A 54,439-nucleotide genomic window follows, 5' to 3' on the forward strand; every position below is an offset into this window, starting at 1 on the left:
CCGGCCATGGCGTGAGCCGGCGCGTCCTTCTTCACCTCCGCCAAAACACGGCCGTCAAAAACAACCCAATCCGCAAAACAAAACCCGCCGAAAAATCGACGGGTTTGTCAGCGGTCTGAACGCCGGGGCAAGCCCCGGCGTTCTCATTTGGTGACTATAAGAAACTACTCGGCAGCGACGCTCTTGCCGCCTTCCCACTTGTAGAGCGAGAAGGCCTGCGAGGTGAGGTCGCCGGCTTCGCCGTAGGTCAGCTTGCCGAGCACCGTGTCGATCGGCTCGCCGGACTTGATAGCGGTCGCAACCGCGGTCGCATCCTCGGCGGAGCCGGCCTTCTCGATGCCGGCCTTCAGGACCTGTACCGCCGCATAGGCGTTAAGGGTGAAGGCCTCAGCCGGAATGCTCTTCGCCTTCAGCGCCTCGACGGCCGGAGCCGACGCCGGGTTGCGGGTCGCGTCGCTGGCGTTGGTATAGGTCGTGCCCGTCGCAGCTTCGCCGCCGATTGCCCAGAACTCGGTGTTTGACAGGCCGTCGCCGCCGAAGATCTGCGCCGTCACGCCCTGGTCGCGCATCTGACGTGCCAGCAGACCGCCTTCCGGATGATAACCGCCGAAGTAGACGACATCGACCTTCTCCGCCTTCAGACGGGTGACGATGGCGCTGAAGTCCTTGTCGCCCGGATTAAGGCCTTCGTAGACGACTTCGGTGATGCCGCCGGCGTTGATCCCCTTCTTGAAGCCGTCGGCGAGGCCCTTGCCATAGGGAGCCTTGTCGTGCAGGACGGCGACGCGCTTGTCCTTGAGGTTCTTGACCACATGGGCTGCAGCGACCTCGGCCTGCTGGTCGTCACGGCCGCAGGTGCGCAGCACGTTCCAGAGGCCGCGGGTGGTCAGATCAGGCGTGGTTGCCGTCGGCGTCACCATAAGGATGCCGTTTTCGGCGAGCACGTCGGAAGCCGCCATCGAGGTGCCGGACAATACCGGGCCGACGACGAAGCGGATGCCTTCACCGGCCGCCTGGTTTGCGACCGACACGGCCTGCTTCGGGTCGCCGGCATCGTCGAGCATCTTCAGCACGATCTTCTCGCCGTTGATGCCTCCAGCCTTGTTGATCTCTTCCGCGGCCGTTTCCGCGCCGTTCTTTACCTGCTCGCCATAGGCCGCGACCGGGCCGGTGAGCGGCGTGATGACACCAACGGTGATATCGGCAAAGGCGAGCGGCCCGAAGGCGACGCTGGCTGCCAGGGTCAGGCCCGTCAACAGTGAAAGACGCATAGTGTTTCCTCCTAGAAATACCCCTGTGGGGCTTGCTTGATATGGCCCTCGTGCGCGGTGCGAAAACCGGGGAGATCTTCGGAGGGACAGCCATGGCACATCAATGTGACATCGTGTCCCTCGGCGCCTAATCGGACGCCCGCCGTGGTGGCCGAGAGCTTTTTCCCGCCCCGGTAAACGGCCGGGGCGAAAGGGGTCTGCAGGCGGCTTGAGCCCGGCTTTCCCGGATCAGGCCGTCATCGATTCCGACCACTCGGAAAGAGCGGCGATCACGCCCGGCAGCGCCGACATGCGCGAAATCACCGTTTCGGCACCCGCGTCGGTCAGCTGGTCGGCATGCGAGGGATGGGTGTGCGAGCCGCCGGTAAAGCCGACGACGCGCATGCCGGCCGCGCGCGCGCCATGGATGCCGTGCACGGAATCCTCGATGACCAGGACGCGAGAAGGGGCGACGCCCATCTGCTTGGCGCCGTGCAGGAAGATATCCGGCTTCGGCTTGACGCGGTCCGCTCCAAGGTCGCGGGCCGAATAGATATGGCGGCCGAAGTGGTCCTTGATACCGACCTTGCCGAGCATCATGGCAAGCCGCGCCGAGGTCGAGTTGGAGCAGATGCAGTGCGGCAGCGTCAGCTGCGCCAGCATCGGCTTGACGCCTTCGATGATTTTGAGGTCGCGTGCAAGGCGCTCGTCGAGGATCGTGTCGACCTTGCTGATGAGCGAGGCCGAAAGCGGGATGCTCGCTTCCTTTTCGATCTGCAGCAGCGTGTTCTGCCAGGTCATGCCTGCAAAGCGTTCGGCCATCTCCTCGACGCTGATCGGGTAGCCGGCTTCGGTCAGCAGAGCCGCCTCGACTTCCGAGGCGATGATCTCCGAATCGACGAGAACGCCGTCGCAATCGAAAATGATGAGGTCGATATCGTTCATTTGGGTCAGTTCCCTGGGAGAAGGAGGCGCCGCAGGCAGGGGGAGGGTCTCTTTCGCGGCGCGTGCTTTTGTACGCCGAAGGTTTATACGATGGCGGCCGAAATCTCAACCTTTGGAAATCGTCGAAAGGCCGTCGCCGCTTGCTCGACAGGCCCTGCCAGCACCTCTATCTGTAGCGGATGGACAAGCAACGGGACGATACCATCGCAAGCCGCATCAGCCGGGCACTGGCCGAGAGGATCATCTCGGGTGTGCTGACGCCGGGCGAGCGCTTGCGTCAGGATCACATTGCCGAGGAGTTCGGCGCCAGCCATGTGCCAGTGCGCGAGGCGTTCAGGCTCTTGGAGGCCCAGGGGCTCGCCGTTAGCGAACCGCGTCGCGGCGTCCGCGTTGCAGCGTTCGACCTCAAGGAAGTGCGCGAGGTTGCCGAGATGCGCGCGGTTCTCGAGGTGCTGGCGCTCCGTCATGCGATCCCGCATCTGACCGCTGCCATCCTCGATCGCGCCGAAGCGGCAACGGTCGCCGCGGACACGTCGCGTGACGTTCGCTCCTGGGAGGCTGCCAATCGCGCTTTCCACCGGCTGATCCTTGAGCCCTGCGCCATGCCGCGGCTGCTGGCCTCGATCGACGACCTGCATGCGGCCAGCGCCCGTTTTCTGTTTTCAGCCTGGCGGACCAGCTGGGAAGCGCGCACTGACCACGACCATCGTGCGATCCTGACTGCCCTGCGGGAAGGGCGAGGCGACGAGGCGGCAAAAATCCTCGAGCGCCATGTTGGCTGGATCGGCAAGACGCCAGTCAAGACCGCTGCCGGCGAGACGCGAGAGGCGTTTTCCATCGTCGGATAGGCGTTTGAACGCGGCTGCCGGCCTCTGCGGCCGCATTGCGCATAGCGGTTTTAGGGATGTCCTCGTGCGTGCAGGCCCGGACCCGTGTTCACTGCGGGAAGAGGTCTGAAAAGGCCTTCTCGCCGCTATCGGTGAAGCGGATGGCGCGGCTGTTGTTCTCGCGTTTTGCCCAGCCCTTGTCGAGGAAAAGCGTCAGCAGCGCCTCGCCGAGCGAGCCGGCGAGATGCGAGCGGCGCTCGCTCCAGTCGAGGCAGGTTCGGCAGATCGGCCGGCGGGATTTCTTGAGCGATGCGTAGTCTATGCCGAGTGCCTCGATGCGGATCTGGCCCGCATCGGTCAAGGCGAGATCGTCGCCCGCAACCTCGATCTGTTTTGCCGCGATCAGGCTGTCGAGCATGCGCACGCCATAGTCGCCAGCCAGGTGGTTGTAGCAGACGCGGGCCTTGCGCAGCGCCGGATCCTTGGGCCCGGGGCGATGCCGGTTCATGCCGCGGCTGGCGGCAAGCCCCATGAGGTTTTCCAGCATCAGGCCGACCTCGTCTTCGGCCAGCTGGTAATAGCGGTGACGGCCCTGTTTGCGCTGGGTCAGCAGGCCCCCGGCCTCGAGCTTGGAAAGATGCGAGCTCGCCGTTTGCAGCGTGATTCCGGCATGGGTGGCAAGCTCCGTCGGTGTCAGCGCCCGTCCGGCCATCAGTGCGGTCAGCATGTTGGCGCGGGCCGGATCGCCGATCAGCGAACCGATGAGTGCGATGTCTGGACCTTCTTTCATACTTCGATGGTAGTCGAAGCATTAAGAGCCGGCAAGCGGGCATAGTGGGTTCATCGAAAGACACAAACGAGGAACCGAAGATGATCACCTGCTTCATCCGCTATGAAATCGACCCCTTCAAGAAGGAGGAGTTCGCCGCCTATTCCCGTAACTGGGGCGAGGCGATCCCACGCTGCGGCGCCGATCTCATCGGTTACTTCGGGCCGCACGAAGGTTCGGCGACGACGGCCTACGGCGTCTACAATATCGACAGCCTTGCCGCCTACGAGGCGTATCGCGCCAGGCTTGCCGCCGACCCTTTGGGCCGCGAGAACTGTGCGTTCGCGCGCAAGGAACGTTTTATCCTGAAGGAGGATCGCATCTTCCTGAAAAACGTTTCGTCACCGGCTGGACAGGGTTGAACTCATGATCGCCGTTATTTTCGAAGTGCTGCCGGCTGAAGGCCGCCGCGACACCTATTTGGGTATTGCCGCCGACCTGCGCCCGCTGCTCGACGGCATCGACGGGTTCATTTCGATCGAGCGTTTTCAAAGCCTCGCCGATCCGAACAAGGTCCTGTCACTGTCGTTCTGGCGCGATGAGGCTGCCGTTAAGGAGTGGCGCAACGGCGCCGAGCACCGCGCCGCCCAGGATGCCGGTCGCCACGGCGTCTTTGCCGACTACCGGCTGCGCATCGCGTCGGTCGTTCGCGACTATGGCTTGAACGAGCGGCATCAGGCGCCGGTCGACAGCCGCGCTTTTCACGAGGCTTGACGGCCATCGGCAGGCGAACCGATTGGCGCTGCATCGTTAATACGAAATTTTCCTGATGGCCTTCAGGCTTTGGTAACCATCTTCGGTAACCATAAGCTCCATAGTCCGCCCCGAGTAAGCGTATTTGCGAGTTGTCCATGTCTTCAGTTGTTTCGCTTGCCGAAGTCTCCCGTTCCGCCCGTCCGCTGGGCTGGCTCGATTCCATCATCAAGGGTGACTGCGTCGCAGCGCTCAATGCGCTTCCCGACAATTCGGTCGATGTCGTTTTCGCCGATCCGCCCTACAACCTGCAGCTTGGCGGCATGCTGACCCGCCCCGACCAGTCGGTTGTCGACGCCGTCGATGACGAGTGGGACCAGTTCGCTTCCTTCGAAGCCTATGATGCCTTTACCCGCGCCTGGCTGCTGGCCTGCCGCCGCGTGCTGAAGCCGACCGGAACGCTCTGGGTCATCGGCTCCTACCACAACATCTTCCGCGTCGGCGCGATCCTGCAGGACCTGCATTTCTGGATCCTCAACGACATCATCTGGCGCAAGACCAACCCGATGCCGAACTTCAAGGGCCGTCGGTTCCAGAACGCCCATGAAACGCTGATCTGGGCGACGCCGAACGCCAACGCCAAGGGTTACACCTTCAACTACGATGCGATGAAGGCGGCCAATGACGACGTGCAGATGCGCTCCGATTGGCTGTTCCCGATCTGCTCGGGTCACGAGCGCCTGAAGGGCGACGACGGCAAGAAGGTGCACCCGACGCAGAAGCCGGAAGCGCTGCTTGCCCGAATCATGATGGCATCGACGAAGCCAGGCGACGTCATCCTCGACCCCTTCTTCGGCTCCGGCACCACCGGCGCCGTTGCCAAGCGGCTCGGCCGTCACTTCGTCGGCATCGAGCGCGAACAGGATTATATCGACGCGGCATCGGCACGCATTGACGCCGTCGAGCCGCTCGGCAAGGCCATGCTGTCGGTCATGACCGGCAAGAAGGCCGAACCGCGTGTGGCATTCAATGCACTGATCGAAAGCGGATTGATCAAGCCCGGCACCGTCTTGACCGACGCCAGGCGACGTCACAGCGCGATCGTGCGCGCCGACGGCACGCTTGCCTGCGGTGGCGAGGCCGGCTCCATTCATCGCCTGGGCGCCAAGGTCCAGGGTCTCGATGCCTGCAACGGATGGACATTCTGGCACTTCGAAGAAGGGAACACCCTGAAGCCCATCGACGAACTCAGAACCGTCATTCGAAATGACCTGGCAAAACTGAACTGATCAACCAGTTCCGCCAGGTCCTTCGAAAAGCGCTCTGCCCGGTTTTTGTGCCTTCAGTCCCGGAAGGAGAGCTTTAAACGCCCGGAACCCGCAAGGCTTCCGGGCGTTTGTATTTCCGGAATTGTCAATCGTCGTCAAAAACCTCGATCGCGACGATCCGTCCTTCCGCGTCGAAATGAAGAAATTCGACACCCGATCGTTTGAGCCGCTGGCCGGTCTTTGCATTCGTTGCCACCAGGTGCCACTTGGCTCGCGCCGAAGACGGCGAAAGCGTTTCGATCAAGCTGTCTTCGGCCACCTGGTCCGGATAAATCAGAAAATAGTCGCGAAAGGCGGAGACGATTGCGGCCCGTCCGGCAAGTACGCCGACGCCATTTGAGATATAGCGTGCATCCTCGGAGAACGCGTCGGTTATCGCCGGGAAGTCGAGCGCGTTGATCGCGGCATGGTAGCGCGCGGTCAGCGCTGAGGGATCGCCGGGCATTGCGGCACCCGATCAACGCTGGATGCCATAGGCGGCGAGATCGGCCTTCAGTTTTTCCGGGTCGGTGAAATGCACCGCGTGCCAGCCGGCCAGGCGTGCGCCCTCGACATTGGGCATGCTGTCATCGATGAACAGTGTTGCCGGTGGATCGAGGTCGAATGTGCGGGCGTGGGTCTCGTAGATCGCGACATCCGGCTTGATCAGGCCGACATCGCCCGACACGGTGACGCCGCGCGGCAGGGTCAGGAACGGATAGAGCTGCTGCGCTTCGCGGAACGTATCGGAAGCGAAGTTGGTCAGCATCGTCACGTCGCGGCCCTCGGCGATCAGGTTTTCCATCAAAGAAACCGTTTCGACATAGGCGTGCGGCACCATCTCATGCCAATGTTTGCGGAAGGCGCGGATATGCTCCTCCCGTTCAGGATGATCCTTGATCAGCAGTGCCTCGGCTTCTTCCCAGGAGCGGCCACGGTCCTGCTCGATATTCCAGTCGTGGGTGCAGACATTGGCGAAGAACCATTGCCGCTCCGCTTCGTCGGGAATGATGCGGCTGAAGGGCAGGTTCGGGTCGTAGTGGATCAGCACCCTGCCGATGTCGAAGACGATGTGGCGGATTTCGATGCTGCTCATGAACTGTTCCTCGTTCGATACTCTCAGCGCTCGCCTTTGAAGGCATCCGGTATCGCCCGGGCGATCGCTTTTTTCATAACCGTCGGCAACGCCTGCGCTTTCAGCGAAGAGACCGGTTCCCACCAGCCGTCGTTTCCAGTCTCGGCGCGCGCGACATTGGCCCGGTACACCGACAGGCGCAACTCGAAATGCGTAAACACATGGGTAATGGTGCCGCAGTCTTCCCAGGCGGCTGCAAAGGGCTGCGACTCCACCGAAGTCTCGCCGTCGTGCCGTGCCGTCCACGCGGTGCCGGGCACTTCGGTCATGCCGCCGAGAAGGCCGGTTTCGCAGCGCTTGCGCAGATAGACGGTGTCGCAGGCATCGATCGCCACGAAGGCGGCGCCGAGCCTCAGCGGCTTGTCCTTCTTCTTCGCCTTGCGCGGAAAGGTCTCGGGATCGGCGACGGAAAGCGCCAGACAGTGCGGCCGGAACGGACAGAGCGAGCAGGCGGGGCGCTTCGGCGTGCAGATCGTCGCGCCGAGATCCATCATCGCTTGGGCGAAATCGCCGGGCCTGTCGGCGGGCGTCAAGGCCGCGACGAGCCCGCGCATTTCCGGCTTGGCCGCCGGCAGCGGCGTTTCGATGGCATAGAGCCGTGAGATCACCCGCTCGACATTGCCGTCAAGCACAGCACTTTGGCGGTTGAAGGCGATGGCGGCGACGGCCGCTGCGGTATAGTCGCCGATGCCGGGCAGGGCCTTCAGCCCTTCCTCCGTGTCGGGGAAGCGGCCGCCATGATCGCGCGCCACCGCCTCGGCGCATTTCTTCAGATTGCGCGCCCTTGCGTAGTAGCCGAGCCCGGCCCAGGCCTTCATCACGTCCTCGTTGTCGGCGACGGCGAGATCTTCGACCGCTGGCCACAACGTCAGGAACTTCTCGAAATAGGCCTTCACCGCCTGCACGGTCGTCTGCTGCAGCATGACCTCCGACATCCAGATATGGTACGGATTGGCGACCACACCCTGACGCGCCATCGACGGTGAAACCCGCCACGGAAGTTCGCGGTGGTGCCGGTCGTACCATTCAAGAAGAAGCGGGGCGGCCTTCGCCGCCGTGATCGTATTTGCCATGATTTGCCGGAGGTTCCTTTTCCGGCTTATACTTGGCGAAGGCGAGCCGGCGCATCAAGGCTCAATCGACATTGCATACAGAAAGTCGCGTTCGTGAGTGAACAGAAGTCCCGCAGGGGTGTGATCCAGATCGCCGAGGTCGCCAACGGCCTGATTGATCCGGTGCTCGCCAAGCGCGCCGGCATCAACACCATGCTGCTCGGCTCCTGGGACGAGATCGCCGGCGCTGATTTCGCCGACTGCACCCGGCCGGAAAAGATCGCCTGGCCGCGCCGTGCCTCCGAAATTGCCGGCGAGGGCGGTCATCAACCCGGCGTCCTCACCGTTGCCTGCGAAGGCGCGCGTGCACTGTTTCTCACTCACGCCCAGGGCGAGCTGATCCAGCGCATCAACGGCTTCTTCGGCTTTTACGCGATCGGCCAACTGCGGATCGTGCAAAAGCCGGTATCGCCGCCGCCCAGACGCAATCGCACGCCACGCCCGCTTTCCGGCGAACCGGCCCGCCGGCTCGAAACCATGGTCGAGGGTATCGAGAGCGAAGAACTGAAGGCGGCGCTGCGGCGGCTCGGGACCGCGGTCATGTCGCCACGCCGGCGCTGAAGCGCGTCGCGATCTTTCAGGTCCGCTTGCCGCACTTTACGCTCCTGTTTTTGTGCATGTCGTTATCGCAAAGCCGCTGCACACCTTTGCGCGACATGCATCAGGCAGCACCATCAGCCGGTCACAATTCTTTGAATTCTGTTGAAACGCTTCCCCTTGCCGCCCTGCGCGCGGCAAGATATCGAATCCGCACTGCAATTCCCTCCGAACACGGGTAAAATTCATGTCCGCTTCCGCACTGAACCTTTCGAAACGCCTGCTCAGCGGTGTTGCCATCGCGACCGTCGCTCTTGTGCTTGCCGCCTGCAGCGACGAGAAGAAGGAGCAGGCTTCGGCGAGCCCGACCGAAACCACGGAAACGGCCGCCAAAGCCGATGCTAAGCCTGCCGACGCCAAGCCGGCGGACGCGACGACGACCGCTTCGACGACGGCTGCTCCGACAACGACCACGGAAGCCAAGCCCGCCGGCACCGAAGTTGCCCAGTCGACTGCCGCTCCGGCAAAGGTCGAGCTGCCGAGCTCGGAAGGCTCCGTCGACATGGCCAAGCTGCTCGAACCCGGCGCGCTGCCGGAAATGGCGATCGGCGATGCCAACGCCCCGGTAACGATCGTCGAATACATGTCGATGACCTGCCCGCATTGCGCCGCCTTCCACAACAACACTTTCGAAGCAATCAAGGCGAAGTACATCGACAGCGGCAAGGTTCGTTTCGTCCTGCGCGAATTCCCGTTCGATCCGCGCGCCGCTGCCGCCTTCATGCTGGCGCGTTGCGCCCCCGAGGGCCAGTATTTCCCGATGATCTCGATGCTGTTCAAGCAGCAGCAGCAGTGGGCTGCCGCGCCGAATGGTCGCGATGCATTGCTGCAGATGTCCAAACTTGCCGGTTTTACACAGGAGACCTTCGAGTCCTGCTTGACGAACCAAAAACTTCTGGATGATGTGAACGCAGTTATGCAGAGGGGCGCAAAGGACTTTGGCGTGCAATCGACGCCGACCTTCTTCGTCAATGGAGAGCACTATTCTGGGGATATGTCGGTTGACGTTATGTCGGCCCTCATCGACAGCAAGCTCTGATCCTTCGCTTTTCCTGAAAACGGGCGACGGCAGCAGCCGTGCGCCCGTTTTTTATGCTCGGAGGTTGGGTGAAGAGGGGCGTTCTGCGCCAGCGTCCGCCGCATGAAGTTCAACAAGCTTCGTCTGCTCGGCTTCAAATCCTTCGTCGAACCCAGCGAATTCATCATCGAGCGCGGTCTGACCGGCATCGTCGGCCCGAACGGCTGCGGCAAGTCGAACCTTGTCGAGGCACTACGCTGGGTGATGGGGGAAAACTCCTACAAGAACATGCGCGCGTCCGGCATGGATGACGTGATCTTTTCAGGCTCCGGCAATCGCCCGGCGCGCAACACCGCCGAAGTCGGCCTCTACCTCGACAACAGCGATCGCACGGCGCCTGCCGCCTTCAACGACAGCGACGAAATCCAGGTGACGCGCCGCATCGAGCGCGAGCAGGGCTCGGTCTACAGGATCAACGGCAAGGAAGCGCGCGCCAAGGATGTGCAGCTGCTGTTTGCCGACGCATCCACTGGCGCCCGCTCGCCGTCGATGGTCGGCCAGGGCCGCATCGGTGAACTGATTGCGGCAAAGCCGCAGGCCCGACGCCAGCTACTTGAAGAGGCGGCCGGCATTTCCGGCCTGCATTCGCGCCGGCACGAGGCGGAGCTGCGGCTGAAGGCGGCCGAGACCAACCTTGAGCGTCTGGACGACGTCACCTCTCAGCTCGAAAGCCAGATCGAGAGCCTGAAACGGCAAGCGCGCCAGGCCAATCGCTTCAAGATGCTGTCTGCCGATATCCGCAAGCATGAGGCGATCCTGTTCCACATCCGCTGGGTTCAGGCCAAGGAAGCCGAAGCCGAGGCGACCAGCCAGCTCAACCAGGTGACGGCACTCGTCGCCGAAAAGGCACAGGCCCAGATGCAGGCCGCCAAGGATCAGGCGATTTCCAGCCTGAAACTGCCGGAGCTGCGCGAGAACGAGGCGAAACTGGCCGCCGCATTGCAGCGCCTGCAGATCGCCCGGTCGCAGCTTGAGGAAGATGCCGGCCGCATCCTGCGCCGCCGCGACGAGCTGCAGCGCCGCCTGGCGCAGCTGGCCGAGGACATCGCCCGCGAGGAACGCCTCGTTGCCGACAACGCCGGCATTCTCGCCCGTCTCGACGAAGAAGACGAGGAACTGCGCGAGCTGCTCGCCGAGGCTGACGATCGGGCAAGTGAAGCCCAGGAACGGCTCGAAGAGGCGAACGAAAAGCTTGTCGTGAGCGAGACCGATCTGGGCCGACTGACCGCCGAGCGCGCCGAGGCGCAGGCCGGTCGCAACCAGCTGGAGCGCGCGCTGCGCGATCTCTCGGAGCGACAGGCACGACTTGCCCGCCAGCTCTCCGATCAGGCCCGCGATCTTGACGAACTCGATAGGCAGATGTCGACGCTGCCGGATCCGCACGAAAAGCAGGGCCAGGTCGAAGTGGCCGAGGCCGCACTCGAAGAAGCCGAGGCGAATGTCGCTGACATCGAGGAAGCCCTTGCCGACACCCGCCGTGCCGAGGCTGACGCCCGCCCGCCGGTCGATCGGGCACGGGCCGTCTTGAACGGCATCGAGACCGAGGCGCGCACGATCCGCCGCATGCTCGAAGCCGCCGGCGGTGGCGCCTATCCGGCTGTTGTCGAGGAGATGAAGGTCGACCGCGGCTTCGAGACGGCGCTGGGTGCGGCGCTTGGCGATGATCTCGATTCGCCACTCGATAGCGCGGCCCCAGCCCACTGGCGCACACCGGGCGACCATTCCGGCGATGCCGCCTTGCCGCAAGGTGTGCGCTCGCTGATCGATCATGTTCGCGCGCCACAGGCGCTAACGCGTGCCTTGAGCCAGATCGGCATCGTCGACAGCGAGGCGGAGGCCGAGCGGCTGATGCTGCTGTTGAAACCCGGCCAAAGCCTGGTGACGAAGCAGGGCTCCGTTTGGCGCTGGGACGGGCATGTCACTGGTTCCGAAGCGCCAAGTGCTGCAGCATTGAGGCTGGCCCAGAAAAACCGTCTTGCCGAACTCGACGCGGAGGCGGACGACGCCGGCGAGGCGCTCCGCCGTGCCGAGGCCGATCTTGCCGCAGCCGGATCGCGTATCCGTGCCGAGGACGAGCGGTTGAGGCTTGCGCGCGATACCCAGCGCATGATCACACGGCAGCTCGGCGAAGCCCGCGATGCGCTGGCGGCGGCCGAGCGCGCATCCGGCGATCTCTCGCGCCGCCGTGCGGTTGTTGCTGAAACCAAGAGCCAGCTCGAAAGCCAGCTCGAAGAGGTTGCCGAGCAGATCGAGACGGCCAACGACGCTCTTGCCGACGCGCCCGATCTCTCAGAACTCGAGCTGAAACTGCGCGCGCAAACGGCAGATGTCGCGGCCGACCGCGCTGCGGTTGCCGAAAGGCGTGCGGCCCATGACGGACTTGCGCGTGAGAACGAGGCGCGCCAGCGGCGGATCACGGCGATATCAGGCGAGCGCCAGACCTGGAAGGCTCGGGCGGCCAGCGCCGAGGAGCATATCGCCACCCTCAGGGATCGCGAGGCGGAAGCGCGCGATGAGGTGGAAGAACTGATGGACGCGCCCGACGAGTTCGAGGACAAGCGGCGCGCGCTGATGAACGAATTGCAGAAGGCCGAGGCTTCGCGCCGCGAGGCCGCCGATATCCTGGCCGAGGCCGAGGGCCGCCAGCGCGAGGCCGACCGCATGGCCGCAACCGCGCTTTCTGAACTGGCGGAATCGCGCGAAAAGCGCGGTCGCGCCGAGGAACGGCTGGTGTCGAGCCGCGAGCGCCGCGTCGAGATCGAGGCCCGCATCCACGAAGCGCTTTCCTGCGCCCCGCATGAGGTGATGCGGCTGACCGGGCTTGCCGTTGACGAGGCGCTGCCGGACATGCGCAATGTCGAACGCGAACTGGAGCGGCTGAAGATCGAGCGCGAGCGTCTTGGCGCCGTCAACCTTCGGGCCGAAGAGGAACAGAAGGAGCTCTCCGAGCGGCTGGCGCTCCTGTTAAAGGAGCGGGACGACGTCATCGAAGCGATCCGCAAATTGCGCAGCGCCATCCAGAACCTCAACCGCGAGGGTCGCGAGCGGCTGATCGTCGCCTTCGACGTGGTCAACGCCCAGTTCCAGCGCCTCTTCACCCATCTCTTCGGCGGCGGCACGGCCGAGCTGCAACTGATCGAGAGCGACGACCCGCTTGAAGCGGGCCTTGAAATCCTCGCTCGCCCGCCGGGCAAGAAGCCACAGACCATGACGTTGCTGTCGGGTGGTGAACAGGCGCTGACGGCGATGGCGCTGATCTTCGCCGTCTTCCTCACCAACCCGGCGCCGATCTGCGTTCTCGACGAAGTCGATGCACCACTCGACGACCACAATGTCGAGCGCTATTGCAACCTGATGGACGAGATGGCGGCTTCGACCGAGACCCGCTTCGTCATCATCACCCACAATCCTATCACCATGGCTCGCATGAACCGCCTGTTCGGCGTCACCATGGCGGAGCAGGGTGTGTCCCAGCTCGTTTCCGTCGACCTGCAGACGGCAGAGCGGCTGCGCGAAGTGGTCTAACGCATATCGCGCAAAAGTGTGGCTGCGCTCTATGCCGCTTCCCGAAGATCGGGAATGCGCTGTTGCTCGCGCCAGGAGGAAGGGCTCTTGCCGGTGACGCGCAGGAATTCGCGGTTGAAGTTCGATTTCGTCAGGAAACCGGCCTCGAAGGCGACCTGCGTGATCGCCTCGTCGGTCGTCAGAAGCAGCCGGCAGGCTTCCTCCACCCGGTAGTTGTTGACGTATTGCGAGACGCTGATGCCGTGGATCCGGTTGATGGCGTTGGAAATGCGCCGTGCCGGCACGCCGAGCTTGCGGGCGATCCGTGACAGGTTGAGTTCGAGATCCTTGTAGAGTGCCTTCTTGCGCATCAGTTCCTGGACTGCGTTTACGACTTCGGCATCTTCTTCCGTTGCGGCGCGCTCTTGCGGCGAAGGCGTCGTCTCCTGGCGTTCGCAGTCGGTGGATGTGTCGAAGCTTGCGATCGACGCCGCGGTGCCGAGTATGAGCAGAGCGAGCACGTTGCCGGCCGCCACGATCGCGCCGGAATAGGCGCCACCATTGCGCATCTGGTCGAAGCCGATGGCGACGTCGCTGAGAGCTGACGCAACGAGCGCCCATCCGGTGATCTGCAGCGAGTGGTATGATCGAAGCACGCCGTCGAGGCGCGATGTGACCAGTCCATTCGGTCCCTGCCGCGCAAGCCAGAGCAAGGCAATGCCGTAGCCGAGAAAGAACAGGATGATTGCGGTGCCGACCGCATCGCGCCAGGCAAACATCATGACCCCGACAATGAGCGCGGGCAGGAGGTGCCAGGCGATCGGCCCCAGGCGTGGCTGGCTGTCGCTTGCCAGGCTGCTGAAACATACCCACGCCAAGGCCGCGTTGAAGGTCGCAAGCATCGCCTGTGCCGGCAGAATGGCGCGAAAATCGTAGCCCCACCGGATGCCGATCAGCACGGATTGCAGCGCATAGGCACACGCGAGCAGCAGGAACAGGCGCTGCTCGAATGTCATGGTCTCGTCTCGTTGCGACAGCATGCGGACGATCACGATGAGCAGCAGCAGGGAAACGACGAAGGGTAGCGGCACGAACAACATGAGCGGATGGATTCTTCGGAGGGGACGGTGGAGACGACAGATGCAGGCGATGATGCCCTTGATTGCGTTCACGGTCGACCCAAAACGCGATCAAGGTCGCCGCTACGTTCGATGTCGGGCGAGCTATTCCGGTCCGGCGATGGTGCCGGATCGAACGAATGGAGCGTCACATGTTGATCGCATTGCCAGCAATGGTCCTTGCCCCCATCCTTCTCGTCGCCATGACGCGCAATGCCGAGACATCGGCGACCGAGATCGATATCGCCGGCGTCACGGCAGTTGTCGCGAAGGGGGAGGCAAGCGCAATCGAACTCACCAGCAATGAGGCATTGCCCTACAGGGCCTCTGCCCGCAGCCGCCGTTCCGGTTGGTTTGCTCCCTTCTATTCCAGCTGGTTCTATAGCGACTGCGTATCGGACAGCCGGATGCGCGTCGAAGGTTCCACCCTTTACATCGATGTGGCGGCGCCGTCCTGGCCGGAACTGGAGGACTGCAAGGTCGAGCTTCACGTCAACCTGAAAAAAGGCGCAACGGTCTCGATCGAGCAACCGGCATTCCAGGCGAGGCTTGACGGTGAATTTTCGACGGTTGTCCTCAAGGGCAAGGCGGCAGACGTTTCGATCGAGGGGCATGTCGGACAGGCCAGGCTCGATGTAGACGCCCTGCGGGCGCGGCTGATCTATGAAAAGACGCAGCAATCCGAGACCGTGGAGATCTCCGGAAAGGTGCTCGACATTCATCTTGGCTTCGATACGGCAAGTTTCATCGATTATCAGGTGGCGGCCACGGCCTCCTGGGTCGACAGTTCGCGAACGGCGATCCCCGGTGCCAAACCACAAGTTCGCATCAACGGAGAGATGGTGCGTGCCACGATCCGCTGAGCCTCGCCTTCCACCCACGGTGCGCGCGACAGTCGCGAAAAAATGATGCGCTGCAGCATAAAACTTCGGCGGGTGCATTTCCAGGCCGAAGCATATACTGTAAATCGTCATAAAAGACTGTTTCTGGGTGGAGAGCAGGCATGAGGAAATGGGTTTATACCTTCGGTGGGGGCAAGGCCGAGGGGCGTGCGGGTGATCGTGACCGGCTGGGCGGCAAGGGTGCGAACCTTGCCGAAATGTGCAGTCTCGGCCTGCCGGTGCCGCCGGGACTGACCATCATCACCGATGCCTGCAACAGCTATTTCGACAATGGCCGTGAAATACCCGAGGGCCTGCACGATCAGGTCCGCGAAGGCATTCGCCGGATGGAGGAGGTCACCGGCCGGATCTTCGGCGACATCAAGCGCCCGCTGCTGCTTTCCGTGCGCTCCGGCGCCCGTGCCTCTATGCCCGGCATGATGGACACGGTCTTGAACCTCGGCCTCAACGACCAGTCGGTGCATGCGCTCGGCCACGACGCCGGCGATGCGCGCTTTGCCTGGGATAGCTACCGCCGTTTCATCCAGATGTATGGCGACGTCGTCATGGGCGTCGACCATGATGTGTTCGAGGAGATCCTGGAAGACGAGAAGGCCCGCCTCGGCCACGAGCAGGATACCGAGCTCTCCGCGGTCGAATGGCAGCATGTCATCAGCCGCTACAAGGAAGCGATCGAGGAAGCGCTCGGCGAGCCGTTTCCGCAGGATCCGGAAATTCAGCTCTGGGGTGCCATCGGCGCCGTCTTCTCCAGCTGGATGAACCCGCGCGCCATCACCTACCGCCATCTGCACAGCATCCCGGCGGGCTGGGGCACGGCGGTCAACGTCCAGGCGATGGTCTTCGGCAATCTCGGCAATTCGTCAGCGACCGGCGTCGCGTTTACCCGCAACCCGTCGACGGGAGAAAACGAGCTTTACGGCGAGTTCCTCGTCAATGCGCAGGGCGAGGATGTCGTTGCCGGCATCCGCACGCCGCAAAACATCACCGAGGCCGCCCGTATTGCGTCCGGCTCCGACAAGCCGTCGCTCGAAAAGTTGATGCCGGAGGCCTTCGCCGAATTCCGCGCGATCTGCGACAAGCTCGAGCACCACTATCGCGACATGCAGGATCTCGAATTCACCATCGAGCGCGGCACCCTCTGGATGCTGCAGACACGCTCGGGCAAGCGCACGGCCAAGGCCGCTCTGAGGATAGCCGTCGACATGGCGGAGGAGGGACTGGTCTCGAAGGACGAGGCGGTCGCCCGCATCGATCCGGCTTCGCTCGACCAGTTGCTGCACCCGACGATCGATCCGCATGCGCGCCGCGATATCATCGGTTCCGGCCTGCCGGCTTCGCCGGGAGCTGCGACCGGCGAGATCGTGTTCACCTCGGAAGAAGCCGTTCAGGCAGACAAGGAAGGCCGCAAGGTCATTCTCGTGCGCATCGAGACCAGTCCGGAAGACATCCACGGCATGCACGCCGCCGAAGGCATCCTCACCACGCGCGGTGGTATGACCAGCCACGCCGCGGTGGTGGCGCGCGGCATGGGCACCCCTTGTGTCTCCGGTGCCGGCAGCATCCGCGTCGATCTGCGCAACGAGTTGCTGATCACCCCCAGCGTGACCCTGAAGAAGGGCGATATCATCACGATCGACGGCTCATCCGGCCAGGTGCTGAAAGGTGCAATCGCCATGCTTCAGCCGGAACTGTCGGGCGACTTTGGAAAGATCATGGCCTGGGCGGACGCCAGCCGCCGCATGACCGTGCGCACCAACGCCGAAACGCCGGCCGATGCGCGTGCCGCCCGCTCCTTCGGTGCCGAGGGCATCGGCCTTTGCCGTACCGAGCACATGTTCTTCGAGGACGGCCGGATCAATGTCATGCGCGAGATGATCCTGGCGGAAGACGAGGCAGGCCGACGGTTGGCGCTTGCCAAGCTGCTGCCGATGCAGCGCTCGGACTTCGTAGAACTCTTCTCCATCATGCACGGGCTGCCGGTGACGATCCGCCTGCTCGACCCGCCGCTGCACGAATTCCTGCCGAAGACCGACGAGGAGATCGCCGACGTTGCCGGCGTCTTGTCGCTTGATCCGTCAGCCCTGCGTCAGCGCGTCGACCAGTTGCACGAGTTCAACCCGATGCTCGGCCACCGCGGCTGCCGATTGGCGATCTCCTATCCGGAGATCGCCGAGATGCAGGCCCGCGCCATCTTCGAGGCGGCGGTCGAAGCCGCGCACGAAACCGGTGCTCCTGTCGTGCCTGAAATCATGGTGCCGCTCGTCGGCCTGCGCGCCGAACTCGACTACGTCAAGGAGCGCATCGATGCGGTGGCAAAGGCGGTAATCGGCGAAGCCGGCATCGAAATCGACTATCTCGTCGGTACGATGATCGAGCTGCCGCGCGCTGCCCTGCGCGCCCATGTGATCGCGGAAGCAGCCGACTTCTTCTCGTTTGGTACCAACGACCTGACGCAGACGACATTCGGCATTTCGCGGGACGACGCCTCGCAGTTTCTGGCCACGTACCAGCAGAGGGGCATCATCGAGCAGGACCCCTTCGTCTCGCTCGACTTCGATGGCGTCGGCGAACTGATCCAGATTGCTGCGGAGCGTGGGCGTCGGACCAAGAACGGACTGAAGCTCGGCATCTGCGGCGAGCATGGCGGCGATCCGGCCTCGATCCGCTTCTGCGAAGAAACAGGTCTCGACTATGTCTCCTGTTCGCCCTTCCGCGTGCCGATCGCCCGGCTGGCCGCCGCGCAGGCGGCGATCAACGGCAAGGCGTGAGGCGTCATCGACGCCCCTTACAAGGTCAACGCCCGGGAGCGCGGTGCCCCGGGCGTTGGTATACAGTTTCAGACTTAGAGCGCGTCGCGATCTCTACAGCGACCTTTGCGCGTCTTATCAGACGCGCAAAGGTCGCTGTAGCACTTTGAATTACTGCATGTTTTTGTCCTTAAATCGAATACGATTTAAGGAAACATGAAGTAGGATTCGCTTACTGCGCTTTAAGCTCTCATTTTTGCGCGTGTCGTTATCGCAAAACCGCTGCGCACATTTGCGCGACATGCTTTAGTTTGCCTGCACGATAACCGGGCGCGCAATCACGACCGGGCGGTTCCAGCCCCACATCATCGTATCGTTGTCGTAGCGGAAGCTGCGCGCCTCGGCGCGGCGGTCGAGTTCGATGCGTTGCAGGCAAGTGGCGAACGCATCGGTGCCTCGCCGGAAGCCGTAGGAGGCGCAGGTGTTGCCGTCGGCGGCGCGCCGCTCTTCCGGCGTCATCGTCTGGCAGGCCGCAAGCAGCAGCCCGACGGCGGCAAGGGTCAGCAGTTTGGTTTTCATCGTATTCATGCCTCCTGAGCGGATGCAGATCGGCTCGGCGAAAGATCGTCTTTGCTTGTGCTCGAAACTCGTCCTTGTCAGGAGGTCGGGCACACCGCGTCGCTCAGGTCTTTGCCGCCGCCTGCAGGACAGAGCTCTGCCGCATGAAGGGCTGTCGTGTCCACCCTGATTTTTTCGGGTATCGCCGGGAAGACCGGCGTGGCGGATCGTGCAATCGCCGGTCGAGGTCTGGGCGCAGCCACAAGCCGAATTCCGGGCCTCGGGCAGGGGCGCACCACACGGATTTTGCATTCACGATTCAATCGCATGGAGGCATGATGGGCCTGCCGGCAGCCAGCAGTCAATCCGTTTCCGCACGCCCCGATAATCACATGCGCTCGAGCACGCCTACAAAGGATTCGGCAAAGCTTTTCAGGTCCTGGGTACTCTCGCCCGGGTGCTCGAGCCGGATCGTCGAGCCTTCTTCCTCAAGGCAAACGAACAGGATTGGCGCGGCGTCGCCTTCGGTCTCGCCGAGGCGAAGGACGGCGATGCTCAGGCAGTCCTCGATCAAGCCGGAAGCCGGCAAGGCAAAGAGAAATTCGCCGCCAACATTGTCGGCCATCGTTCGGATGAAGGCGGTGAAATCGTCCTTGCTTCCGGAGAAGCTGTCGAGGGAGAGCTCCAGCTCAAGCAGTGCCATCGGTATGCCGGCGTCAGCCGGTGGGGGCGGTGCGGCGTGGGTGGCGGTTGCCACGGCTGCTTGCGATGCGACCATGATGTCTCTCCGTCTTGCCGTGCTGGATCCGTTCCCAGGCGTCGGCCATTGCCTCCGGTTGATGATCCACCGCGGTCTTTGCCGCCGTGCGGGCATATTCCTGATGTCTGATAGGTGGTTAACGAGAATGGCGATTTTGCGGCAAGGCTTGCCTTGCGTTCAACCCATGTCTCCAGCCGCACTCTATTGCCTGTTTTCACGGCCCCAGCCATGGTCTAAGAATGCAGGTCTGTTTCGATGCAGGGGATTGATTCCGTTACATGATAGTCCGGTACGAGCGCCCCTATTCCTATGCCGCCCATTGGGCGCGCCGCTTTGCCCGCATCGCCTTTGCGATCTTCGCACTGTCCCTGCTTGCGCACCGGTTCGGCCCGTTGACGACGCCGCATTTCCTCGGATTGGTCGGACTTTCCGGTGCCTTTGCGCTGCTCGGCGTCCTGCTTGCCGTGGTCGGGCTCGCTCGACTTTGGCAGGTTGCTGCGATCGGCGGTATCGCCTCCGCCTCGGCCCTTGTCTATGCCGCGCCGCCGCTCGGTTTCATCGGTTTCGGCGTCGCGCAGTATCTGACCCGACCGGTGATCTACGATGTCAGCACCGACACGGTGACGCCGCCGCCGTGGCTGAAGGTTCCGCAGACGGAAGAGAGCTGGCTGAAGCGCAATCCGGCGATGACGCCCGAGGATCGCGAAGCGCAGATCGTTGCCTATCCCGGTCTGACCGGGCGGCGTTACGACGGCGCGCTCGACCGCGTGTTCCAGGGGGTGCGCAATGTCGTCGAGAAGACGCGCGTCGGCATCACGCAGGAACTCGGCGTTGAAAATACGCGCGCCGATCTCGAGGATCTGGCGGTCCGGCCGAATGCCGGGGCGGATGCCGCCACAGAGCCGGAGAACATACCCGTGCCGGAATCCCGGCCGGAAATGGCGCTCGAGGGCGCAATCCCTGGGCGGCGTTCCAGCGACGTCGTGCTTCAGGGAGAGTGGCGCACGCTGATTGCCGGTTTTCGTTTCGATGTGCTGATCCGTCTGCGCGAAGAAGCGGAAACGACTTTCGTCGACCTGCGTGTCGCGTCTCGCTACGGTCGGCACGATCTCGGTATCGGCGCCGCCTTCGCCGATCAGTTTCTGCGGGCGCTCGATGCGGAGCTGCTCGGCATCGCGGGCGATTGATCGAGCAAGGCGCCGTGCGTCTCAGGCGATGAAGCGCCCGCGTTCTTCCGCCGTCGGCACCATGCAGGTCTGGCGGCGTCCGGCGATGCGATAGCGGTTTTTCGCGACGAGATCGTAGAGCGGGTCGCGAAGGGCCGCAGGCAGGATGCGACAGATATTCACCAGCGACCATGGCAGGCCTAACCCTGCAAGCGTGCGGATCGATCCGTCCGACTTGAAACGCGCAATGCCGTTCTCGATCAGGATGTTGCTTTCATAGTTGTCCGTATCGAGGCCGTAATGCCTGTAGAGCGCCCGGCCGAGCGGCGACTGCGCCGTCAGGTAGCGATAGCGCCCCTGCCGGTCATGCTGCAGCATGAAACGCACCCAGCCCGAGCAGAAGATGCATTCGCCGTCAAAGACGATCACCGGGCGATCGTCGGGAAAGTGCGGCACCGTCGGGTCGTCGCGGTAGCTGTGGGCTCGCTGCCGCATGTTCAGCCGGCTCCTCCCGGCGCCAGGCGATAGTCGCCGAAAAGGGAAGGCGGCCCATCGGTCTCAACGCGCCCCTGTTCGAGCAGGTCCTCAAGATGCGCGAGCACGGAGAGGGCCGCCGCGCCATGCAGCCGGATGTCGGTCGAGGCATAGATCACCTTGACCATGTCGGGGATCTTGCTGTCGCCGGCCCGGACGCGTTCGAGCACGGCGCGCTCCCGCATGCGGCGATGAGCGCGCAGCCCCCGGAGAAACGATGCCGGCTCGATGACAGGCCCGCCATGACCGGGCAGATACAGCCGGTCGTCGCGCGTTAGCAGCTTCTCCAGCGAGGCCATGTAGTCCGCCATGGCGCCATCCGGCGGAGCGACGATCGTCGTCGCCCAGGCCATGACGTGATCGGCGGAAAACACGGTGCCGGTGCCATCGAGCGCAAACGCCATATGGTTGGCGGTGTGGCCGGGGGTGGCAAGCCCCGTCAGCGCCCAGCCGTCACCTTCGATCCGCCCGCCATCGGCAAGAACGATGTCGGGCGAAAATTCCATATCGGAACTCTCGGCGAAGGGGTTGATCTCGCCTTCATGCAAAGGTCTGGCGGCGCGGTGTGGCCCTTCGCCGACGATCGGTGCCCCAGTCGCGGCCTTCAGCCGCCGCGCCAGTGGCGAGTGATCGCGGTGGGTGTGGCTGACGGCGATGTGGGTTACCTCCCGGCCTTTGAGCGCCGCCATCAACGCCTGAAAATGCGCTTCATCGTCCGGGCCTGGATCGATCACCGCCACCGAGCGATTGCCGACGATGTAGCTGTTGGTGCCGTGAAAGGTGAAAGGGCCGGGATTGTTGACCGTGATGCGCTGAACGCCGTCGGCAACCGTCACGGCCTCGCCATACGCCGGCTTGAAATCGAGGTCGAAGTCGGGGCTTTGCATGCGTCTTTTCCTGGCCTTCACTTGTATTCGATCTCGATGAACGACATCGGCCGGCTGCCGGCATTGACGACATTGTGCGCCATGCCGGCCTCGCGCCGGTAGGCCGCCCCCTTGGCGATGTCCACCCGCCGGCTGCCGCCTTCTTCCTCCAGCAGGAACTGGCAATCGGTCATCGGCACGACCACATAGCCGAGGCCATGGACATGATGGCCGGTATCGGCGCCGGGCTCGAAGTCCCATCGGGTAATGCGCACCACCGCATCGTCAACGAGAATGCTGGGCACGGCGGGCGGACGGGCACGAAACTGGCTCATGGGGGTCTCCATTCGCGCCGGAGAATAGGAGGTGACAGTCGCGAAGGGAAGGGCGGCGTGGTGCCAGGCACCGGCGTTTGGCCGGGGGCAAAGCGAATGCGGGTGAACAAACCCGGCAAAACCGCTCAAACCGCAAACTTAATCATTGTGACGCGGCACGAGCTTTGCTAATCAGGCGCTCGATTTGGCGAGAATATTTCCCGCCAACTCCGTTGGGGCGTAGCCAAGCGGTAAGGCAGCGGTTTTTGGTACCGCCATCCCCTGGTTCGAATCCAGGCGCCCCAGCCACATTTTTCCTTTCGGCAACTTTCTGTCTCCTGTCTCGTCTCGGAATACCCCGTCGGGACCTGCCCTTAACGATGGATGTCGGCGCTATCCGCGCATGACCTGAACCCCTGGTGTTTGTGAAGTTCTCGGGGCAGGTAGCCGCCAGTTGGCGTCAGTATCGATCAATCGGGCCACGAACTTTTTGGGCCGTCTCCATCCGCGCGCGGGCTGCTGTGGCGGACGCCGCTCGCTTCGCGTCTGGCCGGCGCGCAAACGAAGACCCCGCCAATTGATATTGGCGGGGTCTGGAGTGTCTCGCGATGCGCCGGTTGTCAGCTTGCCTGTGCTGCCGGCTTCTCCGCCTTGGCGCTGCCGAGGAATTCTTCGCACCAGCTCGGGCCGTTGGCGCGCTTGTGGTCGCCGACCAAGCGGATCGAGCGGATGACGTAGTCGGAAGAGACGGTCAGCTGCACCGAGCAGCTCAGATATTCCGTGCGGGCCGGGGAGATACGCTTGCCGCGCTTGCCGTCCTTGCCGGTTTCGTATTGGGCCGCAACCTTGCGGGTTTTGTAGCCGCCCTTCCAGTTGTAGACGGTGGAGCTGCCGCTTTCGACGTCGGAAAGCGGGGGACCATACTGGGCGAAGAAGCCGCCGGCCGGCTGGCCGAGCCAACGCGATTCAACCGCGTTTCTGGAAATCGCCGTCGTCGTGGTGCAGCCTGCGAGCGCAAGCGCGAGGCCTGCCACCGTCATCATGCGGAAGTTCATGTTTTCGTCCCTTTGGCTCTCGTTCTGAAATAGGCGTGGCGCGCCGGCCCCAATCCCCTGGGTTTGCGCGCTTTCCGTTGAGCCTCTAGCGCCAAAAGCCGGCAAAGAAAATCCGCCGTCTGCATTCTGTTTCAGGAAAATGCGAAGCGTTGCAGAAAGTCCCTATTTGGCCCGGCAAGCTCACCGCAACGTGATCCGTTGGGGCGGATTTCGATCTGATCAGCCGCCGCTACGGGCATGGGAAACCGTTCCACATATCGATGCGAATCGTTCTGTCGAGGGACGGCCGTTGGCAACGGCGTCGACGAGGCTGGTTGCTTGTGCTGCCGACAACTGTGCAGGCGAGGGAGCCGGCCCCGATTCCTGCCTTGGTTTTCCACTGCTCCAGTTTTTTTGGCGAGGCCGAGAAGTTTTTCGCAATAGGCGCTTGTGCAATCCAAAAGCCTGTTCTATAGAGGCGCCGCTGGTCACGGAGTGTAGCGCAGTCTGGTAGCGCACCACGTTCGGGACGTGGGGGTCGGAGGTTCGAATCCTCTCACTCCGACCAGCTAAATCAATCCCTTAATTCATATTCTGTTCGGCCCGTATCTTGATGCGGACCGATTGCGGACGTTTTCAGCGCACGCAGGCCGTGCTTTGTAAAAAGCCCGTCTCTCACGCCGATAGGCTTGCTCCAGATTCGGGGCAGGCCGCCGATCGCTCTCTGGTTCAACGTCTTCTTCAAGTCCCATGGTGGTCGTCCAATTCCCTCCGGCGCGCCATCAGCTACAAGACCTGGTAGGAATTCGCCATGCTGAAACCTGAAACCGCGTTGCAGCGACTTGCCCAGGGCGTTGCCGCCGAAGGGTTCTCGGGCATCAAGGTCAACAAGTCGCTCGGCACAGTTGACGCATTTCAGGAAACGACGGGTTCGGGCCGGATCCAGACTTTGCGCGTCGTCGCCCGCAAGCGTGGCTCCGGCACGCGCGTCGATGCCATCTTTGATATCCAGGCCGGGCAGATGACCTCCAAGGACATCGTGCGCGACGGTCTCTGCAACATCATCCGCTCGGCGACGGAATAGTCGTCAGGCAGCATCTCTGGCTGCCCGATTGCGAAATGATCCTCAAATCCATTCGAGATGGTGGAGGCAGAATTGCATGGTGGACGGCTCGCTGCCGTCGTGCAACCTGACGGGGCGGCAAGCGAAGGGCTCCGGTCAGCGCGGCTACTGCATAATTCCTTAAATCGGAATCGATTCAAGGATAAATTATGCAGCAAGTTTAAAGCGTTGCAGCGTCCTTAGCGCGTCATGTTTGACGCGCGGCGCTGTATGTGGCCGCATCGACCGGCCGGCATTCTCAGCCCTGTTTTTCCAGAGCCTTCAGGAAGGATTGGCCGATTGCCTGCGCCTGCAGCATCGAGGAAAAGTTTCCCTGTGCCGGGTGTGTGACGCCGCGATACTTGACGACAAAGCACCATTTGCCGTTCAGTCGTTTCTCGACGGTCACGGTCGTTTCCGGTTTTTTGTCCGTGGTCATCTTCGTCTCCCTGAGATGCTGCGCGTCGTCGCGTGAGAACTGCCTGATATCCGCATGATGCGGCTGATGTCCATATGCATCTGGTTTGTCATCGCTTGACCGGCACAAGGTCGGGACATCCGGCCGCTTCTTGGGCATGTCGATGCGACAGGCCAGGGCGCCGAGCCGGCGTCAGTACGCGCTGATCGAGAATTGTACAGTAGATGACAGGAGAGGGCTCGTAAGGGCCCTTTCTTGTTGCCTACTGCATAATTCCTTAAATCGGAATCGATTTAAGGAATTATGCAGCAATTCAAAGTGTTACAGCGACCTTGGCGCGTCTTAAAGACGCGCGGCGCTGTAGCCGGAGCCTGGGCGGATCCATGGTCAGGCGGACTGTCCCAGACGTTCGGAAACGATGAAACAGCCCTATCGATCATCATGATCGACGCGCCAACTTACAAATACGTCCGCGAATTTGAAGGCACGTATTTCGCGACCGCCGATCAAGGTGAAGCAATTTCGGGAGGCGTCCCATTTCGGGACAATCCCGCTTTCGTCATCGCGAGGACTGCGATCTCCCGATCGTTATCGCGGCGGCGGAAGCCTTGGGTGAGGGGCAGTCTCCATCCCTGCATCCGAAGCGCTAGCCGTGCCGGCGTCTGATCCCTGCGGATGCAGATCGACAAATTCAAGCCGCGCGTTCGGGGTATCGAGGCTGTAGCCGGTGACGCGACGGCGGCGTAGGGGAAGCGCATGTGCGCCCAACGCGTTACGCTCCGTTATTGTTCAATTTGAAACGGCCTGTTCACTGGGTGATGTCTTATCGGGGTGAACAATAAAGGCGATATTGCATTCAACAATCGTTCTCCCCGTGAGGCTCAGATGTTGAAGGAACCGATATTCACATTTCGCGAGATCGCCATATGGTCTGCTATCCTTGGCAGCGTGGTCGGCTACCAGCTTTGGCAGCACGCAGATCCCGCTCCGCTGACGATGGTGCTTCCGAGCATCGAGCAGCGGTCGTGAATTACTGCATTATTCCTTAAATCGAAATCGATTTAAGCGGAAAATTATGCAGCAAGATCAAAGTTCTACAGTGCTGCGCGTCATATCTGGCGCGCAGCACTGTAAAGGCATTTCGGCGCAGGTGATGTTACTCCTCCGGCATTCCATTACGCCGCGCGGCCTGCAGCAACTCGATCTCGCCGGCTGTGGGGCCAAACTGGCTCTGAAGCCGTTCTGTCTCCTCCGCGTCGAGCCGATACTTTCGTGCGAAGGCCTCGATCGTCACGGCGCGCCCAAGAAAGCCTCGGCGCGGCACCTCTTCCCGTTCATGGTCCAGCATCGTGGCTGCTCCTCCTTCCCGGTCCTTGCGAAATAGCGCGGCAGGCTGTTTCGGAAAGATGCGTCGGAGCAATTTGGCGAGGTGTCGAACAGAGATGGAGAAACGGAAAAGGGCCCGAAGGGGCCCTTTTCTGATCCTGGTTGACCGGCGGTCAGCCGTCGATCGTGTCGATGATCTCGCTCGCCTTGCCGGCGCTGACGCGACGCACTTCGGCGTCCTCGCGACGACCCGCGAACAGCTCGGTTGCCATCAGCTGATCGGCAAGATCGGCCGGCAGCGACAGGATCACACGGGCGTCTTCCGTATGGATGCCGCCGAGCGCCGAGCGCTTGGCCGTGATCATGCCGCCGGCCACCGTGTTGTTGGTGTCGGGGTCGATCAGGATGAAGGCGCCCGTCGTCCGGTTCTGCTCGTAGGGATCGAAAATCGCCTGTTCGTCGAAGGCAAGGTGAACCTTGCCGATCGCGTTCATCGACAACTGCTCGGCGTGTTCCCATTTGCCCGTCTTCAGGTCCAGCTGGCTTGCCGGCTGCACCTGGACACGCTGGCGGCGGCTGCCGCTCTTCAGCCAGTAGCGCTTGCCCGGCTGGATGCCGTCCGGCTGCAGCGCAACGATCTGCGCGTCGAAGGCAAGGCCCGTCAGCGGCTGGCTGTCGATGGCGACGATCATGTCGCCGCGCGAAACGTCGACCTGGCGGTCGAGCACCAGCGTGATGGCATCGCCGGCAACCGCCGCGTTGCGCACGAGGTCGAAGGTAACGATCTTGGTGACGTTGGCGACCATGCCCGAGGGCAGGATCACGACGCTGTCGCCCGGCTTGACCGAGCCGCCGGCAACCGTTCCCTGGTAGCCGCGGAAGCTTTCGCCCGGGCGCGAGACGCGCTGCACCGGCAGGCGGAAGCCGACGGTCTGGGCGGAGCGTGTCGTCGCCAGTTCAAGCACCTCGACCAGTGTCGGGCCATCGTACCAGGGCATCGAAGCGCGGCCGTCATAAACGACGTTCTCGCCCTTCAGCGCCGAAAGCGGAATTGCCGTCACCTGGCGCACGCCGAGCGACAGCGCCAGTTCGCGAAACTCGTGACTGATCTGCTCGAACCGGGCGCGGTCGTAGTCCGTCAGATCGATCTTGTTGACCGCCAGAACGAACTGCTTGATGCCCATCAGGGTCGCGATCGTGGCGTGCCGCCGGGTCTGTTCGAGCAGGCCGACGCGGGCGTCGACCAGCAACACCGCGAGGTCGGCCGTCGAGGCGCCGGTTGCCATGTTGCGCGTGTACTGCTCGTGGCCGGGCGTGTCGGCGACGATGAAGGAGCGCTTGTCGGTGGAGAAATAGCGATAGGCAACGTCGATGGTGATGCCCTGCTCGCGTTCGGCCTGGAGGCCGTCGAGCAGAAGTGCAAAATCCGGCAGACCCAGATCGTTCTGCTTGCCGCTGGAATCACGCCTCAGCGTTGCCGCCTGATCTTCCTTGACCGCCTTGGTGTCCCAAAGCAGCCGGCCGATCAGCGTCGATTTCCCGTCGTCGACCGAACCGCAGGTGATGAGGCGAAGGGGGCGGCTGTCGCGCGTTGCGCGTGCCGTTTCGGGGGCCGGAAACGCCAGAAGCTGGCCGGCTGCGTCATCCTGAACGGCATTCGCGGTTGCTGGTGCGGTCATCAGAAATATCCTTCGCGTTTCTTCTTTTCCATCGAGCCGGATTGGTCGCGGTCGATGGCGCGGCCCTGGCGTTCGGATACGGTCGCGGTTTCAAGTTCGGAGATGATGTCGTCGAGCGACGTGGCGCCGGAGCGGATGGCGCCGGTCAGCGGGAAGCATCCGAGCGTGCGGAAGCGGATCACTTCGTCGCGCTTGGTTTCACCCGGCAGCAGTTCGAGACGCTGATCTTCGGCAAGGATCATCATGCCGTCGCGCTCGACGACCGGGCGCTTCTTGGCGAAATAAAGCGGCACGATCGGAATGTCTTCGGCCTGGATGTAACGCCAGATGTCGACTTCGGTCCAGTTCGACAGCGGGAAGGCGCGCACGCTCTCGCCCTTGCGCACCATGCCGTTATAGACGTTCCAAAGCTCCGGGCGCTGGTTGCGCGGATCCCAGCGATGGTCGGGGGTGCGGAAGGAGTAGATGCGCTCCTTGGCGCGCGAGGCCTCTTCGTCGCGGCGCGCGCCGCCGAAGGCAGCGTCGTACTGGCCGGCGTCGAGCGCCTGGCGCAGCGCCTCGGTCTTCATGATGTCGGTATAGAGCGCCGAACCGTGGCTGAACGGCGTGACGCTCTCGGCGGCACCGCGCGGGTTGACGTGCTCGATCAGGTCGAGGTCGTAGCGCTTCACGATCTCGTCGCGAAACGCGATCATCTCGGCAAATTTCCAGCCGGTGTTGACGTGCAGCAGCGGAAAGGGGACGCGGCCGGGATAGAAGGCCTTGCGCGCCAGATGCAGCAGCACCGAGGAATCCTTGCCGATCGAATAAAGCATCACCGGCCTCTCGAACTCGGCGGCCACTTCGCGGAAGATGTGGATCGCTTCGTTTTCGAGCGCCTTCAGATGCGGGTCAAGCGGCGGCTTGGCGCTCTGCGGATTGTGCAGTTCCGTTTCCGGATGGGTATGAGGCATTTCAGTCTCCGGGAGGATCTTTGTCTTGGGAGGAGCGCGCCAGCCCTCAGGCGGCGCTGCTCGAAGTCGGGATGGTGGAGCTGGCAGTCTCCGCGACGTGAAGCCCGCATTCGCGCTTCTCGTCGTTTTCCCACCACCAGCGGCCGGCCCGTTCGGGCTCGCCCGGCTTGATGGCGCGGGTACAGGGCTCGCAGCCGATCGAGGGGTAACCGCGCGCATGCAGCGGGTTTACCGGGACCGCGTTGGCGGCGACGTAGGTGCGAATGGTTTCGATGTCCCAGTCGGCCAGCGGATTGATCTTGATCAGGCCGCGCTCAGTATCCGCTTCGGCAAAGGGGGTCGCCGCCCGGTTGCCGGACTGGCCGCGGCGAAGTCCCGTCACCCAGTAGCTTGCGCCCTCGAGTGCGTGCGCAAGCGGCTTCAGCTTGCGCACGTCACAACAGGCATGCCTGGCCTCGACGCTGTCGTAAAAACCGTTGAGGCCATACTGCGCCGCATAGGCGTCGACGTCGGCCTTTTCCGGATGGTAACGCTTGATCAGGATGCCGTAGGTCTCTTCCGTCTCGTCGATCAGCGCCACGGTCTCATTGAAGAGGCGACCGGTTTGAAGCGTGGCAACATCGATCGCCAGCTTGTTCTTGCCGATGACGGCCGTGATCACCTGATCTTCGATGCCGAGCGACGTCGTAAAGACGGTGCGACCTTCAAGGCCGGCAACGAGCGCCAGACGCCCTGCGAGATCCAGGCGTTCAAGCGCTTCGTTCAGAGCTTTTGCGGTGGCGTCGAGGGGTGACGTGGTCATGGCTGCGTCCTGTTCCAACTTCACCGGAATATCGCAGCCGCGTGTGACAAGGAACAGAAATAGCGGTTTCTAATGCTGCGCGTTTGGAGCAAATCTGCCTCTCAGATCGAAAAGCGGTGAAAAACACAAGATAAGCTAGTAAAATACTAGACTTTATACTTCAATTCGCGGTCGCTGATGTCCAGCCTTTGAGCCGCATCCGCTGTCATTTGCAGCTCTACCCCGGGGACGCGCTTGCTCGGCGCCCCCGGGGTAGCACTCAGAATTCGGTCCAGTTGGCGGCCTGCTGCACCTTGCCGCCGAAGGTGCCCGCCAGTTTACGGCCGAGAGCATGGACAGGGGAGTGCGCGGCCTCCCGCATTGTCGTGGTGGCTGTGACAGACGTGGGTGCCTGGCGCTCGCTGCCGGTCTTGAAGCGCATCAGCAGATCGTTGAGCGCACCGGCCTCGCGGGCGAGGCTGTGGCTTGCCGCCGTCGACTGCTCCACCATCGCCGCATTCTGCTGGGTGCCCTGGTCGATCGAATTGACGGCCGTGTTGATCTGCTGGATGCCGGCCGCCTGTTCGCGGGCGCTTTCGACGATGGCCGTCACATGCGCGCTGATTTCCTGCACCTCGGCAATGATGCCCTCAAGCGCCGCTCCGGTCTCGCGAACCAGGCTGACGCCGGACTTGACCTGGGCGCCGGAGGTGGCAATGAGGACCTTGATCTCCTTGGCGGCCTGCGCCGAGCGTTGGGCGAGTTCGCGCACCTCCTGCGCAACAACGGCAAACCCTTTGCCGGCCTCACCGGCGCGGGCCGCTTCGACGCCGGCATTGAGCGCCAGCAGGTTGGTCTGGAAGGCAATGTCGTCGATGACGCCGATGATGCCGGAGATCTCACGGGAGGAGGCCTCGATCCCGCTCATGGCGGTGACGGCATTGCCGACGATTTCGCCGGATTTTTCCGCCGCGCCGCGGGTTCTGGCCACCAGGCTTCCGGCCTCCTGCGCGCGCCGGCTGGCATCCGCCACGGTCGTTGCGATCTGGTCGAGTGCTGCGGCCGTCTCTTCGACGGAGGCCGCCTGCTGTTCGGTCCGTTTCGACAGGTCGCCTGCCGCCGAGCGGATCTCGCCGGCGCCGGCATTGATGCTGCGGGCGTTGTCGCCGACGGAGCGCAGGGCATCCTCGAGATTGGCGACCGAACTGTTGAAGTTGGTGCGAAGCGCGTCCAGCCGATCGGCAAGTGCTGCGCCGATGCGATAGGTAAGGTCGCCTTTGGCAAGGCGACCTAGGCCGAAGGCCAGCGCTTCGACGGCCGCCTGGACTTCTGCTGTTTCCCGGGCCTTTTGTGCCTCGCGCTGTTCGCGTTCGCGCTCCGAAAGCAAGCGGTTTGCCTCCGCTTCCTGCTCCAGTCTTTGCCGTTCAAGCCCGTTGTCGCGGAAGACGGCGACGGCGCCGGCCATCTGGCCGATCTCGTCCCGGCGCCCTTCACCTGATATCGCCGCCTTGAGATTGCCGGCGGCCAGCTGGCGCATGGCCTCGCGCAGGTTTGTCAACGGCCGGAAAAGGCCCGAGATGACGAACCACACCGTTGCCGCGAGTATTGCCAGTGCGAATCCGGCGATGACGGTTTGCCAGAGGGTCAGATTGTCCTTTTCGGCCTTGGCAGCCTTGAGTTCGTTGTTCGCTTCGGAAAGCTGCAGCTTGATCAACTCGCTGATCGGTACGGCGAGGGGATCGACCGCGGCGTAGAGCCGGGTATCGACGAAGCGCTCGAGTTCCGCCTTGTCCTGGCGATCCAGGATCTGCATGAGATCGCGGATCGAAGCGTCGCTGGCCGCGCGAGCGCTGTCGAAGCTCTCCGCGAGCTCCTTTTCCTCAGGCGTCAATCTGGTCGCCTCGTAGGCGCGCCATTGCATGTCTATAGTGGAAAGCGCAGCAGTGATCGCCTCCTTGCCCGCCCCCCAACCGAGGGCGGCGCTTCGCACCTTGTGGGTCGAATCGACGATTTCGACGGCATACATGTCCGACACCGTCTTCAACTGGTCGACCGGTACCAACCGATCGGCAACGATGGATTCCGTGCGTTTGGAAATCGAAGTCATCGCATTGAATGCCGTGACGATCATGACCAGCATGGCCACGGCGAGCAGCGACAAACACACGAGCAGGCGCGATTTGATTGTCATGGGAACGCTCTTCGGTTGCCCGCAAGGCAAATTCGTCCGCGTCCGATGACTGCGGACGCGCCGCGAGGACATCAGTTGGCGTGCTTGCCTTGGCAAGGGAGATGACGATGGTCCGATGGAGCACGCAAAAACATGCAGCAAATTGCCGTCATGGCACATTCGCCAAGCGTTCGCTCCGTCTCATATAGACATAACAACCGGAGATTAAAAATGGCTAAATTTTAAGCTGCTGAACAAGAATAATGCAACCTTCAGTTCGAGAGCTGCGGAAAGTGACGACGCGTCAATTGTCTGATGACCGGGGTTGCTCAAGAATTGTTGAATGGCAGACGCTTTCCCATCCGGCGCTTCGAGTTCAATCTGCGGGCTCCAAGGCAAATGAAGGAGTGGAAGATGTTCGCGTCCTTTCCTCGCCGCGCTTTTGCCGGAAGCATGGTTGCAATGCTTCTGGTCACTGGCGCCTATGCCCATCACGGGTGGTCCTGGGCCGAGGCGGACCAGATCGAACTTGCCGGCACGATCCGCGAGATTTCGATGGCGCCGCCACATCCAACGCTTCAGGTCGAAACCGAAAAGGACGGGCTCTGGCGCGTCGAGCTGGGCAATCCCAGACAGACGGAGCGGTCCGGCTTTGTCGAAGGTGTCGCCAAGGTCGGCGATCGGATCGTGGCTCTGGGCAATCGCTCGCTCGATCCAAACGAGAAGCGCATGAAGGCGGTTCGCGTCACGGTGGCCGGCAAGACATTCGACATCTATCCGGACCGTATCCGGACCGGTGGATGAGCGCGGCGGAGCTGCTGGAGTGGCTCGCCGCCTGGCCCGTAGCTTCGGCCATGCGGCGATCTGCGACCTTCTACCTCGTCGTCAACGCGACCCATATTCTGGCGATTGGCCTTCTGGTTGGCGCGATCGTGCCTCTGGATCTGCGGCTGCTCGGTTTTTTCGGCAACATGTCACTTGAAGTGCTCGGACCGTTTCTTTCACGCGCTGCCGCGGTCGGTCTGGCCCTGGCGATCGTGACCGGCTTCTGCCTCTTCAGCGTGCGGCCGTCGGCCTATGTCACGAATGCTGCCTTCCTCGCAAAGATTGGTCTGCTTGGGATCGGCGCCGCCAACGCCGCCAGTGTGCATATGGGCGGCGCCTGGCGGGCCGTCGCGCGCGGCGGCCCGGTGGCAAACTCTGTCCGGCTGTCAGCCGGCGTCTCCCTCATCGTGTGGCCGAGCGCGGTTCTGGCCGGGCGCTGGATCGGCTTCCTCTGAAACTGCCGCTGGCCGTCGTCTGCACCTCGATGTTCTGCGATCACGCGTCCTTGCTCTGCCGGTCCCACCATGTACCAACGGCAGTCCGGCGTCTTCCGATCGTCGTCAAGCTGGCGGGGCTATCAGGCGACTCTATCTGTCGCTGACCTGCCAGCGCGGGTTGATCCACGGTTCCTGGTTCGATCGGGCGAGGGGTTGCTTGCCGAGAATGTGGTCGGCCGCCTTTTCGCCGGTCATGATCGAGGGGCTGTTCAAGTTGCCGTAGGTCACGTGCGGGAAGATCGAGCTATCGGCGACGCGAAGGCCGTCGACGCCGATGACACGGGTTTCCGGATCGACGACCGCCATCGGATCGTCCTTCGCGCCCATCTTGCAGGTGCCGCAGGGATGGTAGGCGCTTTCGAGATGCTCGCGCAGGAATTCGTCGATCTGGTCGTCGCTCTGGACATTTTCACCCGGCTGGATTTCCGGGCCGCGATAGTGATCGAAGGCCTTCTGGCCGAAGATCTCGCGGGTGAGGCGCACGCAGTGACGGAACTTCTCCCAGTCCTCCGGGTGGCTCATATAGTTGAAGCGGATGGCCGGATCGACCATCGGGTCGGAGGAGCGCAGCGTGACGTTGCCGCGCGACTTCGAGAGATTGTAGCCGACATGCACCTGGAAACCGTGCGTGTTGGCGGCCGCCTTGCCGTCATAGCTGATCGCCACCGGCAGGAAATGGTACTGGATATCCGGTTGCTTGACGCCGGGTGCGGAGCGCAGGAAGGCGCAGGCCTCGAACTGGTTGGAGATGCCGAGGCCCTTCTTGAAGATCAGCCACTGTGCACCGGCGACCCCCTGCCAGAACCAGGGCAGCCAGGAATAGAGCGAGACCGGCTTGGTCGAGATCTGCTGGAAGTAGAATTCCATATGGTCCTGGAGGTTCTGCCCGACGCCCGGTCGGTCGACCTTGACCTCTATACCCATGTCCTTCAAGTGCTGGGCCGGGCCGATGCCGGAGAGCATCAGGAGCTTGGGCGAGTTGAACGATGAAGCCGAGACGATCACCTCGCGGTTCGCCTTGACGATCTCGATCTTGCCGCCGCGCTCGATCTCGACGCCGGTCGCCCGGCCGTTCTCGATGATGATGCGGCGGGCGAAACAGCGCGTAAGCGAGACATTCCGGCGTTTGAGCGCCGGCTTCAGATAGGCGTTGGCCGCCGACCAGCGCCGGCCCTGCCAGACGGTCTGCTCCATCAGCCCGAAGCCTTCCTGCTTCGAACCGTTGTAGTCGTCGGTAAGTTCGAAGCCCGCCTGCTTGCCCGCTTCGATGAAGGCGTGGAACAGCGGGTTGTGAACCGGGCCGCGCTTGACGTGCAGCGGCCCGTCAGTGCCGCGCCAGCCGGTTTCGCCGCCATGCGAATGTTCCATGCGCTTGAAATAGGGAAGGACGTCCGCATAGGCCCAGCCGCGCGCGCCGAGTTCCTCCCAGCGGTTGAAGTCTTCCGCATGGCCGCGCACATAGACGAGGCCGTTGATCGACGACGAGCCGCCGATCACCTTGCCGCGCGGCGCGGTGATGCGCCGGTTGTTGAGGTTCGCCTCTGGTTCGGACAGATAGCCCCAGTTGTAACGCTTCATGCTCATCGGCCAGGCGAGCGCCGCCGGCATCTGGATGAAGGGGCCGATATCCGAACCACCGAATTCCAGCACCAGCACCGTGTGCTCGCCGTCTTCGGAGAGGCGGTAGGCGAGCGCCGAACCGGCGGAGCCGGAACCGATGATGATGTAATCTGCCTGCATAAGCGTGGTCTTTCTTCTAGCTGAATGCCCTCGGCATGCCTCTCATCCGGCTGCCGCTACCTTCGCCCCGCAGGCGGGGAGAAGGGACTTTGCAGTCACGCCCCGTTCCCTCTCTGACGTCCCGATGCGCTACCCCTCGTGCGGCCCGGCGATCGGGTCGCGTCCCCTCTCCCCGCAAGCGGGGAGAGGGTTAGGGTGAGGGGCAAGCCTCAATCTCAATACGGCGCCTGCACCGGCCCCATGCCGACATAGACGGTCTTCAATTCGCTATAATGGTTGAGCGCAGCCACGGAATTCTCGCGTCCGAAGCCGGATTGCTTCGAGCCGCCAAAGGGAATTTCGACAGGAGCGAGGTTATAGGTATTGATCCAGAGCGTGCCGGCTTCGAGTTGGTCGACGACGCGGTGGGCGCGGGTGATGTCCGCGGTGAAGACGCCGGCCGACAGGCCGAACTCGGTGGCATTGGCGCGCGCGACGACGTCCGCCTCGTCTTCGAAGTCGAGTACGCACATGACGGGGCCGAAGATTTCTTCGCGCGCGATGGTCATGTCGTCGGTGACGTCGGCAAAGACCGTCGGCTGGATATAGGTGCCGTCGGCGCTGACCGCATTCGGAATGCCGCCGCCGGTGACGAGACGCGCACCCTCTGACTTGCCCTTTTCGATATAGGAGAAGACCTTGTCGCGTTGCGCTCCTGACACCATCGGACCGAGCTGGGTTGCCTCGTCCATCGGATCGCCGATGACGATCGCTTCGGTGCGCGCCTTAAGGCGATCAAGGAATTGATCCTTGATGCCCTTCTGCACGAAAACGCGGGTGCCATTCGAGCAGACCTGGCCGGTGGAATAGAAGTTGCCGAGCATGGCGCCGCCGATGGCGCTTTCGAGGTCGGCGTCGTCGAAGACGATCAGCGGCGACTTGCCGCCAAGCTCCATCGTCACGTGGCGAAGGCCGGCAGCGGCGGCCTCGTAGACCTTGCGGCCGGTCGGCACCGAGCCGGTAAGCGAGACCTTGGCGACGTCAGGGTGATTGACGAGCAGCGGACCGGTCGTCCGATCGCCCTGGATGACGTTGTAGAGACCCTTGGGAAGACCGGCCTCGATCAGGATCTCGGCGATCTTCAGGGCGCCGAGCGGGGTGTTTTCCGATGGCTTGAAGACCATGGCATTGCCGGCAGCAAGCGCCGGTGCGCCCTTCCAGCAGGCGATCTGCTGCGGATAGTTCCAGGCGCCGATACCGACGCAGACGCCGAGGGCCACCCGCTTGGTATAGGCGAAGTCGCCGCCGAGCGGGATGTAGTCGCCGTTGAGCGCGGTGGCGATGACGCCGCCGAAGAACTCGAACGAGTCGGCGCCTGAGGTTGGGTCGGCGACGATGGTCTCCTGGATCGGCTTGCCGGTGTCGAGCGTCTCAAGCTCGGAAAGCTCGCGGTTGCGCTCGCGCATGATCTCGGCGGCACGCTTCAAGATGCGACCACGGGCGGTCGGGCTCATGGCGGCCCACTCCGGCTGTGCGCGCTTGGCAGCGGCGATCGCCCTTTCGACGATGGCGGGCGTTGCCGCGTGCAGCCGGGCGATCACCTCGCCGGTTGCCGGATAGATGCTCTCGATGACGGTGCCGGCGATGTCCTCGACATACTCGCCGTCGATGAAGTGCGAGGCTTGCGGTTGGGCTCTCATGTCATTCTCCCCGCGGATAGCGTTTCGATTCCTCGAGATTGTCGAGGTTCATGTGGTTGCGCATGTAGCGCTCGGATGCCTTTTGCAGCGGCTGGTGGTCCCACGGATAGTAGGCGCCGTTCCGCAGCGCCTCGTAGACCACCCAGCGCCGTGCCTGGTTTTCACGCACGGCGGCATCGAAGGCCTCCATGTCCCAGTGGGCGGCGCACATGTCGCGAAACGCATTGAGCGTCGCCGCCAGCACCGGCGTTTCTGGGCTGGCGGCCAGGTTCTTCAGCTCCAGCGGATCGGTTTCGAGATCATAGAGCTGATCCGGGTCGAGCGCGCAGTGGATAAATTTCCATTTCCCCTCGCGAATGGCGACCAGTGGCGCGTAGGAGGCTTCCGCCGCATACTCCATCAACACCGGTTCCGTGCGCTCCTCGCCGTTGATGACAGGCACGAGGCTGATGCCGTCCGTCCAGGGCTTCACCTCGTCCATCGAGATGCCGGCAAGGTCGCAAAGCGACGGCGTCACGTCGAGGTTCGATGTCGGTGCCAAGTGCAGGCCGGGCGCGACGCCGGGGCCGGCGACCATCAGGGGCACGCGCGCCGAGCCTTCGAAGAAGTTCATCTTGAACCACAGGCCGCGCTCGCCGAGCATGTCGCCATGGTCTGAGCAGAAGAGGATCAGCGTGTTGTCGAGCAACCGGGTGCGCGTCAGCGTGTCAATGAGTTCGCCGACCTTCTCGTCGAGGTAGGAAATATTGGCGAAATAGGCGCGACGCGAGCGGCGGATGTTGTCTTCCGTGAGGTCGAAATTGACGTAGTCGCAGGAATGCATGATGCGTTTGGAATGCGGGTCCTGCTCTTCGTCCGGCAACATGCCGACTTCGGGGAGCAGATGCTCGCAATTTTCGTACAGGTCCCAAAATTTCTTGCGTGCGACATAGGGGTCGTGCGGGTGAGTGAAGGACACGGTCAGGCACCAGGGGCGGCGGCTGTCATCGTCGTTCTCGCGCGACAGCTGGTAGAGCTTCTGGTTGGCGAGGAAGGCGACCTCGTCGTCATACTCCATCTGGTTGGTGATCTCGGCAACGCCGGCGCCTGTGACCGATCCGAGATTGTGGTACCACCAGTCGATGCGCTCGCCCGGCTTGCGATAATCCGGCGTCCAGCCGAAATCGGCGGGATAGATGTCGGTGGTCAGGCGCTCTTCGAAGCCGTGCAATTGGTCCGGGCCGACGAAATGCATCTTGCCCGACAGCGCCGTGTAATAGCCGGCGCGGCGCAGATGGTGCGCGTAAGTCGGGATCGAGGACTGGTATTCGGCGGCATTGTCGTAGACGCGGGTGCGGCTCGGCAACTGACCGGCCATGAACGAGGCGCGGGCCGGCGCGCAGAGCGGCGACGAGGTGTAGTTGTTGCGAAAGCGGGCGGAGCGGGCGGCAAGGTTCTTCAGGTTCGGCGCATGCAGGAATTCCGCCGGGCCGTCGGGAAAGAGCTTTCCGTTCAGCTGATCGACCATGATGATCAGGATATTCGGTCTGGCGGTCATATGGCCCGTCCTTGGCGGTGGAGCTGGTCAAGATGCGAGGTGACGTAGTCTTCCGTCAACGCGATCGAGGCCTCGATGCCGATCGGCGCGGAGCGCAGACTCTGGCGGATGTAGAGCCCGTCGATCATCGCAGCTGCGCCTTCCGCGATGCGTTCCGCGTCATCGACAGGGCAAAGCGCCTTGAGGCTCGCCATCAGGTTGGAGCGTAGCCGGCGGGCATAGACGACGAGGAAGCGGCGCACGTCTTCTGAGCGCTGCGCTTCGGAATAGAAGGCAAGCCACGCGGCGATGGTATCGGGCGCAAACTGGCTTGCCTGGAACGAGACGCGGATCAATGCGCTAAGCTTCTCGCGCGGCGTTGCCGCTACGCTCAACGCCGTCACCGTATCGTCGCGCAGCTGTCTTAGAAGGCTGCGGACTGTCTCGATCAGCAATTGCTCCTTGCTGCCGAAATAGTGATGGGCAAGCGCTGGGGAGACGCCGGCATTGCGGGCAATCTCGGACATGGTGACGGCGAGCGTGCCCTGATCGCCGATCACGCGCAGCGCCGCATCCACCAGCGCCTTGCGGCGCACAGGCTCCATTCCGACCTTGGGCATCCGCCATCTCCCTTGATGATGATCAGTTTATTTTTGATTGACTCATCAATCAATAAAAATCTGCGATGTTTTCTCTTTCTTTTTGCAGAGAAATCCGGCTCAATCCGCTGGTAGCGTTCTGGATACTCGAAGGACTGGAGGTTGAAATGACCGATGCATTCGATCCGGCTGGCAAGGCGGCGGTTGCCGGCAAATGGGGATGGTTCGTCGCGCTCGGCGTGCTCTTGATCATGTGCGGCGGTCTTGCCTTCGGCAACCTGCTGATGGCGACGGTGGCCTCGGTTTATTATGTCGGGCTGATCATGCTGATCGGCGGCCTGTTCAATCTTGCCCATGCCTTCCAGGTCAAAGGCTGGGATAGCGTGCTCTATTGGGTGCTGAGCGGCGCCTGCTACGCCGTTGCCGGGCTTTTCGCCTTCATCAATCCGGTGCTGGCCTCGTCCGTCCTCACCTTCCTGATGGCCATCGCGCTGATCGTTGCCGGTTGCTTCCGCATCTGGGTCAGCTTCAAGCTGCGGCCGATCCAGGGCTGGGGATGGGTCGCGCTCGGCGGTCTGGTCACGCTCGCCGCCGGCCTGATCATTGCTGCCGGTTGGCCGGTCAACAGCCTGTGGATCCTCGGCCTGTTCCTGGCGGTCGATCTGGTGATGCAGGGCCTGTCGCTGATCGCCTTCGGGGTTTTGGCGAAGGGCTGAGCCGCTAGGCTTGTGAGCTGTCGCCACCCTGGAGAAGTGCTGCCAGCAGCGCAAGCATGTCAGCGCGCAGATCGGCGAGCTCGCCTGAGGCGAGCGCCTCCAGCCCGATCAGGGCGCCATAGAGAATGTTTGCGCCGCTTCGGCTAAAGGCGGTGCAAAAGCCGCATCGCTCAAACAGTTCGGCGACATAGGCGAGCCGCCGCTGGTCGACCGCCTTGAGCGCCGCTGCAGCGGCGCTGTCGTAACGCGCCCATTCGCGGATTGCACCTTCCGTACGGACGCCACCATAGGCGAGGTTGCGATCGTCGGTGGCAGCCTCAACCAGCAGCCTCAGCTGTTCGCGCCCCGACCCGTCGTTCGCTTCGACATCCGCGATGATCGCATCCGTGGCTTGGCTGGACCAATGCGCGAGCATCTGCGCCTTGAGATCCGGCACATCCTTGAAATGCCAGTAGAACGACCCCTTGCTGACCTTCAGGTCGCGCGCGATCGCTTCGGCCCTGATTGCCTGCACGCCTCCGCTCGACAGCGCACGGAAGGCCGCCTTGATCCAGTCATCGCTCGAAAGTGAGGTTTTCGTCGCCATGTCGCATCCATACGCCACCGTATTGACTCGCGCAACAGGTGTGCGTACATACGCTACCGTATGGTGAGTTTTGGAGATGAGACCATGAACCTTTGGCTCCTTTCGGCAGCGGCACTTTCATTTTTGACCACAGGCATTCATGTGCTGGCGGGTGGGCCCGACGTGCACGATCCGTTGCTTGCGGCTGACATTTCGCCCGTCCTCAAGGTCTATGTGTCGCTGCTTTGGCATGCGACGACCGCCGTCCTTGCCGTCAACAGCGTCGCCTTGCTTTGGGCATCGGCCGCCCGCCGCCATCGGCAGGCGCTCGCCGGTGCCGTGGTGGCGCAGTATCTCGCCTATGCCGGCCTCTTTATCGGCTACGGGCTCGTCTATGTCGGCACCCTCTGGCAGACGCCGCAATGGATCGTGTTCCTGCTGATCTCCGCTCTGGCACTGGTGGGGTTGCGTTCAACGCCTTTGAAGCTGCGCAAGTTGGCCGCCTGAGCGCAGCAGCCCGAACCTTGCGACGGAGGATAAGTTGGTATCACTTGTGTCTGCTTCGGCAATTTGCCTTGTTCTTTCGGTGATTGCCGTTCTTCACGCCTATTGGGCTTGGGGTGGCCTCTGGCCGGGTCACGATGAAGCGTCCCTGGCGAAAACCGTCGTCGGCGCGTCCGGCTTGGAAACCATGCCGCCCGCCGGCTTGACGGTGTTGGTCGCAATCCTGATCTTCGTTGCAGGCCTGTTGCCACTGATATTCGTTTCTGGTGTGCCATCGATCTTGCCGGCGAGCTTGGTGTGGATGGGAATGGTGCTGCTCGCCGCTATTTTTCTTGTCCGCGGCGTCCTTGCGTTCACACCGATTTTCCGTGGCCGCCATCCGCAGCAGCCTTTCGCCACTCTCGACCGGCGTTTCTATGGGCCTTTGTGCCTGGTTATCGGTGTCGGCTATGTCCTCGTTCTTGCTCTCGCCTGAACCTGCAGAGACACGTTATCCGCAGTTTCGAAAAATTAGATGAAACTGCTGATTTTATTAGAAAGTTCGACAGTGATCAGCGCGGGCGGAGCTGTCACATAGCTTTCATCAAAGCTTCATACAGGGGAAAGACTTCGTTGACTCTTGGCCGCCATCCTGTGGCCGTCCGATCGTCCGTTCTCAAGTTTCTGGAGCCCGGCATGTCCGCCGCCCCCGCCGAAATTCTCTCGCTTCGCCGGTTCGGCGACGACCAGATCGTAACGCTTGCAAAGCTTGTGATCGAAAGCGCCTTCCAGCCGATCGTCGAAGCGGCAACCGGTGCCGTCTTCGGCTACGAGTCGCTGATGCGCGGCTTTCAAAAGCTGGGCTTTGCCTCACCGCTGGAATTGCTCGACAAGGCCGAGGAGGCCGGCCAGCTTCTGGCGCTCGAGCATATGGTCAACAGCCGCGCCGTCGCCGCATTCGCGACGTTGCCGGAGTTCTCCACCCGCACGCTGTTCCTGAATTTCGATTCCCGCCTCGTCGGCGGCGAAAACACGATCGTCGAGCGCCTCGTCAACCACCTGAAACGCGCCAACATCGCGCCGTCCTCGCTGTGTTTCGAGCTGTCCGAGCGCTTCGACAGCGGCAAGATGCCGGATTTCTCTGCGCTCGTCCGCGAACTCCGGCTGGCCGGCTTCAAGCTGGCCATCGATGATTTCGGCGCCGGCTTCAACGGCCTCAAGCTGCTCTGCGATCAGCCCGTCGATTATGTGAAGATCGACCGGCACTTCATTTCCGGCATCGACGCCGATGCGCGCAAGCGCCACCTCGTTCGCCATACCGTCAACACCGCCCATGTGCTCGGCACCCGGGTCATCGCCGAAGGCGTCGAGACCGAGGCGGAGTTCCAGACCTGTCGCGATCTCGGCTGTGACCTCGTGCAGGGCTATTTCATCGCCCGGCCGACGACGCATCTGAGCGAGTTGCAGCCGGCCTATCCGCACCTGGCCGTGAATAGCGGCGGTCACTGGTCTTCAGCGACGCTCGACAGCATTCTTATCCGCAAGCAGATCGAACAGTTGCCGGCGGTGCGCGAAAGCGACGAGCTCGAATCCGTGTTCGATCTCTTCCGGCTCAACCCACGCCAGGCCTTCTTTCCGGTGCTCAACGCCAATGGTGAGCCGCGCGGCATTCTGCACGAATACCACCTCAAGGAGATGATCTATCATCCCTTCGGCCGCGATCTGCTCAAGAACCGGCTCTACCAGCGCCGCATCTCGCATTTCGCAAGCCCGGCACCGATCGCCGATCTCGATACGCCGGCCGACGAGATGTTGAAGATCTTTGCCGGCATGGACGGCAGCGACTGCGTGATCCTGACCGAGAATATGCGTTACGCCGGCATCCTGTCGGCATCCTCCCTCCTAAAGATCATCAACGAGAAGCAGCTGAAGACGGCGCAGGAGCAGAACCCGTTGACCGGGCTGCCCGGCAATCGCGCCATCCGGGACTACGTTCAGGACGCCATCCTCGACGGCGACCAGCCGCGTTATTTCTGCTACTGCGACTTCGACAATTTCAAGCCGTTCAACGATACCTACGGTTTCCAGAAAGGCGATCTGGCGATCTCGCTTTTCGCGGCATTGCTGCGGCGGCATTTCATCGGCGAAGAGAAGTTCCTCGGTCATGTCGGCGGCGACGATTTTTTTGTCGGCATCAGCGGCTGCACCGTCGATGAGCTGCAGATCGTTCTTCACCGTCTGCTTGACGATTTCGCCTCCGATGTCCGCCAGCTCTATCTGCCGGAGCATCAGGCAGAGGGGCGCATCAGCGGTCATGGCCGCGATGGCACGGCCAAGGATTTTCCGCTGATGCGCTGCTCGATCGCCGTTCTCGGGTTGCCGGAAGGCTTCGTCTTCTCCGATACCCAGGCCGTCAGCGCCCGCATCGCCGAGATCAAGTCTCGTGCCAAGACCAGCGCCAGCGGCCTTGTTCTGGAGGCACTGGGCGTCTGACCGCCCGGCGCCCAGTCGCTGACGGGCGGCGCGACGCAGCCAGGCTCTAGAATGGTCTTTTCGAGGAACGGGTACGGCGCTAGGTATGGCGCTTGAGAGTCCTTGAGGTAAAGCCATGTCCCTTCCCGTTGAAATGACCTTCATCGATCTTCCGTCCCCGGGCGGTGCGGAAAATATGGTGCTGTCGAAGGGGCCGTTGCCGACGCTCAAGCCGGGCGACATTCTGGTGCGCGTCGAAGCGGCAGGCATCAATCGGCCCGATGTGCTCCAGCGCAAGGGGGACTACCCGCCGCCGCCCGGTGCCAGCCCCATTCTCGGGCTGGAGGTTGCCGGCGAAGTGGTGGCGCTCGGCGAAGGGGCGCAAGGTTTTTCGATCGGCGACAAGGTCTGCGCGCTCGCCAACGGCGGTGGTTACGCCGAATATGCGGCAGTGCCGGCGACGCAGGCGCTTGGCTGGCCGAAAGGTTATGACGCGGTGAAAGCGGCAGCGCTGCCGGAGACGTTTTTTACCGTCTGGGCCAATGTCTTCGACATGGCGGGGCTGAAGACCGGGGAGACGATCCTCATCCACGGCGGATCGAGCGGCATCGGCACGACGGCAATCCAGCTGGCAAAAGCGCTGGGCGCAGAGGTATTCGTTACCGCCGGCAGCACTGAGAAGTGCCGGGCCTGCGAGGCGCTCGGCGCGAAACGGGCGATCAACTATCGCGACGAGGACTTCAAGTCGGTCGTGCTTGAGGAAACCGGCGGCCGTGGCGTTGACGTCATCCTCGACATGGTTGGCGGCCGCTACTTCGACCGCAATATCGGTTCGCTTGCCAAGGATGGCCGGCTCTCGATCATCGCCTTTCTCGGCGGTACCAGGGTCGAGGCAGCCAACATCGCCCCGATCCTGTCGAAGCGCCTGCATGTCATGGGTTCGGCACTCCGCCCGCGCACCGCGGCGGAGAAGCAGGCCATCCGTGACGGGCTGCTGGCAACTGCCTGGCCCTTGCTCGAGGCGGGAAAAGTGGCTCCGGTCATCCACGCGGTGCTGCCGTTCGAGCGGGTGGCAGACGGACATCGGATGATGGAAGAGGGCGACCACATCGGCAAGATCGTCGTGACCACGCGAAATTCATCGTGAAGATGGCGTGAGCTACGACCTTCGTCGGCCTTGCAATATCAGGAAAAACACCTACCTTCGAACGATCGGTAACGAACAGGAAGGAAGGTGATCCAATGTCTAATGAGATTTCGGTCGTCGTGACAGGCATGGGAGAGGTGAACACGTCGAGGCAACCTTCGGCCTGATCCCCGCCTTCCTTCGGGTCCCAAGCCCGGGCCGGCCACTTGGCTAGAACTCATGGGAAGGGTCGCCTCGTGCGGCCCTTTTCGATTTTTACCCCGCCTGATTTTCTACAGCGCCGCGCGTCTTTTAAGACGCGCCAAGGTCGCTGTAACGCTTTAAATTATGCATTAGCGTTCGCTGTCGCTCCATGATGACTGGCTCACGTCAAATACCGAAACGCCCGATCGCCGGAATCTTGATGCCCGGATTGGCGATATCGAAACCGGCGACGAGGCCGAAGAAATGCAGCTCCAGGCCGCTGCGCACCCCTGCGGAAATGCCCGCCAGGCCATAGAGCGTCGCATGCAGGTCGCGCCCATCAGCGTCGACCTGAAACAGTTTTCCCTCCGGCAGATAGTCACGCCCGACCGCATCCGGCGGCAACACCGCATCGAGTTCCGGCACCGAGCGCAGCACGTGGGCAACGAAAGTATTGGAGTTCGGCCCCGGCCAGATCCGGTAGCCGCCGGCCGCGGAATAGGGATAGGCAGCGATCGCCGCTTCGATCTTCGGGATCAGTCTGCTTGCCTCAGCACCGCTGACGGTCGCGACCAGCCGCGGCTCGTTCGAATACCAGCGGGCGTCCGCCTGATAGGCGTTCCTGCGGATCGGCTTGCCCCAGCCGACCTTGTCGTAGCGATTATAGGCCTGGGCGCCCTTTTCCTTGGTGACGATCCAGGCGTGGCTCGCGACGGCACCTTTCATGCCGCCCGTCGTGGCGGAAAAGATGTAGACGGCCGCATCCGGGCTTTGCGCCGGCTTTGGCAGGATGCCCGCCGATGACCAATCGGCATCGCGCCAGCTCTCGGGGCGCTCCTTCACGTACCACCATCCGGCAGAGGCCAGAGCCGGCAAGAGGTAGATGACCAGAAAGGCGGCAACGAGCCTGCGGATGAATTTCATGAAAGTGCCGGTTTCCTGTTGTCCGATTCCTGCTAAATGCATGCACCAATCTAGGAAATTTGAGGGCAAGGCATGTCGAATCCCGTTCTCGTCGAAGTCACGCGCGGCAATCTGGTCGAAAGCCGTCACCGCGGCATGGTTGTTGCCGTCGACGGCGAAGGCCGGACGATCTTTTCGTTGGGCGATACCGACAGCGGTGTGTTCCCGCGATCGGCCTGCAAGGCGATGCAGGCGCTGCCGCTGATGGAAAGCGGCGCGGCCGATGCTTACGGCTTCGGCAACAAGGAACTGGCGCTCGCCTGCTCCTCCCATTCGGGCGAGCCGGAGCATGTCGCGCTTGCCACAAAGATGCTGGCTGCTGCCGGCCGCGACGTTTCGGCGCTCGAATGCGGCGCCCACTGGTCGTCCGACCAGAAGACGCTGATCGCTCAGGCCCGGTCGATGGAGGCGCCGAGCGCGCTTCACAACAATTGTTCCGGCAAGCATTCCGGCTTCATTTGCGCCTGCTGCCATTCCGGCACCGAGGTGAAGGGCTATGTCGGCTATGACCACCCGCTGCAGCAGGAAATCCGCGGTGCCATGGAGAGCCTCACCGGCGCGATCCTCGGCCGCGACAATTGCGGCGTCGATGGCTGCTCGATCCCGACCTATGCGGTGCCGCTCAAGGGCTTGGCACATGGCTTTGCCAAAATGGCGACCGGCGTCGGTCTCGCGCCGGAGCGCGCCCGGGCGTCGAAGCGGCTGGTCGAGGCCTGCATGGCCGAGCCCTTTTACGTCGCCGGCACGAAGCGCGGCTGCACCCGGCTGATGGAAACGGCACCTGGCCGGATCTTTGCCAAGACCGGCGCCGAAGGCGTGTTCTGCGCGGCGATCCCGGAAAAGGGCATCGCCATTGCCGTCAAGTGCGAAGATGGCGCCACCCGTGCCGCCGAGGCGATGGTCACCGCCACACTTGCCCGCTTCTTCCGGGACGAGCCTGATGTGCACGCGGCCCTGATGGCACAGGCGAACCACACGATGAAGAACTGGAACGGCATCCCGGTCGGCGACATCAGGGTGACGGAAGCCTTCACCGCCTGATATCATCGGAAGAACGCGCGGCCCGGAATCCGGCCCGCGCTTTTGAAGACGCTTGCATCGATCGGTTCCGCTTCCTCAGGCGGAGAGGAGCGTCATGCCCTTATCGCGATAGGGGCCGAGAGCATCATCGTTCATATCCTCGGGCACGATGAGGCCGGCAATGTCGTCTGCGTCGGCGATGTGATGCGGCGAGGTGGCACCGAACTTTTCGGCCGTGGCGACGACGAAAGTGTCCGCCGCCTGGCCGAGGATCGCCCGCTTGACGGCAGCCTCCTCATAGTCGCCGGTCGAAAATCCGTGAACCGGATGGATTGCGGTGACGCCGAGGAAGAAGATGTCGACGCGGATGCCTGCAATGGCCGCCACTGCAGCGGAGCCCGTTGCCACCATCGAGTGCTTGTAAAGTCGACCGCCGATCAGGATCACATCCGCCTCATGCCTTTCGAGTTCCGCCGCAATGGTCGGGCTGTGGGTCACGATCGTTAGCCGCATTTCGCGCGGAAGCGCTCTGGCGATTTCGGCGTTGCTTGTGCCGCCGTCGAGAAAGATCGTCTGCCCGGGAATGACAAGCCCGGCCGCCTTGCGTCCGAGCCTGCGCTTGACGTCACCGGCAATCTCCTGCCGTGCGGCAAAATCCGGTAGAGGAGGCACGAGCGGCAGCGCACCGCCATGCACCCGCTGCAGTAGACCCTCGGCCGCCATTTCCCTGAGATCTCGGCGGATCGTGTCTTCGGAAAGCTCCAATTCACCCGCCAGACGCTTGGCGATGATCTCGCCATCGCGGCTTAGCCGTGCCGAGATCAACGCCCGTCTCTGTGTGGTCAGCATAATTTTGCTCCTTGACTCTTCAAGATATTGCACGAAATATCGTGATTACTCCAGCATAATCTGGATATATCGTGCAATAATAAGGAGAGAATCATGCTGATCCTGATTGCGGGTCCCTATCGCTCGGGTACTGGCGACGATCCAGCCAAGATGGCAGCAAATCTGAAGCGGTTGGAAGAGCCGTCCTATGCCCTGTTCAGGGCAGGTCATGTGCCGATGATTGGGGAGTGGGTGGCGCTACCGGTCTGGCATGCGGCCGGCGGCGCCAAGATCGGCGACGAGCTCTACGAGGAGATCTTCCATCCCGTCGCCGGCCGCTTGCTGGCGCTTTGCGACGCCGTGCTGCGGCTGCCGGGCGACAGCAAGGGAGCGGACAACGATGTGCGCATCGCCCGGGAGCGCGGCATGCCGGTCTATTACAACCTCGAAGATGTGCCCGGCTGCGGCCAGGCGCGGGTCGCCTGAGCCAAAGCAGCCCCGGCGGGTATGGTCCGCCGGGGCTGCCTCGTACGCGTTAAGCCTGTCGCGCCGCCCGAGAAGGCGACGATCTATTCGTGCACGTGCGGCTCGGCGACGAAGGTCAGCGTTGCCGTCAGGCCCTTCCTGTCGGCGGCGGTATCGTTCTCGAGCGGAATTGCGTGGCTGACGGCAAGAATGTTGACGCCGGCATTGCGCAGAGTCACTTCGGCTTCGCCCTTCGCGTCCGTTTTTTCGGAAATGAGTTCCGGCAGTCCGGTGTAGTCGACGGTGATTTCCTTGCCTTCGAGCGGCTTTCCATCAAGCAACAAGCGGACGCGAAACTTCTCGCCGGGCTTCAGCCCGATCGGATTGTCGAGTGGCACGATCTGCAGCGGCTGGGCGGGAAAGGCCGGCATGTCGCCATGCACGTGGACAAGCGCGATGCTGTATTTCACCGAGTGGCTCGCCTGCTTGGCGCCGGGCACTTCGCTCTTAGGCTTGTTCACCCATTTGCCGTCGGCACCCTCGCTCCAATAGCCATTGTCGAATTCGAGCGCGAGCAGCGCAGGCTCACCATCAAGCTTCAGCAGCGCATGGGTGCCGGCCGGTTCGATCGTGACAGGCAGTGCCTTGCCGTCCTCGCCGAGCGCCGAGACGGACTTCACCTTTGCCGGATCATAGGCTTCATCGGCGGGGCCATGGCCGTAGATCACCGCAAGGTCGCCCCAGCGCTCGCCGATCCAGGCGCCATGCGCAAATGCGGGCGTGGCTGCGGTGGCGAGCAGACTGGCGGCAAGCAGGGAGGAAATGAAGGTTTTCATGAGTGACTCCGAAAATATGTTATAACGTAACGTTCACGTTGTATTGAATATGGATTTGGCTTGTCAATCGTAGAGACTTCATTTCTTCTGCGGCCCGAAAGGCGGCGCCAGCGCCGCCCTTGAATGGCAAGGAGAGTAACGTGCTGAAATTGTTCTACACCCCGGGAACCTGCTCGCTGGCCTCGCACATCGCGCTGGAGGAGGCAGGCGTCGATTACACGGCTGTACGGGTCGATTTTTCCAAGGCGGAACAGACCAAACCTGACTATCTCGCGGTCAACCCGAAGGGACGTGTCCCGGCACTCGTTACCGATCGCGGCACCATTACGGAGACGCCGGCGATCCTCACCTACATCGCCCAAAGCGTTCCGCAGGCCAAGTTGGCACCGCTCGACGATGCCTTCGAGTTTGCACGGATCCAGTCATTTCTGAGCTACCTCTGCTCGACCGTGCATGTCGCCCACGCCCACGGCCGGCGCGGTTCGCGTTGGGCTGACGACCCGGCCGCACACGAGGCAATGAGAGCCAAGGTTGCTTCGAACATGGCGGATTGCTTCGAGCTGATCGAAACCAGGATGCTCGCCGGTCCTTTCGTCACGGGCGATACCTATTCGATCGCCGACCCCTACCTCTTCACCATCGCTGGCTGGCTCGAGCCCGATGGCGTCGACCCGACACGCTTTCCCAGAATTCTGGACCACCGCAACCGCATGGCGCAGCGGCCGGCGGTCGCCCGGGTTCTGGCGGTTCTGGAGGCCTAGGTTCGGGGCGAGCGTCCAGCAAGCCTGTCCGGCAGGTCGATCGGCGGCTCGTCCGCCCAGGCGACGAACTCCTGATAGCTGATCTGATCGGAAACGATGGCATGGACGAACAGCGAGCAATAGGCGGCCGGAATCTCTCCCAGCCGCACGTCCAATCTGGACGCCAGCTTCGCCAGGTCGACGTTGGCGATCCGGCCTTCGGCAATACGCTTTTCCATGCCGAGCCTGCATCCAGTCGCGGCGCGTGATCTGGCACGCGACCCTTCCCGAAGTGCAAGTTTTCTTTCCTCCCACGCCTCGGCGGTAAGTCCGTCAGCGCTGGAGGCACGGCCGAACTCGGCCACGCTGAAATTCATCACCAGCATGAGAACAACGACGAGGCCAAGGCTAACGATGAGCCCGTTCAAAGCCTTGCTGAACCGCATTTGAAACCTTCATTCCCAAACACCCTGCATGGCAGATAGGAAATAAAGCTGAAAGCTGCAAGATTTGATCGCGGCTATCTTGGCGTGCGTCGTCCGCCGCGCGGTCTGGCCCGCCGGTTCGCCGAAGTCGCGCGGCTACATCAGTATGTAGTTCTGCGGTTGCGGCAACTGAGGCAGGTCCGTCTCCCCCAGCGCCTCGCGCAGGTTGATCTCGATCGTATCGGCAAGTGCCACGATCGGCAGGTCGTTCGGCAGGGTACCGAACGGCTCCTCCAGTTCGTCGCCAAGCGCGTCGAGGCCGAAGAAGGTGTAGGCGACGAGCGCGGTTACGAACGGCGTCGCCCACCCGAGTGCGTCGGCAAAGCCGAAGGGCAGGAGGAAGCAGAAGAGATAGGCGGTGCGGTGCAGAAGCAGCGTATAGCCGAAGGGAACCGGCGTGTTGCGGATACGCTCGCAGGCGGCCAGCACGGCCGACATGCGCCCGACCGTGCCGTCCAGCATCATGTACTGAATATCGCTGATCCTGTCGGCGGCACGCAGGCTGGCAAGCGTGGCGCCGATTTCGCGCAGCAGCAGGTCGGGGGCATTGCGGCTGGCCTTGTAGGCCGGCAGAAGATCTACCGGCAATCTCCGCAACGCCTTGTCTTGCTGACTGCCCGGCCGCAGGTGGCAGACCAGGGTCTGTGCAAAGGTGATCACCAGATTGAGCAGGCGTGCGCGCGCGCTGTCCATGCCCTCCGCACCGCTCGCGCCGAGGATCAACGTCTGGCGGGCAAAATCGCGGGAGACGAAAATCAGCTGTCCCCAATCCTTGCGGGCCTCCCACCAGCGGTCGTAGCAGGCGTTGTTGCGAAAGCCGAGAAACACGGAAAGGGCGATGCCCAGCAGGGCAAACGGCCCGCTGTTGACGCTCGGCACCATCGCGGGAAAGGCCTGGTGGGCCCAGACGACGCCTCCGGACAGGGCGAAGACGAACAGCACTTGTGGAAAGATCCGCTGGATGACCGAGCCGCGCAGGATGAAGAAGAGCTTGAGAAGGCTGGGGCGGTCACGAACGATCATCGACGGCTACCTGTGCGGTAAGGATTTAGCATCGGTATAGGCGCGGCGCGAAAATTGGAAGAGCGCGCGATGTCGATCAGCGTTCTGATCCGCCCCCACGGTACAACCGGCAATGGGAGTCGGTGGTCTGCCCGCCGCCCGTTGTTATCGCGATCGGCGCGGTTGCACCGGCCCCCGACAATATTTCAGACAGCCTGTCGGCACGCGGGCGGCCCGCTCGTCCTTGATGAGAGGATCGAAGAGGAGACGGAAATGCGCAAGGTTGTTGCTGGCATGCAAATGTCCATCGATGGCAAGATCGATGGTCCCGATGGATATGCCGACTGGGTGGATTCCTGGTCGGATACGTTCGACCTGTTGCCCGAAATAGATGCCTGCGTGCTCGGAAGCGGCATGTATTCGGGCTACGAGCAATATTGGAGCGCGATCAAGGCCGACCCGCATAGCCCGCTCGAATTGAGCGGCAAACTGCCGACTGCGGAGGAAATCGAATACGCCGACTTTGCCCTGAACACGCCGCATTATCTGCTGTCCAAGAAGCTCGACGGCGTACGCTGGGCAAATACGACGGTGCTGCGCGACGCCGCGGGAGTCGACGCTTTGCGGCAGCGACCGGGCAAGACGATCTATATCGTCGGTGGCGCGCAGACGGTTTCCGGCCTGCTCGACCGGGGTTTCATCGATGAACTGCGCCTGACAATCCACCCCCTGGTGGTGGGGGAGGGCAAGGCGCTGTTTGCAACGATCGCGCAGCGGCATCGTCTCCAACTCAACGAAGCGAGGTCGCGCCCGGACGGCACTGTCAGTCTCGTGTACAGCGTCGGCAATTGATTGAACTGCCCGCCGTGGTTCGAGCAGCACAGGTCGGTGTTGCCGATCGCGAGCGTCCTTACGCCGAAAAGCCGGCCGACAGCTTCCTCGGCGCCTTCTCGCGCCAGGCGGCGATCAGCCTTTGGGTCAGGCTGGCGTCGTCGATCGCGCCAAGACGCACCAGCATCGCCGGCCATCCCTTGTAGTGATCGGTTTCGAAGAAGAGTGGTGGGTCGAGTTCCAGCAGCATTTCCTTTTCTTCAAGCGCACACATCACCACCAGGGTTTCGGCATCCTTCATGCGCGCGAAGCTCTTGCCCTTCACCAGCAGCGCCGGCGTACCATAGGAAGTGCCGAGCGAAACCTCCGGCAGGCCGGCGGCCTCAGTCAGCTTCACGACGCGGGCAAAACGGCCGTCGAGGTCTTCGCTGGAGCGATCGTGATGTGCGGCCGGCGGGTGGTTCATCGCCCACCTGCCGGCAAGCAATCGCAGCCGCACTCGGCCGCCTTCGGCCACGGCCAGCCCGGGAAAGGCAGGTCGCCGAGTTCGCGCCCGTCCATCCGTTCGAGATCGGGATGCTGCAGCGGGTCGCGCGCCCAGGAGAGCGAGGCGTCCTGCCGGGCGTCTGTCAGAGATCGTGTCGGCTTCAGCAAAGAGAAAATCTTCAGCATGGCGGACCATCCTTTCGATGCTTGAGAGCATCTGCCTGTTTGGTCACAATTTCAATTGAGATTGCCGCACGGCAGGTTTAGAAAAACTATATGAGAGATTTGAACGCCATTCACCTGAACGGCTTGCGGGCGGTTGAGGCGGTCGGTCGCCTTGGCTCGCTGGCGGCGGCTTCCGGCGAGCTGGGGGTGACACCTGGCGCGGTCAGCCAGCAGATCGCGAAGGCCGAGGCGCAGCTCGGCCGCATCCTGTTCGAGCGCACATCGCGCGGATTGGTGGCCACGGATTTCGGCCGGCTGTTCCTGGCGCGGCTGAGCAATGCGTTTGGCGAGCTGGCCGAGGCGGTTGCCTCCGCGCGCCGGCGAGATGAATCGGTGCTGACGATCTCCGTCGCCCCGGTCTTTGCCGCCCGCTGGCTGGTCTATAGGCTCAACCGTTTCGCCGAGCGCCATCCGGACATCAGGCTGCGCATCGACGCGACCACCCGGCTCGTCAATCTCGATACTTCGGATGTCGACGTCGGCATTCGCGTTGGCGAGGGGCGTTGGCCGGGCGTTAAATCGGAACTGTTGCTGGAGCAGGAGGTTTTCCCCGTCTGCTCGCCGGCGATGGCTGAAAACCTGCGTGAGCCTGCAGATATTCTAAAGATGCCGGCGGTGATCGACGGCCATTCCATGTTCACCTGGGAGGTCTGGCTGCGCGAGGTCGGGCTTTCCGGCGCCGAATTGGGCGTGCGCCATACCTTCAACGAGGCCTCGCTCGTGCTCGATGCCGCGATTGCCGGCCAGGGCGTGATGCTCGCCTGGCAGACGCTTGCCGGTTTTGCCGTGACCGAGGGCAGTCTCGTCGTTCCCTTCGGCATACGCGCCAAGACGGGCTACGGCCACTACTTCGTCAGCTCGCCCGCAAGGCGGGAGAGCAAAGCCACGACAGCCTTCAAACGTTGGGTTCGCGACGAGGTCGAAGAGGGTATGCGGCTGCTCGACCTCAAAGCGCCACGCACCCGTTTCAAGCCATCGCTCGCGAGCGACTACAGCGCCGCGCGTCAAATATGACGCGCAAAGGACGCTGTAACGCATTAAACTTGCTGCATAATTTTGTCCTTAAATCGGATCCGATTTAAGGAATTATGCAGTAGTGTCGCCTCGACGGTCCTGCGTTCGATGGCAAAAACCTATTCGGCTTCCTTCGACCGCACCTCCATCATCGCCTTGAAAGCCGGACGCGACTGGCAGCGTGCAAGCCACGTCTTGACCTTCTGATGCCGGTCGAACAGTTCCGCCTGGCTCATGGCATAGCGGAAAACTTCCGCCAGGTTGAGATCGGCAACGGTGAAACGATCTCCGACGATGTGGTCACGGCTGGCGAGATGCTTTTCGAGATGGGCAAAGGCCTTGCCCAATGCCGCGACGGCGGCCGCGATCTTGGCTTTGCCCTCATCGGTGTTTTCGGTGCCGGCGTCACAGGTGAGAATGATGCGCACGGCGTGCGGCTCGACTTCCGTGGCGGCCCACATCGTCCAATTGCCCATCATGCCCTCTTCGCGGACGTCGGCTGGTGCAAGCGGGCCGCCATATTTGCGGGCGAGGTAGAGATTGTTGGCAAGCGATTCCGTCAGAACGAGACCATCGTCCTCGATCGCCGGGATCAAGCCCATCGGGTTGACGGCAAGGAAACTTGGCGTCCTGGTGTTAACAGGCGCGTCGTCTGCCAGCGGATCGGCCAGCCGGTATGCCTGCATGACCGGAACGGACTTGAAGGGAATGCCGAGTTCTCCCGCCATCCAGTAATTGCGCGATGCGCGCGAGCGATAGACGCCATAGATCGTCAGCATGTCCGGCTTCCTCCTGCGATTTGCGTGTCCTCGTCATAGGCAATCACGGGGCGTACAAGAAGTGGCGCGCGTTGATACCCCGCATGAAATCTTTTGATGAAACGATCGCTGCGACGGCAAGGCCGCTTGTCTTTCAAGCCTTCGCACTCTAGCAATCCCAGCATCGATTTGGGGGCTTGATTGGCGCGACGGCGGCGAGAACGGAGCAGGCTGGACCTGGCAGTGCGCATTTTTTGCGCGCTGGCATTTGCCGTTTTCGCCCTGGTGCAACTGCCTGCCGGCGCCGCGATGCGGGCCTCGCCGGAGATGGCAGCCTATGTCCTGCCCGACGGCTCGCTTCCCGACCTCTGCCTGACCGGTCATGACGATCCGGATGGCAAGGGCGGCACGAAAGCGCATGGATGCCAGTCCTGCTGCCTTGCAGGGCCGGTAGTGCTGCCTGCGCCACAGGCGGTTCACACCAAGACTTCGCCCGCTTTCCTGGCGCTCTCGTCGCCCGCAGCGGAGCTCCTGCTTGCCCGCCCGGTCCTTTTGACCGGCTCCGGACCCCGCGCGCCTCCGCGGCTTGCCGCCTGATCTGCCTCTAAGGGTTGAATGCCAGAGCGGGGGACACCGCCGACGAGAGCGTCTCGGCCGGC

At 62.6% G+C, this 54,439-nt stretch carries 55 protein-coding genes, 2 tRNA genes and 1 pseudogene; 26 read left to right on the forward strand and 32 right to left on the reverse strand.

Translation table 11 applies throughout. The features are described from left to right. Positions 1–164: 164 nt before the first annotated feature. Both BC363_RS08115 and BC363_RS08120 read right to left on the reverse strand, forming a co-directional pair. Complete coding sequence (locus BC363_RS08115; RefSeq protein ID WP_065782406.1) at positions 165–1,271, reverse strand: ABC transporter substrate-binding protein; 1,107 nt, start codon at positions 1,269–1,271, stop codon at positions 165–167. Positions 1,272–1,499: 228 nt separating this feature from the next. Next, the gene (locus tag BC363_RS08120) at positions 1,500–2,195 is read right to left on the reverse strand and encodes an HAD family hydrolase (protein WP_065782403.1); all 696 of its coding nucleotides are present in this window, start codon (positions 2,193–2,195) and stop codon (positions 1,500–1,502) included. 179 nt (positions 2,196–2,374) lie between these two features. On the opposite strand from BC363_RS08120, the gene BC363_RS08125 reads away from it, so the two are divergent. After that, entirely contained in the window at positions 2,375–3,043 is a 669-nt protein-coding gene (locus BC363_RS08125) for a GntR family transcriptional regulator (RefSeq protein WP_065782401.1), read from the forward strand. 88 nt (positions 3,044–3,131) lie between these two features. On the opposite strand, the gene BC363_RS08130 is transcribed toward BC363_RS08125, so the two are convergent. Continuing rightward, entirely contained in the window at positions 3,132–3,812 is a 681-nt protein-coding gene (locus BC363_RS08130) for a winged helix-turn-helix domain-containing protein (protein WP_065782400.1), read from the reverse strand. Between the two features lie 80 nt (positions 3,813–3,892). Here BC363_RS08130 and BC363_RS08135 point away from each other — a divergent pair, with 80 nt between their 5' ends. From BC363_RS08135 to BC363_RS08145, 3 genes are all read left to right on the forward strand, one after another. Then, a complete protein-coding gene (locus BC363_RS08135) occupies positions 3,893–4,213 on the forward strand; it encodes an NIPSNAP family protein (RefSeq protein WP_065782399.1) in 321 nt (106 codons plus the stop codon). Between the two features lie 4 nt (positions 4,214–4,217). Next, the gene (locus tag BC363_RS08140; protein WP_065782398.1) at positions 4,218–4,565 is read left to right on the forward strand and encodes an antibiotic biosynthesis monooxygenase; all 348 of its coding nucleotides are present in this window, start codon (positions 4,218–4,220) and stop codon (positions 4,563–4,565) included. A gap of 137 nt (positions 4,566–4,702) precedes the next feature. Beyond that, on the forward strand, positions 4,703–5,833 hold the full coding sequence (locus tag BC363_RS08145; protein ID WP_065782396.1) for a site-specific DNA-methyltransferase: 1,131 nt from the start codon (positions 4,703–4,705) through the stop codon (positions 5,831–5,833). A gap of 124 nt (positions 5,834–5,957) precedes the next feature. Here BC363_RS08145 and BC363_RS08150 read toward each other — a convergent pair whose 3' ends face one another. From BC363_RS08150 to mutY, 3 genes are read right to left on the reverse strand one after another with little or no spacing between them, the layout of a single operon-like run. Then, entirely contained in the window at positions 5,958–6,317 is a 360-nt protein-coding gene (locus tag BC363_RS08150; RefSeq protein WP_065782394.1) for a nuclear transport factor 2 family protein, read from the reverse strand. A gap of 12 nt (positions 6,318–6,329) precedes the next feature. Next, entirely contained in the window at positions 6,330–6,947 is a 618-nt protein-coding gene (locus tag BC363_RS08155) for an HAD family phosphatase (RefSeq protein WP_065782392.1), read from the reverse strand. 23 nt (positions 6,948–6,970) lie between these two features. Next, positions 6,971–8,059: an A/G-specific adenine glycosylase gene (gene mutY, locus BC363_RS08160; RefSeq protein ID WP_065782390.1), complete on the reverse strand. Its 1,089-nt coding sequence runs from the start codon at positions 8,057–8,059 to the stop codon at positions 6,971–6,973. A 93-nt stretch (positions 8,060–8,152) separates the two neighbouring features. Between mutY and BC363_RS08165 the strand changes: the two genes are divergently transcribed. From BC363_RS08165 to smc, 3 genes are all read left to right on the forward strand, one after another. Continuing rightward, on the forward strand, positions 8,153–8,659 hold the full coding sequence (locus tag BC363_RS08165) for a DUF721 domain-containing protein (RefSeq protein ID WP_065782389.1): 507 nt from the start codon (positions 8,153–8,155) through the stop codon (positions 8,657–8,659). A 223-nt stretch (positions 8,660–8,882) separates the two neighbouring features. Continuing rightward, the gene (locus BC363_RS08170; protein ID WP_083223450.1) at positions 8,883–9,734 is read left to right on the forward strand and encodes a DsbA family protein; all 852 of its coding nucleotides are present in this window, start codon (positions 8,883–8,885) and stop codon (positions 9,732–9,734) included. 102 nt (positions 9,735–9,836) lie between these two features. Next, positions 9,837–13,298 carry a chromosome segregation protein SMC gene (smc, locus tag BC363_RS08175; protein ID WP_065782387.1) on the forward strand — a complete coding sequence of 1,154 codons (3,462 nt, stop codon included), beginning with the start codon at positions 9,837–9,839 and terminating at the stop codon, positions 13,296–13,298. A 29-nt stretch (positions 13,299–13,327) separates the two neighbouring features. Here smc and BC363_RS08180 read toward each other — a convergent pair whose 3' ends face one another. Then, a complete protein-coding gene (locus BC363_RS08180) occupies positions 13,328–14,377 on the reverse strand; it encodes an AraC family transcriptional regulator (protein WP_065782385.1) in 1,050 nt (349 codons plus the stop codon). Positions 14,378–14,547: 170 nt separating this feature from the next. Between BC363_RS08180 and BC363_RS08185 the strand changes: the two genes are divergently transcribed. Together BC363_RS08185 and ppdK are read left to right on the forward strand one after the other, a co-directional pair. Next, positions 14,548–15,258, forward strand: coding sequence for a hypothetical protein (locus BC363_RS08185; protein ID WP_083223449.1), 711 nt, complete (start codon positions 14,548–14,550; stop codon positions 15,256–15,258). A gap of 140 nt (positions 15,259–15,398) precedes the next feature. Further along, positions 15,399–18,065: a pyruvate, phosphate dikinase gene (ppdK, locus tag BC363_RS08190; RefSeq protein WP_065782383.1), complete on the forward strand. Its 2,667-nt coding sequence runs from the start codon at positions 15,399–15,401 to the stop codon at positions 18,063–18,065. Positions 18,066–18,350: 285 nt separating this feature from the next. Here ppdK and BC363_RS08195 read toward each other — a convergent pair whose 3' ends face one another. Next, positions 18,351–18,632: a hypothetical protein gene (locus tag BC363_RS08195; protein ID WP_053250681.1), complete on the reverse strand. Its 282-nt coding sequence runs from the start codon at positions 18,630–18,632 to the stop codon at positions 18,351–18,353. A 358-nt stretch (positions 18,633–18,990) separates the two neighbouring features. Then, a complete protein-coding gene (locus BC363_RS08200; protein ID WP_065782382.1) occupies positions 18,991–19,380 on the reverse strand; it encodes a hypothetical protein in 390 nt (129 codons plus the stop codon). Between the two features lie 260 nt (positions 19,381–19,640). On the opposite strand from BC363_RS08200, the gene BC363_RS08205 reads away from it, so the two are divergent. After that, on the forward strand, positions 19,641–20,549 hold the full coding sequence (locus tag BC363_RS08205; protein WP_065782381.1) for a DUF1499 domain-containing protein: 909 nt from the start codon (positions 19,641–19,643) through the stop codon (positions 20,547–20,549). A gap of 21 nt (positions 20,550–20,570) precedes the next feature. On the opposite strand, the gene BC363_RS08210 is transcribed toward BC363_RS08205, so the two are convergent. The 3 genes from BC363_RS08210 to BC363_RS08220 are packed head-to-tail and all read right to left on the reverse strand — an operon-like array spanning position 20,571 to position 22,263. Continuing rightward, positions 20,571–21,023, reverse strand: a complete 453-nt coding sequence (locus tag BC363_RS08210; protein ID WP_065782379.1) for a thiol-disulfide oxidoreductase DCC family protein — start codon at positions 21,021–21,023, stop codon at positions 20,571–20,573. Positions 21,024–21,025: 2 nt separating this feature from the next. After that, a complete protein-coding gene (locus BC363_RS08215; protein WP_065782377.1) occupies positions 21,026–21,949 on the reverse strand; it encodes an MBL fold metallo-hydrolase in 924 nt (307 codons plus the stop codon). Between the two features lie 17 nt (positions 21,950–21,966). Then, complete coding sequence (locus tag BC363_RS08220; protein ID WP_065782375.1) at positions 21,967–22,263, reverse strand: cupin domain-containing protein; 297 nt, start codon at positions 22,261–22,263, stop codon at positions 21,967–21,969. Between the two features lie 213 nt (positions 22,264–22,476). On the opposite strand from BC363_RS08220, the gene BC363_RS08225 reads away from it, so the two are divergent. Then, positions 22,477–22,551 (forward strand) — tRNA-Gln (locus BC363_RS08225). A 311-nt stretch (positions 22,552–22,862) separates the two neighbouring features. Here the strand turns inward: BC363_RS08225 and BC363_RS08230 are convergent. Further along, positions 22,863–23,297, reverse strand: a complete 435-nt coding sequence (locus tag BC363_RS08230; protein WP_065782373.1) for a hypothetical protein — start codon at positions 23,295–23,297, stop codon at positions 22,863–22,865. Between the two features lie 470 nt (positions 23,298–23,767). On the opposite strand from BC363_RS08230, the gene BC363_RS08235 reads away from it, so the two are divergent. Both BC363_RS08235 and BC363_RS08240 read left to right on the forward strand, forming a co-directional pair. Beyond that, positions 23,768–23,844, forward strand: a tRNA-Pro gene (locus tag BC363_RS08235). A gap of 210 nt (positions 23,845–24,054) precedes the next feature. After that, positions 24,055–24,360 (forward strand): annotated as a pseudogene (locus BC363_RS08240) (hypothetical protein); the annotation flags it as partial. 277 nt (positions 24,361–24,637) lie between these two features. On the opposite strand, the gene BC363_RS08245 reads toward BC363_RS08240, so the two are convergent. The 6 genes from BC363_RS08245 to BC363_RS33345 all read right to left on the reverse strand — a co-directional run bounded on the left by BC363_RS08245 (position 24,638) and on the right by BC363_RS33345 (position 31,726). Next, complete coding sequence (locus BC363_RS08245) at positions 24,638–24,817, reverse strand: hypothetical protein (protein WP_065782435.1); 180 nt, start codon at positions 24,815–24,817, stop codon at positions 24,638–24,640. 1,135 nt (positions 24,818–25,952) lie between these two features. After that, positions 25,953–26,144: a hypothetical protein gene (locus BC363_RS08250; protein WP_065782371.1), complete on the reverse strand. Its 192-nt coding sequence runs from the start codon at positions 26,142–26,144 to the stop codon at positions 25,953–25,955. 151 nt (positions 26,145–26,295) lie between these two features. Beyond that, the gene (gene cysN / locus BC363_RS08255) at positions 26,296–27,801 is read right to left on the reverse strand and encodes a sulfate adenylyltransferase subunit CysN (RefSeq protein WP_065782369.1); all 1,506 of its coding nucleotides are present in this window, start codon (positions 27,799–27,801) and stop codon (positions 26,296–26,298) included. Next, entirely contained in the window at positions 27,801–28,754 is a 954-nt protein-coding gene (gene cysD / locus BC363_RS08260; protein ID WP_065782367.1) for a sulfate adenylyltransferase subunit CysD, read from the reverse strand. The genes cysN and cysD overlap by 1 nt, the downstream gene beginning before the upstream one ends. Before the next feature lie 46 nt (positions 28,755–28,800). Next, positions 28,801–29,556, reverse strand: a complete 756-nt coding sequence (locus BC363_RS08265; RefSeq protein WP_065782365.1) for a phosphoadenylyl-sulfate reductase — start codon at positions 29,554–29,556, stop codon at positions 28,801–28,803. A gap of 259 nt (positions 29,557–29,815) precedes the next feature. Continuing rightward, a complete protein-coding gene (locus BC363_RS33345) occupies positions 29,816–31,726 on the reverse strand; it encodes a methyl-accepting chemotaxis protein (RefSeq protein WP_083223448.1) in 1,911 nt (636 codons plus the stop codon). Between the two features lie 393 nt (positions 31,727–32,119). Between BC363_RS33345 and BC363_RS08275 the strand changes: the two genes are divergently transcribed. Continuing rightward, on the forward strand, positions 32,120–32,509 hold the full coding sequence (locus BC363_RS08275) for a DUF6152 family protein (protein WP_065782433.1): 390 nt from the start codon (positions 32,120–32,122) through the stop codon (positions 32,507–32,509). Continuing rightward, positions 32,506–32,985 (forward strand): DUF2214 domain-containing protein, encoded by a 480-nt coding sequence (locus tag BC363_RS08280; protein WP_065782363.1) that lies wholly within the window; start codon positions 32,506–32,508, stop codon positions 32,983–32,985. The genes BC363_RS08275 and BC363_RS08280 overlap by 4 nt, the downstream gene beginning before the upstream one ends. A gap of 132 nt (positions 32,986–33,117) precedes the next feature. On the opposite strand, the gene betA is transcribed toward BC363_RS08280, so the two are convergent. The 4 genes from betA to betI all read right to left on the reverse strand — a co-directional run bounded on the left by betA (position 33,118) and on the right by betI (position 38,582). Then, entirely contained in the window at positions 33,118–34,767 is a 1,650-nt protein-coding gene (betA, locus tag BC363_RS08285) for a choline dehydrogenase (RefSeq protein ID WP_065782361.1), read from the reverse strand. Between the two features lie 215 nt (positions 34,768–34,982). Further along, positions 34,983–36,446: a betaine-aldehyde dehydrogenase gene (gene betB / locus BC363_RS08290; protein WP_065782360.1), complete on the reverse strand. Its 1,464-nt coding sequence runs from the start codon at positions 36,444–36,446 to the stop codon at positions 34,983–34,985. 1 nt (position 36,447) lies between these two features. After that, positions 36,448–37,983, reverse strand: a complete 1,536-nt coding sequence (gene betC, locus BC363_RS08295; RefSeq protein WP_065782359.1) for a choline-sulfatase — start codon at positions 37,981–37,983, stop codon at positions 36,448–36,450. Next, positions 37,980–38,582 carry a transcriptional regulator BetI gene (betI, locus tag BC363_RS08300; RefSeq protein WP_053250702.1) on the reverse strand — a complete coding sequence of 201 codons (603 nt, stop codon included), beginning with the start codon at positions 38,580–38,582 and terminating at the stop codon, positions 37,980–37,982. The genes betC and betI overlap by 4 nt, the downstream gene beginning before the upstream one ends. A gap of 146 nt (positions 38,583–38,728) precedes the next feature. Here betI and BC363_RS08305 point away from each other — a divergent pair, with 146 nt between their 5' ends. Further along, on the forward strand, positions 38,729–39,277 hold the full coding sequence (locus BC363_RS08305; RefSeq protein WP_065782357.1) for an HdeD family acid-resistance protein: 549 nt from the start codon (positions 38,729–38,731) through the stop codon (positions 39,275–39,277). Between the two features lie 4 nt (positions 39,278–39,281). On the opposite strand, the gene BC363_RS08310 is transcribed toward BC363_RS08305, so the two are convergent. Continuing rightward, positions 39,282–39,863 (reverse strand): TetR/AcrR family transcriptional regulator, encoded by a 582-nt coding sequence (locus BC363_RS08310; RefSeq protein ID WP_065782355.1) that lies wholly within the window; start codon positions 39,861–39,863, stop codon positions 39,282–39,284. An 84-nt stretch (positions 39,864–39,947) separates the two neighbouring features. Here BC363_RS08310 and BC363_RS08315 point away from each other — a divergent pair, with 84 nt between their 5' ends. The 4 genes from BC363_RS08315 (at position 39,948) to BC363_RS08330 (ending at position 43,944) form a co-directional block, all read left to right on the forward strand. Further along, positions 39,948–40,349, forward strand: coding sequence for a hypothetical protein (locus tag BC363_RS08315; RefSeq protein ID WP_065782353.1), 402 nt, complete (start codon positions 39,948–39,950; stop codon positions 40,347–40,349). Between the two features lie 79 nt (positions 40,350–40,428). Continuing rightward, positions 40,429–40,821: a DUF3995 domain-containing protein gene (locus BC363_RS08320; RefSeq protein ID WP_244519823.1), complete on the forward strand. Its 393-nt coding sequence runs from the start codon at positions 40,429–40,431 to the stop codon at positions 40,819–40,821. A gap of 200 nt (positions 40,822–41,021) precedes the next feature. Continuing rightward, positions 41,022–42,818, forward strand: coding sequence for a GGDEF domain-containing protein (locus BC363_RS08325; RefSeq protein ID WP_065782432.1), 1,797 nt, complete (start codon positions 41,022–41,024; stop codon positions 42,816–42,818). A 115-nt stretch (positions 42,819–42,933) separates the two neighbouring features. Then, positions 42,934–43,944, forward strand: a complete 1,011-nt coding sequence (locus tag BC363_RS08330; RefSeq protein ID WP_065782349.1) for an NAD(P)H-quinone oxidoreductase — start codon at positions 42,934–42,936, stop codon at positions 43,942–43,944. A gap of 369 nt (positions 43,945–44,313) precedes the next feature. Here the strand turns inward: BC363_RS08330 and BC363_RS08335 are convergent, their stop codons facing one another. Beyond that, on the reverse strand, positions 44,314–45,051 hold the full coding sequence (locus BC363_RS08335) for a DUF3750 domain-containing protein (protein WP_065782347.1): 738 nt from the start codon (positions 45,049–45,051) through the stop codon (positions 44,314–44,316). A 72-nt stretch (positions 45,052–45,123) separates the two neighbouring features. On the opposite strand from BC363_RS08335, the gene BC363_RS08340 reads away from it, so the two are divergent. Beyond that, positions 45,124–46,131, forward strand: coding sequence for an asparaginase (locus BC363_RS08340; protein WP_065782345.1), 1,008 nt, complete (start codon positions 45,124–45,126; stop codon positions 46,129–46,131). Positions 46,132–46,206: 75 nt separating this feature from the next. On the opposite strand, the gene BC363_RS08345 is transcribed toward BC363_RS08340, so the two are convergent. Then, positions 46,207–46,959, reverse strand: a complete 753-nt coding sequence (locus tag BC363_RS08345; protein WP_065782343.1) for a DeoR/GlpR family DNA-binding transcription regulator — start codon at positions 46,957–46,959, stop codon at positions 46,207–46,209. A gap of 93 nt (positions 46,960–47,052) precedes the next feature. On the opposite strand from BC363_RS08345, the gene BC363_RS08350 reads away from it, so the two are divergent. Next, positions 47,053–47,424: a DUF4406 domain-containing protein gene (locus tag BC363_RS08350; RefSeq protein ID WP_065782341.1), complete on the forward strand. Its 372-nt coding sequence runs from the start codon at positions 47,053–47,055 to the stop codon at positions 47,422–47,424. Positions 47,425–47,507: 83 nt separating this feature from the next. Here the strand turns inward: BC363_RS08350 and BC363_RS08355 are convergent, their stop codons facing one another. Beyond that, positions 47,508–48,239, reverse strand: a complete 732-nt coding sequence (locus tag BC363_RS08355; RefSeq protein ID WP_065782339.1) for a DUF4198 domain-containing protein — start codon at positions 48,237–48,239, stop codon at positions 47,508–47,510. Positions 48,240–48,379: 140 nt separating this feature from the next. Here BC363_RS08355 and BC363_RS08360 point away from each other — a divergent pair, with 140 nt between their 5' ends. Beyond that, a complete protein-coding gene (locus BC363_RS08360) occupies positions 48,380–49,000 on the forward strand; it encodes a glutathione S-transferase N-terminal domain-containing protein (RefSeq protein WP_065782336.1) in 621 nt (206 codons plus the stop codon). On the opposite strand, the gene BC363_RS08365 is transcribed toward BC363_RS08360, so the two are convergent. Further along, a complete protein-coding gene (locus BC363_RS08365) occupies positions 48,997–49,425 on the reverse strand; it encodes a hypothetical protein (protein ID WP_065782334.1) in 429 nt (142 codons plus the stop codon). The genes BC363_RS08360 and BC363_RS08365 overlap by 4 nt on opposite strands. Before the next feature lie 135 nt (positions 49,426–49,560). After that, complete coding sequence (locus BC363_RS08370; protein WP_065782332.1) at positions 49,561–50,487, reverse strand: bestrophin family protein; 927 nt, start codon at positions 50,485–50,487, stop codon at positions 49,561–49,563. Positions 50,488–50,739: 252 nt separating this feature from the next. Here BC363_RS08370 and BC363_RS08375 point away from each other — a divergent pair, with 252 nt between their 5' ends. After that, positions 50,740–51,318 carry a dihydrofolate reductase family protein gene (locus BC363_RS08375; RefSeq protein ID WP_065782330.1) on the forward strand — a complete coding sequence of 193 codons (579 nt, stop codon included), beginning with the start codon at positions 50,740–50,742 and terminating at the stop codon, positions 51,316–51,318. 58 nt (positions 51,319–51,376) lie between these two features. Here the strand turns inward: BC363_RS08375 and BC363_RS08380 are convergent, their stop codons facing one another. Together BC363_RS08380 and BC363_RS08385 are read right to left on the reverse strand one after the other, a co-directional pair. Further along, positions 51,377–51,763, reverse strand: a complete 387-nt coding sequence (locus BC363_RS08380; protein WP_065782329.1) for an MmcQ/YjbR family DNA-binding protein — start codon at positions 51,761–51,763, stop codon at positions 51,377–51,379. After that, positions 51,760–51,969 carry a hypothetical protein gene (locus BC363_RS08385; RefSeq protein ID WP_065782328.1) on the reverse strand — a complete coding sequence of 70 codons (210 nt, stop codon included), beginning with the start codon at positions 51,967–51,969 and terminating at the stop codon, positions 51,760–51,762. The genes BC363_RS08380 and BC363_RS08385 overlap by 4 nt, the downstream gene beginning before the upstream one ends. Positions 51,970–52,059: 90 nt before the next feature. Between BC363_RS08385 and BC363_RS08390 the strand changes: the two genes are divergently transcribed. Further along, positions 52,060–53,022, forward strand: coding sequence for a LysR substrate-binding domain-containing protein (locus tag BC363_RS08390; protein ID WP_065793290.1), 963 nt, complete (start codon positions 52,060–52,062; stop codon positions 53,020–53,022). A gap of 119 nt (positions 53,023–53,141) precedes the next feature. Here the strand turns inward: BC363_RS08390 and BC363_RS08395 are convergent, their stop codons facing one another. Next, on the reverse strand, positions 53,142–53,801 hold the full coding sequence (locus tag BC363_RS08395) for a glutathione S-transferase family protein (RefSeq protein ID WP_065782326.1): 660 nt from the start codon (positions 53,799–53,801) through the stop codon (positions 53,142–53,144). A 222-nt stretch (positions 53,802–54,023) separates the two neighbouring features. Here BC363_RS08395 and BC363_RS08400 point away from each other — a divergent pair, with 222 nt between their 5' ends. Next, positions 54,024–54,377 carry a hypothetical protein gene (locus tag BC363_RS08400; RefSeq protein WP_065782325.1) on the forward strand — a complete coding sequence of 118 codons (354 nt, stop codon included), beginning with the start codon at positions 54,024–54,026 and terminating at the stop codon, positions 54,375–54,377. Positions 54,378–54,439 lie beyond the last annotated feature (62 nt).

It is taken from the genome of Ensifer sp. LC384 (assembly GCF_001695865.1).
GTDB lineage: Bacteria > Pseudomonadota > Alphaproteobacteria > Rhizobiales > Rhizobiaceae > Ensifer.

Excerpts from the sequence above, each read along its gene's own strand:
- BC363_RS08115 (WP_065782406.1), bottom strand. The coding sequence starts at position 1,271 with ATGCGTCTTTCACTGTTGACGGGCCTGACCCTGGCAGCCAGCGTCGCC.
- BC363_RS08120 (WP_065782403.1), bottom strand. The coding sequence starts at position 2,195 with ATGAACGATATCGACCTCATCATTTTCGATTGCGACGGCGTTCTCGTC.
- BC363_RS08125 (WP_065782401.1), top strand. The coding sequence starts at position 2,375 with ATGGACAAGCAACGGGACGATACCATCGCAAGCCGCATCAGCCGGGCA.
- BC363_RS08130 (WP_065782400.1), bottom strand. The coding sequence starts at position 3,812 with ATGAAAGAAGGTCCAGACATCGCACTCATCGGTTCGCTGATCGGCGAT.
- BC363_RS08135 (WP_065782399.1), top strand. The coding sequence starts at position 3,893 with ATGATCACCTGCTTCATCCGCTATGAAATCGACCCCTTCAAGAAGGAG.
- BC363_RS08140 (WP_065782398.1), top strand. The coding sequence starts at position 4,218 with ATGATCGCCGTTATTTTCGAAGTGCTGCCGGCTGAAGGCCGCCGCGAC.
- BC363_RS08145 (WP_065782396.1), top strand. The coding sequence starts at position 4,703 with ATGTCTTCAGTTGTTTCGCTTGCCGAAGTCTCCCGTTCCGCCCGTCCG.
- BC363_RS08150 (WP_065782394.1), bottom strand. The coding sequence starts at position 6,317 with ATGCCCGGCGATCCCTCAGCGCTGACCGCGCGCTACCATGCCGCGATC.
- BC363_RS08155 (WP_065782392.1), bottom strand. The coding sequence starts at position 6,947 with ATGAGCAGCATCGAAATCCGCCACATCGTCTTCGACATCGGCAGGGTG.
- mutY (WP_065782390.1), bottom strand. The coding sequence starts at position 8,059 with ATGGCAAATACGATCACGGCGGCGAAGGCCGCCCCGCTTCTTCTTGAA.
- BC363_RS08170 (WP_083223450.1), top strand. The coding sequence starts at position 8,883 with ATGTCCGCTTCCGCACTGAACCTTTCGAAACGCCTGCTCAGCGGTGTT.
- smc (WP_065782387.1), top strand. The coding sequence starts at position 9,837 with ATGAAGTTCAACAAGCTTCGTCTGCTCGGCTTCAAATCCTTCGTCGAA.
- BC363_RS08180 (WP_065782385.1), bottom strand. The coding sequence starts at position 14,377 with ATGTTGTTCGTGCCGCTACCCTTCGTCGTTTCCCTGCTGCTGCTCATC.
- BC363_RS08185 (WP_083223449.1), top strand. The coding sequence starts at position 14,548 with ATGTTGATCGCATTGCCAGCAATGGTCCTTGCCCCCATCCTTCTCGTC.
- ppdK (WP_065782383.1), top strand. The coding sequence starts at position 15,399 with ATGAGGAAATGGGTTTATACCTTCGGTGGGGGCAAGGCCGAGGGGCGT.
- BC363_RS08195 (WP_053250681.1), bottom strand. The coding sequence starts at position 18,632 with ATGAATACGATGAAAACCAAACTGCTGACCCTTGCCGCCGTCGGGCTG.
- BC363_RS08200 (WP_065782382.1), bottom strand. The coding sequence starts at position 19,380 with ATGGTCGCATCGCAAGCAGCCGTGGCAACCGCCACCCACGCCGCACCG.
- BC363_RS08205 (WP_065782381.1), top strand. The coding sequence starts at position 19,641 with ATGATAGTCCGGTACGAGCGCCCCTATTCCTATGCCGCCCATTGGGCG.
- BC363_RS08210 (WP_065782379.1), bottom strand. The coding sequence starts at position 21,023 with ATGCGGCAGCGAGCCCACAGCTACCGCGACGACCCGACGGTGCCGCAC.
- BC363_RS08215 (WP_065782377.1), bottom strand. The coding sequence starts at position 21,949 with ATGCAAAGCCCCGACTTCGACCTCGATTTCAAGCCGGCGTATGGCGAG.
- BC363_RS08220 (WP_065782375.1), bottom strand. The coding sequence starts at position 22,263 with ATGAGCCAGTTTCGTGCCCGTCCGCCCGCCGTGCCCAGCATTCTCGTT.
- BC363_RS08230 (WP_065782373.1), bottom strand. The coding sequence starts at position 23,297 with ATGAACTTCCGCATGATGACGGTGGCAGGCCTCGCGCTTGCGCTCGCA.
- BC363_RS08245 (WP_065782435.1), bottom strand. The coding sequence starts at position 24,817 with ATGACCACGGACAAAAAACCGGAAACGACCGTGACCGTCGAGAAACGA.
- BC363_RS08250 (WP_065782371.1), bottom strand. The coding sequence starts at position 26,144 with ATGCTGGACCATGAACGGGAAGAGGTGCCGCGCCGAGGCTTTCTTGGG.
- cysN (WP_065782369.1), bottom strand. The coding sequence starts at position 27,801 with ATGACCGCACCAGCAACCGCGAATGCCGTTCAGGATGACGCAGCCGGC.
- cysD (WP_065782367.1), bottom strand. The coding sequence starts at position 28,754 with ATGCCTCATACCCATCCGGAAACGGAACTGCACAATCCGCAGAGCGCC.
- BC363_RS08265 (WP_065782365.1), bottom strand. The coding sequence starts at position 29,556 with ATGACCACGTCACCCCTCGACGCCACCGCAAAAGCTCTGAACGAAGCG.
- BC363_RS33345 (WP_083223448.1), bottom strand. The coding sequence starts at position 31,726 with ATGACAATCAAATCGCGCCTGCTCGTGTGTTTGTCGCTGCTCGCCGTG.
- BC363_RS08275 (WP_065782433.1), top strand. The coding sequence starts at position 32,120 with ATGTTCGCGTCCTTTCCTCGCCGCGCTTTTGCCGGAAGCATGGTTGCA.
- BC363_RS08280 (WP_065782363.1), top strand. The coding sequence starts at position 32,506 with ATGAGCGCGGCGGAGCTGCTGGAGTGGCTCGCCGCCTGGCCCGTAGCT.
- betA (WP_065782361.1), bottom strand. The coding sequence starts at position 34,767 with ATGCAGGCAGATTACATCATCATCGGTTCCGGCTCCGCCGGTTCGGCG.
- betB (WP_065782360.1), bottom strand. The coding sequence starts at position 36,446 with ATGAGAGCCCAACCGCAAGCCTCGCACTTCATCGACGGCGAGTATGTC.
- betC (WP_065782359.1), bottom strand. The coding sequence starts at position 37,983 with ATGACCGCCAGACCGAATATCCTGATCATCATGGTCGATCAGCTGAAC.
- betI (WP_053250702.1), bottom strand. The coding sequence starts at position 38,582 with ATGCCCAAGGTCGGAATGGAGCCTGTGCGCCGCAAGGCGCTGGTGGAT.
- BC363_RS08305 (WP_065782357.1), top strand. The coding sequence starts at position 38,729 with ATGACCGATGCATTCGATCCGGCTGGCAAGGCGGCGGTTGCCGGCAAA.
- BC363_RS08310 (WP_065782355.1), bottom strand. The coding sequence starts at position 39,863 with ATGGCGACGAAAACCTCACTTTCGAGCGATGACTGGATCAAGGCGGCC.
- BC363_RS08315 (WP_065782353.1), top strand. The coding sequence starts at position 39,948 with ATGAACCTTTGGCTCCTTTCGGCAGCGGCACTTTCATTTTTGACCACA.
- BC363_RS08325 (WP_065782432.1), top strand. The coding sequence starts at position 41,022 with ATGTCCGCCGCCCCCGCCGAAATTCTCTCGCTTCGCCGGTTCGGCGAC.
- BC363_RS08330 (WP_065782349.1), top strand. The coding sequence starts at position 42,934 with ATGTCCCTTCCCGTTGAAATGACCTTCATCGATCTTCCGTCCCCGGGC.
- BC363_RS08335 (WP_065782347.1), bottom strand. The coding sequence starts at position 45,051 with ATGAAATTCATCCGCAGGCTCGTTGCCGCCTTTCTGGTCATCTACCTC.
- BC363_RS08340 (WP_065782345.1), top strand. The coding sequence starts at position 45,124 with ATGTCGAATCCCGTTCTCGTCGAAGTCACGCGCGGCAATCTGGTCGAA.
- BC363_RS08345 (WP_065782343.1), bottom strand. The coding sequence starts at position 46,959 with ATGCTGACCACACAGAGACGGGCGTTGATCTCGGCACGGCTAAGCCGC.
- BC363_RS08350 (WP_065782341.1), top strand. The coding sequence starts at position 47,053 with ATGCTGATCCTGATTGCGGGTCCCTATCGCTCGGGTACTGGCGACGAT.
- BC363_RS08355 (WP_065782339.1), bottom strand. The coding sequence starts at position 48,239 with ATGAAAACCTTCATTTCCTCCCTGCTTGCCGCCAGTCTGCTCGCCACC.
- BC363_RS08365 (WP_065782334.1), bottom strand. The coding sequence starts at position 49,425 with ATGCGGTTCAGCAAGGCTTTGAACGGGCTCATCGTTAGCCTTGGCCTC.
- BC363_RS08370 (WP_065782332.1), bottom strand. The coding sequence starts at position 50,487 with ATGATCGTTCGTGACCGCCCCAGCCTTCTCAAGCTCTTCTTCATCCTG.
- BC363_RS08375 (WP_065782330.1), top strand. The coding sequence starts at position 50,740 with ATGCGCAAGGTTGTTGCTGGCATGCAAATGTCCATCGATGGCAAGATC.
- BC363_RS08380 (WP_065782329.1), bottom strand. The coding sequence starts at position 51,763 with ATGAACCACCCGCCGGCCGCACATCACGATCGCTCCAGCGAAGACCTC.
- BC363_RS08385 (WP_065782328.1), bottom strand. The coding sequence starts at position 51,969 with ATGCTGAAGATTTTCTCTTTGCTGAAGCCGACACGATCTCTGACAGAC.
- BC363_RS08390 (WP_065793290.1), top strand. The coding sequence starts at position 52,060 with ATGAGAGATTTGAACGCCATTCACCTGAACGGCTTGCGGGCGGTTGAG.
- BC363_RS08395 (WP_065782326.1), bottom strand. The coding sequence starts at position 53,801 with ATGCTGACGATCTATGGCGTCTATCGCTCGCGCGCATCGCGCAATTAC.